General features: G+C 65.4%; 65 protein-coding genes (1 of these 65 running past the window's edge). 55 read left to right on the top strand and 10 right to left on the bottom strand.

Annotated elements, in window-relative coordinates:
- The 41 genes from F784_RS0100345 to F784_RS0100140 all read left to right on the top strand — a co-directional run.
- Window positions 1-669, top strand: partial view of a hypothetical protein gene (locus tag F784_RS0100345; RefSeq protein WP_157464919.1) — the 3' portion only. Its footprint begins 102 nt before the window's first position; 669 of the gene's 771 nt are visible here — the last part of the coding sequence; its start codon lies beyond the left edge, outside the window; the stop codon is at window positions 667-669.
- A 10-nt stretch (window positions 670-679) separates the two neighbouring features.
- A complete protein-coding gene (locus tag F784_RS0100340) occupies window positions 680-2,188 on the top strand; it encodes a DEAD/DEAH box helicase family protein (RefSeq protein ID WP_019584686.1) in 1,509 nt (502 codons plus the stop codon).
- Between the two features lie 123 nt (window positions 2,189-2,311).
- The gene (locus tag F784_RS0100335) at window positions 2,312-3,733 is read left to right on the top strand and encodes a hypothetical protein (protein ID WP_019584685.1); all 1,422 of its coding nucleotides are present in this window, start codon (window positions 2,312-2,314) and stop codon (window positions 3,731-3,733) included.
- Window positions 3,730-5,166, top strand: a complete 1,437-nt coding sequence (locus tag F784_RS24330; protein ID WP_019584684.1) for a S49 family peptidase — start codon at window positions 3,730-3,732, stop codon at window positions 5,164-5,166. The genes F784_RS0100335 and F784_RS24330 overlap by 4 nt, the downstream gene beginning before the upstream one ends.
- Before the next feature lie 35 nt (window positions 5,167-5,201).
- Window positions 5,202-5,549: a hypothetical protein gene (locus tag F784_RS22030; RefSeq protein WP_019584683.1), complete on the top strand. Its 348-nt coding sequence runs from the start codon at window positions 5,202-5,204 to the stop codon at window positions 5,547-5,549.
- 63 nt (window positions 5,550-5,612) lie between these two features.
- Window positions 5,613-6,710 carry a phage major capsid protein gene (locus F784_RS0100320; protein WP_019584682.1) on the top strand — a complete coding sequence of 366 codons (1,098 nt, stop codon included), beginning with the start codon at window positions 5,613-5,615 and terminating at the stop codon, window positions 6,708-6,710.
- Between the two features lie 59 nt (window positions 6,711-6,769).
- Entirely contained in the window at window positions 6,770-7,246 is a 477-nt protein-coding gene (locus tag F784_RS0100315) for a hypothetical protein (protein WP_019584681.1), read from the top strand.
- 4 nt (window positions 7,247-7,250) lie between these two features.
- Window positions 7,251-7,679: a hypothetical protein gene (locus F784_RS0100310; protein ID WP_169405625.1), complete on the top strand. Its 429-nt coding sequence runs from the start codon at window positions 7,251-7,253 to the stop codon at window positions 7,677-7,679.
- The gene (locus F784_RS0100305) at window positions 7,676-8,455 is read left to right on the top strand and encodes a hypothetical protein (protein WP_019584679.1); all 780 of its coding nucleotides are present in this window, start codon (window positions 7,676-7,678) and stop codon (window positions 8,453-8,455) included. Before F784_RS0100310 ends, F784_RS0100305 begins: the two co-directional genes overlap by 4 nt.
- Window positions 8,448-8,831 carry a hypothetical protein gene (locus tag F784_RS0100300; RefSeq protein WP_019584678.1) on the top strand — a complete coding sequence of 128 codons (384 nt, stop codon included), beginning with the start codon at window positions 8,448-8,450 and terminating at the stop codon, window positions 8,829-8,831. Before F784_RS0100305 ends, F784_RS0100300 begins: the two co-directional genes overlap by 8 nt.
- 169 nt (window positions 8,832-9,000) lie before the next feature.
- Window positions 9,001-9,222, top strand: coding sequence for a hypothetical protein (locus F784_RS0100295; RefSeq protein ID WP_019584677.1), 222 nt, complete (start codon window positions 9,001-9,003; stop codon window positions 9,220-9,222).
- A gap of 5 nt (window positions 9,223-9,227) precedes the next feature.
- Window positions 9,228-9,431, top strand: a complete 204-nt coding sequence (locus F784_RS0100290) for a hypothetical protein (RefSeq protein ID WP_019584676.1) — start codon at window positions 9,228-9,230, stop codon at window positions 9,429-9,431.
- A gap of 41 nt (window positions 9,432-9,472) precedes the next feature.
- Window positions 9,473-9,952: a hypothetical protein gene (locus F784_RS0100285; protein ID WP_019584675.1), complete on the top strand. Its 480-nt coding sequence runs from the start codon at window positions 9,473-9,475 to the stop codon at window positions 9,950-9,952.
- Window positions 9,953-10,188: 236 nt separating this feature from the next.
- Complete coding sequence (locus F784_RS0100275; RefSeq protein WP_019584673.1) at window positions 10,189-10,506, top strand: hypothetical protein; 318 nt, start codon at window positions 10,189-10,191, stop codon at window positions 10,504-10,506.
- Window positions 10,507-10,526: 20 nt separating this feature from the next.
- Window positions 10,527-11,024: a hypothetical protein gene (locus tag F784_RS0100270; RefSeq protein WP_019584672.1), complete on the top strand. Its 498-nt coding sequence runs from the start codon at window positions 10,527-10,529 to the stop codon at window positions 11,022-11,024.
- A 36-nt stretch (window positions 11,025-11,060) separates the two neighbouring features.
- Entirely contained in the window at window positions 11,061-11,552 is a 492-nt protein-coding gene (locus F784_RS0100265) for a DinB family protein (RefSeq protein WP_019584671.1), read from the top strand.
- 186 nt (window positions 11,553-11,738) lie between these two features.
- Window positions 11,739-11,933, top strand: coding sequence for a hypothetical protein (locus F784_RS0100260; RefSeq protein WP_157464917.1), 195 nt, complete (start codon window positions 11,739-11,741; stop codon window positions 11,931-11,933).
- On the top strand, window positions 11,930-12,511 hold the full coding sequence (locus F784_RS0100255) for a hypothetical protein (protein ID WP_019584669.1): 582 nt from the start codon (window positions 11,930-11,932) through the stop codon (window positions 12,509-12,511). The genes F784_RS0100260 and F784_RS0100255 overlap by 4 nt, the downstream gene beginning before the upstream one ends.
- A gap of 115 nt (window positions 12,512-12,626) precedes the next feature.
- The gene (locus F784_RS0100250) at window positions 12,627-20,003 is read left to right on the top strand and encodes a phage tail tape measure protein (RefSeq protein ID WP_019584668.1); all 7,377 of its coding nucleotides are present in this window, start codon (window positions 12,627-12,629) and stop codon (window positions 20,001-20,003) included.
- 13 nt (window positions 20,004-20,016) lie between these two features.
- Entirely contained in the window at window positions 20,017-21,591 is a 1,575-nt protein-coding gene (locus F784_RS0100245; protein WP_019584667.1) for a hypothetical protein, read from the top strand.
- Between the two features lie 7 nt (window positions 21,592-21,598).
- Window positions 21,599-22,228, top strand: coding sequence for a hypothetical protein (locus tag F784_RS0100240; protein WP_019584666.1), 630 nt, complete (start codon window positions 21,599-21,601; stop codon window positions 22,226-22,228).
- Window positions 22,221-24,398 (top strand): hypothetical protein, encoded by a 2,178-nt coding sequence (locus F784_RS0100235; RefSeq protein WP_019584665.1) that lies wholly within the window; start codon window positions 22,221-22,223, stop codon window positions 24,396-24,398. The genes F784_RS0100240 and F784_RS0100235 overlap by 8 nt, the downstream gene beginning before the upstream one ends.
- 54 nt (window positions 24,399-24,452) lie before the next feature.
- Window positions 24,453-24,827 (top strand): hypothetical protein, encoded by a 375-nt coding sequence (locus tag F784_RS0100230; RefSeq protein WP_019584664.1) that lies wholly within the window; start codon window positions 24,453-24,455, stop codon window positions 24,825-24,827.
- The gene (locus F784_RS22025) at window positions 24,824-26,257 is read left to right on the top strand and encodes a hypothetical protein (RefSeq protein ID WP_019584663.1); all 1,434 of its coding nucleotides are present in this window, start codon (window positions 24,824-24,826) and stop codon (window positions 26,255-26,257) included. Before F784_RS0100230 ends, F784_RS22025 begins: the two co-directional genes overlap by 4 nt.
- The gene (locus tag F784_RS0100220) at window positions 26,250-27,902 is read left to right on the top strand and encodes a hypothetical protein (protein ID WP_019584662.1); all 1,653 of its coding nucleotides are present in this window, start codon (window positions 26,250-26,252) and stop codon (window positions 27,900-27,902) included. Before F784_RS22025 ends, F784_RS0100220 begins: the two co-directional genes overlap by 8 nt.
- A gap of 73 nt (window positions 27,903-27,975) precedes the next feature.
- Window positions 27,976-28,380, top strand: coding sequence for a hypothetical protein (locus F784_RS0100215; protein WP_019584661.1), 405 nt, complete (start codon window positions 27,976-27,978; stop codon window positions 28,378-28,380).
- The gene (locus F784_RS0100210) at window positions 28,377-28,682 is read left to right on the top strand and encodes a hypothetical protein (protein WP_019584660.1); all 306 of its coding nucleotides are present in this window, start codon (window positions 28,377-28,379) and stop codon (window positions 28,680-28,682) included. Before F784_RS0100215 ends, F784_RS0100210 begins: the two co-directional genes overlap by 4 nt.
- Before the next feature lie 9 nt (window positions 28,683-28,691).
- A complete protein-coding gene (locus F784_RS0100205; RefSeq protein WP_019584659.1) occupies window positions 28,692-29,183 on the top strand; it encodes a hypothetical protein in 492 nt (163 codons plus the stop codon).
- A gap of 2 nt (window positions 29,184-29,185) precedes the next feature.
- Complete coding sequence (locus F784_RS0100200; protein WP_040382219.1) at window positions 29,186-30,136, top strand: hypothetical protein; 951 nt, start codon at window positions 29,186-29,188, stop codon at window positions 30,134-30,136.
- Window positions 30,100-30,615, top strand: a complete 516-nt coding sequence (locus F784_RS0100195; protein ID WP_157464916.1) for a hypothetical protein — start codon at window positions 30,100-30,102, stop codon at window positions 30,613-30,615. The genes F784_RS0100200 and F784_RS0100195 overlap by 37 nt, the downstream gene beginning before the upstream one ends.
- A gap of 120 nt (window positions 30,616-30,735) precedes the next feature.
- Window positions 30,736-32,352: a hypothetical protein gene (locus F784_RS24325; RefSeq protein WP_019584656.1), complete on the top strand. Its 1,617-nt coding sequence runs from the start codon at window positions 30,736-30,738 to the stop codon at window positions 32,350-32,352.
- Between the two features lie 19 nt (window positions 32,353-32,371).
- Window positions 32,372-32,746 (top strand): hypothetical protein, encoded by a 375-nt coding sequence (locus F784_RS0100185; RefSeq protein WP_019584655.1) that lies wholly within the window; start codon window positions 32,372-32,374, stop codon window positions 32,744-32,746.
- The gene (locus F784_RS0100180; protein WP_019584654.1) at window positions 32,743-33,192 is read left to right on the top strand and encodes a hypothetical protein; all 450 of its coding nucleotides are present in this window, start codon (window positions 32,743-32,745) and stop codon (window positions 33,190-33,192) included. Before F784_RS0100185 ends, F784_RS0100180 begins: the two co-directional genes overlap by 4 nt.
- Window positions 33,179-33,613, top strand: coding sequence for a coiled-coil domain-containing protein (locus F784_RS0100175; RefSeq protein WP_019584653.1), 435 nt, complete (start codon window positions 33,179-33,181; stop codon window positions 33,611-33,613). The genes F784_RS0100180 and F784_RS0100175 overlap by 14 nt, the downstream gene beginning before the upstream one ends.
- Window positions 33,610-34,245, top strand: coding sequence for an N-acetylmuramoyl-L-alanine amidase (locus F784_RS22015; protein WP_019584652.1), 636 nt, complete (start codon window positions 33,610-33,612; stop codon window positions 34,243-34,245). Before F784_RS0100175 ends, F784_RS22015 begins: the two co-directional genes overlap by 4 nt.
- A 10-nt stretch (window positions 34,246-34,255) precedes the next feature.
- Entirely contained in the window at window positions 34,256-34,426 is a 171-nt protein-coding gene (locus F784_RS25790; RefSeq protein WP_019584651.1) for a hypothetical protein, read from the top strand.
- A 61-nt stretch (window positions 34,427-34,487) separates the two neighbouring features.
- Window positions 34,488-34,988 (top strand): hypothetical protein, encoded by a 501-nt coding sequence (locus F784_RS0100160; protein ID WP_019584650.1) that lies wholly within the window; start codon window positions 34,488-34,490, stop codon window positions 34,986-34,988.
- A gap of 57 nt (window positions 34,989-35,045) precedes the next feature.
- A complete protein-coding gene (locus tag F784_RS0100155) occupies window positions 35,046-35,243 on the top strand; it encodes a hypothetical protein (protein WP_019584649.1) in 198 nt (65 codons plus the stop codon).
- A 1-nt stretch (window position 35,244) separates the two neighbouring features.
- Entirely contained in the window at window positions 35,245-35,613 is a 369-nt protein-coding gene (locus tag F784_RS0100150; protein ID WP_019584648.1) for a hypothetical protein, read from the top strand.
- Window positions 35,610-36,395: a hypothetical protein gene (locus F784_RS22010; protein ID WP_019584647.1), complete on the top strand. Its 786-nt coding sequence runs from the start codon at window positions 35,610-35,612 to the stop codon at window positions 36,393-36,395. Before F784_RS0100150 ends, F784_RS22010 begins: the two co-directional genes overlap by 4 nt.
- A 110-nt stretch (window positions 36,396-36,505) precedes the next feature.
- Window positions 36,506-36,892 (top strand): VOC family protein, encoded by a 387-nt coding sequence (locus F784_RS0100140; protein ID WP_157464915.1) that lies wholly within the window; start codon window positions 36,506-36,508, stop codon window positions 36,890-36,892.
- 80 nt (window positions 36,893-36,972) lie between these two features.
- Here F784_RS0100140 and F784_RS0100135 read toward each other — a convergent pair whose 3' ends face one another.
- The 4 genes from F784_RS0100135 to F784_RS0100125 form a co-directional block, all read right to left on the bottom strand.
- Window positions 36,973-37,233, bottom strand: coding sequence for a hypothetical protein (locus F784_RS0100135; protein ID WP_019584645.1), 261 nt, complete (start codon window positions 37,231-37,233; stop codon window positions 36,973-36,975).
- 422 nt (window positions 37,234-37,655) lie between these two features.
- Window positions 37,656-38,498 carry a hypothetical protein gene (locus F784_RS25785; RefSeq protein WP_157464914.1) on the bottom strand — a complete coding sequence of 281 codons (843 nt, stop codon included), beginning with the start codon at window positions 38,496-38,498 and terminating at the stop codon, window positions 37,656-37,658.
- A gap of 227 nt (window positions 38,499-38,725) precedes the next feature.
- Window positions 38,726-39,037, bottom strand: a complete 312-nt coding sequence (locus tag F784_RS25780; RefSeq protein WP_157464913.1) for a hypothetical protein — start codon at window positions 39,035-39,037, stop codon at window positions 38,726-38,728.
- Between the two features lie 987 nt (window positions 39,038-40,024).
- Window positions 40,025-40,261, bottom strand: a complete 237-nt coding sequence (locus tag F784_RS0100125) for a helix-turn-helix domain-containing protein (RefSeq protein ID WP_026332149.1) — start codon at window positions 40,259-40,261, stop codon at window positions 40,025-40,027.
- Between the two features lie 137 nt (window positions 40,262-40,398).
- On the opposite strand from F784_RS0100125, the gene F784_RS0100120 reads away from it, so the two are divergent.
- From F784_RS0100120 to F784_RS0100080, 7 genes are all read left to right on the top strand, one after another.
- Window positions 40,399-40,656, top strand: coding sequence for a hypothetical protein (locus F784_RS0100120; RefSeq protein ID WP_019584642.1), 258 nt, complete (start codon window positions 40,399-40,401; stop codon window positions 40,654-40,656).
- Window positions 40,653-41,030 (top strand): hypothetical protein, encoded by a 378-nt coding sequence (locus F784_RS0100115; RefSeq protein WP_019584641.1) that lies wholly within the window; start codon window positions 40,653-40,655, stop codon window positions 41,028-41,030. Before F784_RS0100120 ends, F784_RS0100115 begins: the two co-directional genes overlap by 4 nt.
- 61 nt (window positions 41,031-41,091) lie before the next feature.
- Window positions 41,092-41,562 carry an HNH endonuclease signature motif containing protein gene (locus tag F784_RS27730; RefSeq protein WP_083939107.1) on the top strand — a complete coding sequence of 157 codons (471 nt, stop codon included), beginning with the start codon at window positions 41,092-41,094 and terminating at the stop codon, window positions 41,560-41,562.
- Between the two features lie 682 nt (window positions 41,563-42,244).
- Window positions 42,245-42,706 (top strand): prepilin-type N-terminal cleavage/methylation domain-containing protein, encoded by a 462-nt coding sequence (locus F784_RS24320; protein ID WP_019584639.1) that lies wholly within the window; start codon window positions 42,245-42,247, stop codon window positions 42,704-42,706.
- On the top strand, window positions 42,703-43,167 hold the full coding sequence (locus F784_RS0100090; RefSeq protein WP_019584638.1) for a prepilin-type N-terminal cleavage/methylation domain-containing protein: 465 nt from the start codon (window positions 42,703-42,705) through the stop codon (window positions 43,165-43,167). Before F784_RS24320 ends, F784_RS0100090 begins: the two co-directional genes overlap by 4 nt.
- Window positions 43,136-44,047: a PilW family protein gene (locus tag F784_RS0100085; protein ID WP_169405624.1), complete on the top strand. Its 912-nt coding sequence runs from the start codon at window positions 43,136-43,138 to the stop codon at window positions 44,045-44,047. The genes F784_RS0100090 and F784_RS0100085 overlap by 32 nt, the downstream gene beginning before the upstream one ends.
- Before the next feature lie 16 nt (window positions 44,048-44,063).
- The gene (locus F784_RS0100080; RefSeq protein ID WP_019584636.1) at window positions 44,064-45,812 is read left to right on the top strand and encodes a DUF4900 domain-containing protein; all 1,749 of its coding nucleotides are present in this window, start codon (window positions 44,064-44,066) and stop codon (window positions 45,810-45,812) included.
- Window positions 45,813-45,890: 78 nt separating this feature from the next.
- Here F784_RS0100080 and F784_RS0100075 read toward each other — a convergent pair whose 3' ends face one another.
- Window positions 45,891-46,712: a helix-turn-helix domain-containing protein gene (locus F784_RS0100075; protein WP_157464912.1), complete on the bottom strand. Its 822-nt coding sequence runs from the start codon at window positions 46,710-46,712 to the stop codon at window positions 45,891-45,893.
- Window positions 46,713-46,789: 77 nt separating this feature from the next.
- Between F784_RS0100075 and F784_RS0100070 the strand changes: the two genes are divergently transcribed.
- Window positions 46,790-47,056: a hypothetical protein gene (locus tag F784_RS0100070; protein WP_019584634.1), complete on the top strand. Its 267-nt coding sequence runs from the start codon at window positions 46,790-46,792 to the stop codon at window positions 47,054-47,056.
- Window positions 47,057-47,206: 150 nt separating this feature from the next.
- Here F784_RS0100070 and F784_RS0100065 read toward each other — a convergent pair whose 3' ends face one another.
- Window positions 47,207-48,079 (bottom strand): trypsin-like serine protease, encoded by an 873-nt coding sequence (locus tag F784_RS0100065; protein ID WP_157464911.1) that lies wholly within the window; start codon window positions 48,077-48,079, stop codon window positions 47,207-47,209.
- Window positions 48,080-48,402: 323 nt separating this feature from the next.
- Between F784_RS0100065 and F784_RS0100060 the strand changes: the two genes are divergently transcribed.
- Window positions 48,403-48,612, top strand: coding sequence for a hypothetical protein (locus tag F784_RS0100060; protein WP_019584632.1), 210 nt, complete (start codon window positions 48,403-48,405; stop codon window positions 48,610-48,612).
- A gap of 94 nt (window positions 48,613-48,706) precedes the next feature.
- Here the strand turns inward: F784_RS0100060 and F784_RS26940 are convergent, their stop codons facing one another.
- Window positions 48,707-50,398, bottom strand: a complete 1,692-nt coding sequence (locus F784_RS26940; protein WP_245557727.1) for a hypothetical protein — start codon at window positions 50,396-50,398, stop codon at window positions 48,707-48,709.
- Window positions 50,399-50,596: 198 nt separating this feature from the next.
- Here F784_RS26940 and F784_RS0100050 point away from each other — a divergent pair, with 198 nt between their 5' ends.
- Together F784_RS0100050 and F784_RS0100045 are read left to right on the top strand one after the other, a co-directional pair.
- Window positions 50,597-50,866 carry a hypothetical protein gene (locus tag F784_RS0100050; protein WP_019584630.1) on the top strand — a complete coding sequence of 90 codons (270 nt, stop codon included), beginning with the start codon at window positions 50,597-50,599 and terminating at the stop codon, window positions 50,864-50,866.
- A gap of 58 nt (window positions 50,867-50,924) precedes the next feature.
- On the top strand, window positions 50,925-51,599 hold the full coding sequence (locus tag F784_RS0100045) for a response regulator transcription factor (protein ID WP_019584629.1): 675 nt from the start codon (window positions 50,925-50,927) through the stop codon (window positions 51,597-51,599).
- Here F784_RS0100045 and F784_RS0100040 read toward each other — a convergent pair.
- Window positions 51,581-51,973 (bottom strand): response regulator, encoded by a 393-nt coding sequence (locus F784_RS0100040; protein ID WP_019584628.1) that lies wholly within the window; start codon window positions 51,971-51,973, stop codon window positions 51,581-51,583. The two genes, F784_RS0100045 and F784_RS0100040, sit on opposite strands and share 19 nt — an antisense overlap.
- A gap of 216 nt (window positions 51,974-52,189) precedes the next feature.
- Between F784_RS0100040 and F784_RS0100035 the strand changes: the two genes are divergently transcribed.
- On the top strand, window positions 52,190-52,438 hold the full coding sequence (locus F784_RS0100035) for a hypothetical protein (RefSeq protein WP_019584627.1): 249 nt from the start codon (window positions 52,190-52,192) through the stop codon (window positions 52,436-52,438).
- Window positions 52,439-52,897: 459 nt separating this feature from the next.
- On the top strand, window positions 52,898-53,125 hold the full coding sequence (locus tag F784_RS26750) for a hypothetical protein (protein ID WP_019584625.1): 228 nt from the start codon (window positions 52,898-52,900) through the stop codon (window positions 53,123-53,125).
- A 63-nt stretch (window positions 53,126-53,188) separates the two neighbouring features.
- Here the strand turns inward: F784_RS26750 and F784_RS0100020 are convergent, their stop codons facing one another.
- On the bottom strand, window positions 53,189-53,605 hold the full coding sequence (locus F784_RS0100020) for a hypothetical protein (protein WP_019584624.1): 417 nt from the start codon (window positions 53,603-53,605) through the stop codon (window positions 53,189-53,191).
- Window positions 53,606-53,946: 341 nt separating this feature from the next.
- Window positions 53,947-54,177, bottom strand: coding sequence for a hypothetical protein (locus F784_RS0100015; RefSeq protein WP_019584623.1), 231 nt, complete (start codon window positions 54,175-54,177; stop codon window positions 53,947-53,949).
- 122 nt (window positions 54,178-54,299) lie between these two features.
- On the opposite strand from F784_RS0100015, the gene F784_RS0100010 reads away from it, so the two are divergent.
- Window positions 54,300-54,548, top strand: coding sequence for a hypothetical protein (locus F784_RS0100010; protein WP_019584622.1), 249 nt, complete (start codon window positions 54,300-54,302; stop codon window positions 54,546-54,548).
- Window positions 54,549-54,701 lie beyond the last annotated feature (153 nt).

Below are 54,701 nucleotides of genomic sequence, written 5' to 3'. Positions count from 1 at the left end.
ACCTGCAAACGCCCGGCAGGCTGGGGCACCGATCACCCCGGGGAAGGTCGCTGCAAGCTGCACGGCGGCGTCGGCCAGAAGCCGAGCCTGGCGTACCAGGAAGTCAACGCCTCCCCCCGCCTTGTGGAACTGATCGAGGGCTACCGCACCGACGCTGACCTCCTGAACCTCAGTCAGGACCTCGCACGAATGCGGGCCATCGTTCACGACTACATCGAGCGCCACGCTCAACTCACCGACGCCATCATTGCCTGGCACGCCAGCCACACCAGCGGCTACCAGGAGGAGGTCAAGCTCTGGCGCGAGCGATTGGCGACCTACCTGGAAGCGGTGCAGCAGGGCTACAGCGAACCCGAGATGGATCCGCCGCCCCCGCCCATCCCCGAGGCTTTCGAGAACAAGCCGCGCCAGCTCCCCGACCTGGCCATCGCCGTCAGCCTGATCGACAAGATCGGCGGCATGGTGGAACGCATCCAGAAGCGTGAAGGCGAGCGCAGCATTCCTCTGGCCGAAGTGGACCGCGTGCTGACCGAGCTGGGCATCAAGGCCGTGTTCGGCATCAAGGAGGTGATCCCCGACGACGCAGACCTCCAGACGCTCACACCCGCGGAGTTGCGTCGTGAACTTGCAGGCGCACTTGAGCGCCACTGGGCCACCGTCCGCTACTGACCCGCTCCCCGTGTCCCCCTTCATCCGGGGACTCCGTCATGGGCTGGAGCAGACCGCCCCTGCCCCGCCCCCCCGCGAGGACCCGAACCCCTACGCCCAGTACCGGGACGACCCCGTGAGGTTTGCCCGCGAGGTCCTGGGTCTGACGGTCTGGGCCGCGATGGAGCGCATCCTCCTGGCCGTCCGAGATCACCGCAAGGTGGCCGTCCGCTCCGGGCACAAGGTCTCGAAATCCACGACGGCCGCCGTGATCGCCCTGTGGCGCTGCCTGTGCCGGGAGGGCAGCCGCACCGTTCTCAGCGCCCCCACCGGCCGCCAGGTGAAGATCATCATCTGGGCGGAACTCACGAAGCTCCACCGGAACAGCCGCCTGCCCAGCGACATGCCGCTGGACCCCGGCACCGGGTTTCGGTACCGCGACAGCGAGGTGTTCGGGTTCGCCACCAACGAGCCGGAGAAGATGGCAGGGGTGTCAGGAGCGGACCTTGAGTTCATCATCGACGAGGCGTCCGGCGTGGAGGAGAGCCTGTACGCGGCCATCGAGGGGAACATGGCGGGCGGCGCGGGCCTCCTCCTGATCAGTAACCCCACCCAGACCTCCGGCACGTTCTACGACGCCTTCACCACCAAGCGGCACCTGTGGCACACCATCCACATTTCCTCGGAGGACACACCCAATGTGCTCACGGGGGAGACCATCATCCCCGGCCTCGCCACCCGCGCCTGGGTGGAGGAGAAGAAGGCGGACTGGAGGGAGGACAGCCCGCTCTTCCAGGTCCGTGTCCGGGGCAATTTCCCCAGCCAGGCCGAGAACGCGGTGATCGGCCTGGGCCTGGTGGAGGCGGCTCGGGTCAGGTATGACGAGGAGGAAGAGGTCCCCACCGGCCCCTTCGTCCTCGGGGTGGACGTGGCCCGCTACGGCGACGACAGCACCGTCCTGCAACCCCTCTTCGGCCAGCGGCCCATCCCCCCGACCGTCCACCGCAAGCAGGACAACGTGGAGGTCGCCGGGCACGTGATGGACCTCGTCGAGCGGCTGCGGGCCGAACACGGCTACCCGGTGGCGGACGGCCCTGTCCGGGTGAAGGTGGACGACCTCGGCAACGGCGGCGGGGTGACGGACCACCTCCGGCACAGCGAGCGGGCAAAGGCGCTGGACATTGAGGTCCGGCCCGTCACGGTCAGCAACACGGCGACCGCCGAGGGGTACAGCAAGCTGCGGGACCAACTCTGGTTCGCCCTGCGTGACTGGTTGAAGGAGGGCGGGCACCTGCCCCCGGACAGCCACCTGGAGAGGGAACTCGTCGCGCCGCGGTACTCCTTCGACACGCAGGGCCGCGCGAAGGTCGAGACGAAGGACGAGATGAAAAAGCGCATGGGTCGCTCGCCTGACCGGGCGGACGCGCTGGCCCTCGCGGTGTACGAGCCGCCCCGGCAGGCCGCGACCGAAGCGACCGTCACGCCCACCGACGTGAACAACGTCCTGTCCGCCTTCAAGCGCCGCCTGGAAAGGAGGTGAATTCCCATCGGCTTCCGTGACACGCTGGCCCGCGCCTGGCAACTCCTGACGACCCCGATCCCGGACCTGTTCGCGGCGCGCGGCCCTTCCCCGACCAGCCGCGAGGTGGCCCGCCCAGGCGCCTTGACCCTGGGCCTCAGCACCTCCCTGCGCCTGGGCGCCCAGCGGGCGGGGTCCCGGCAGAGCTTCGACGACTCCCCCGCCGCGATGCTGGGCCGCCTGGCCACCGCCTACCTCGGCTACCCGAACGACAGCCGCGCCCGCCTGAGCGGCGTGCTGCGCATGCTCATCCAGAGTGACGAGGACGTCGGCGGCACGGCCAGCGACTACCTCGCCATCGTCAACCCCGGCCACACTGTGGAGTTCACGGGCAGCCGCAAGGCCGTGAAGGCGGCGCGGGCCGAGCTCGACGCCTGGGCCCGCACCATCTACCCGGAAGGCGGAGGCCTCGACGGCCTGGCGAACAACCAGGTCATCGAACTCCTCGCCAGCCCCGCGAGCAGTCTGGAATGGTACCCCGACGAGGAACGGACCCGCGTGCAGGGAGTGGCCGTCGTCCCGGCCGAGCGAGTCAGGATCGGGACCGACCCCGCGACCGGCGAGCGCACCTTCCACCAAGTCGGGCTGACCCCGGCACCCATCCGCCTCGACCCCACCACCTACCTCTACGCGCCCCTGATCACGATGGGCGGCGACCCGCACGGCATCCCGATGTTCCTGAGCGCCCTGCGCGCCCTGGACCGCAAGGGGCGGCTGATCGAGAACACCGACCGGGTGATCGAGCTGATGCGGCAGATCGCCCTCGTCGGCGTGGAGCTGCCCATGCCGACGCCGCAGGACTTCGGCCTGTCCTCGGCCGATGACCCCCGGTACGCCGAGTACAAGCGCCAGTACGCCGAGGACGCCGCCGACATGATCCTGGGCCTGGCGCCCAAGGGGCTGTTCGTGGGTCCCCAGGGCACGAAGTTCACGATCAACAACGTCACCCACTCCCTGGGCGGGATCCCCGACATCACCCAGGAGAACAACCGCCGGGCCTGGACCGGCCTGCACACGACCGCCTTCCTGCGCGGCCACCTCGACTCCACTACCGAGGCGCTTGCCAAGGTCGTCTACCCGATGATCGAGGCCCGGGCGACGAACATTCAGGCGGTCATCGCGCGGCAACTGGAGTTCGGGCTGAACCTGCATCTGCGCCTGCGGGGCATTCCCGCCGTCGCGTACGTGAAGTTCCAGCAGGCCGAGTCCGCGTTCAAGCAGGCCGAGGCGGAAGCGTACTTGACCCGCATGCAGGCCCACAAGCTCGGGAAGGAGATCGCCGGGGCCGCCTACGCCCGGCGCTTTGCCGACGACCTCGAGCTCAGCGACGACGAGGACCAGCATGCCCCGCCGTGGGCGCGGGACTGGGGCGGGGCCGGGGAAGACGCGCAGGCCTCTCCGGGCACAGCACCACAGGCCGACCAGGTCCGCCTCACCCTCGCCTACCACCGCCGCGAGCGCGCGTACCACGCCGTCCCCATCCCCGCTCCTGAGGAGGCCGTATGACCCGGAAAGCCCGTTCCCCCGCCCGCCTCTCCGGCCTCACCGCCCTGATCGCCAACGGCAAGTGGGCCATCCGGGGTGATCAACTCCGCGACATCGTCACGGGCTTCGGCGTCTACCTGCGGGGCGCCAGCGCGGGCGAGACCCTGCTCGCCGAGGTCCGCGAGGCCAGGGCGCGGCACGCCGAGGCCATCACCGCCGCCCAGGAGCAGGCGCCCGGCGTGGCCGTGCTTGGCCTGCACGGCACCATCTTCCCCCGGGGCTCGCTGATGGTGGACCTCTGCGGCGCCATCGACCCTCACACCTTCGCCGCCCAGGTGCGGGAGGCCGCCCAGGATCCGGGCGTCGCCTCCATCGTCCTCGACGTGGACAGCGGCGGGGGAGCGGTGGCAGGCGTGGACGTGGCCGCCCAGGCGGTTCGGGAGGCGGCGGCGACCAAGCGGGTCACCGCCGTCGCCAACACGTTGATGTGCTCGGCCGCGTACTGGATCGCCTGTGGGGCCAGTGAGATCGTCGTCACCCCCGCCGCGGAGGTGGGCAGCATCGGTGTGATCGGTACCCATACCGATGAGACGGCCGCCCTGGAGGGCGAGGGCCTCAAGGTCACCTACGTCCGCTCGGCCGAGCGCAAGGCCCTCGGGCAACCCGCCGAAGCGATGAACGGCGTCGTCCTCGACCAGTGGCAGAGCGAGGTGGACCGGCTGCGCGACGCCTTTGTCGCCGACATCGCCCTGGGCCGGGACGTGTCCGTCGCCACCGCCCGCAAGTGGGCGACCGGCGACGTGTGGTTCGGTCAGGAGGCCATGGACCAGGGCCTCGTGGATTCCGTGGGGAACCTCGCGGGCGTGCTCGCTGATCACCTCGCCGCCGCTTCCCCCCCTCCGTCCTCTCCCGTCCGGCCCGTCAAGGGCGCGGACGCGACTCCCCAGGAGGGCCCCGTGCTCCTCGAACTCAAAGACCGGACCGGCAAGACGCACGCCCTCGACACGGACGCCGAGAACGCCCAGGCGCGCGCTCAGGCCACCTTCACGGCCGTGGAAAGCGCGGCCTACGACGCGGGCGGCCAGGCCCAGCAGGAGGCGGTCGCCAGCGCCCTGGGCGTGGAACCGGGCGCCCTGACCCCGGCCGCCCTCGCCACCCTGCGCGCCCAGGCCGCCGACGGCGCCGCCTACCGCGCGGACCTCGAAGGGCAGGTTTCCCGCCTCGCCGTCACCGTGTACGGGGCGGAGAACACCGCCGCGCTGGCCAGGGTGGGCCGCTTGGCAAAGGCCGCGACCGTGGAGGACCTGCGCGGCCTGGTGGACGACCTCACCGCCCAGCAGGCGTCCCGCTTTCCCGGGGGGCGACTGAGCGCCGGGGACCTGGGCGCCCCGCCCACCGAACAGAAGGACGACCGCCCCTCACCGAAGACGCCCGCTCGCGCGTTCGATTTCTGAACGCCCCCTCACTCCCGCATCCCCCGGAGGACCCCATGAAGTACGGAGAACTCGTTTTTCAGGGCCAGAATGCCTTTCCCACCATGCAACTCGCCGCGGGCACCGTGGTCGGCGACTGCGTCACCCACACCACGACCGCGACCGTCGGGCGCGGCGCGGATGGCGCCCCTCTGACCGGCAAGGTGCTGACCAGCGAGAGTGACGGCCTCGGCGCCGTCGCCCTGGAGGGCGCGGGCTTCACCGACATTCCCACCGTGGGCACGCTGCCCCTGGGCTACCAGACGCTCGTCGTGGACGGCGCCGGGAAGGCCAAGGTGGGCGCGGGCGGCACCCACGTCCTGGTGAACATCGCCAAAGCGGGCCTCGCCAACGTCAAGCTCTGAGGCCCCACACGTGACTCGCGGCCACCCTCCGGGGTGGCGTTCTCTTTGCCCCCTGGAGGAATCATGAGCAAGATCCGCAAGCTGGCCGACATCACCCTGGCGCTCAAGAAGGAAGCGCAGGCCGCCAACCACACCTTCGCGCAGCATCTCCAGCACCTCGCGGACAACGGCGAGATCGACGAGGGCCTGTACGACCCCAACGTCCGCAACAGCGCCGGGCAGAGCGTGGACGCCTGGAAGCAGCTCATCGTGCGCGGCGCCGGACTCCAGCCCAAGGGCCGCAACGCCGCGACCACCGTGAACGACGCGTTCTTCCGGCAGGACGACAACCGCATCCTCTTCCCGCTCTACATCGAGGAGCGCTACCGCGAGGTGGGCCGCGAGAGCCGCAACGGCCTGGTGCTGGCCGATGTGGTGACGGACGTCGTGCCCGTCGAGGCCAGCGTCGTCGCCACCCAGCTCCTGAGCTTTACCGACGACGAGAATGCGGATCTCGCGCGCGTCGCCGAGGGCGCCGAGTACCCCGTGCTGACCATCACGCAGGGCGACGCTGTGGTGCGCCTGCTCAAGTACGGCGGGCGGCTTGAGGCCTCGCTGGAGGCCGTGCTCAACGCCAGCCTCTCCACCCTGGACCGCTGGCTGCTCAAGGTTCGCCGTCAGGCCGACCGCAACAAGATCAGGAAGGCGCTGGACATCCTGCGCAACGGCGACGGCAACAACAACGCCGCGCCGAACGTGGCCGCGGCGGGCGCGTCGCTGACCCCCGGCGATTTCATCGCCCTCCTGATGAAGTCCGAGGGATACGGAGCCGACCCCGCCGTGCTCACCGGGTCGACGGAAGCGCTGGGAACGGCGCTGTCCATGGAGGGCATCACCGGCGCCGCCGCGACGGCGGGAGAGGACTTCCGCCAAACCGGCACCTTCCCGCTGATCTACGGGATGCGCCCCAAACTGCCGCCCCAGCGCAGCGTGCTGACCGGCACCCGGCAGCTCATGGCCATTGACCCGGCGGCGGCCCTGACCCAGCACTACGACCCGCGCTTCGACCTCGTGCGCTACGAGGACATCATCCGCCGTGACCTGACCGCCGTGCAGATCACCGAGATGCTCGGCTTCAGCAAGCCCGACCAGGGCGCCGCGATCACCCTCACGCTCCAGTAGCCGCCCCCGCCTCCGCGCGGACCGGCGCGGGGGCCACACGCCCCACCCCGGAGGTCCCCATGCCCACCAAGAGAGAAAACGCCGCGCTCATTCAGGAGAAGCTTGGCATCGTCATCGACCCTGAGGCGAGTGACCCCAAGGCCGCCGTGTTGCAAACCTGGGCTGACCGGCTGGCAACCGACCCGGAAGGGGTGCGGCTCGAAATCCTCACCGCTCAGCTTGAAGCGGCCCTCGACTTGGACCTCGGCAGCGTCAACCTTCCCGCCTCACAGCTCCAGACGTGGCTCAGCGAGGCGGCCAGCGACCCGGCCGCTACGCGCGTCACCGTGCTCCAGGCATTGGAGATCATTCCCCCCCCGCCCGCGCCTCTCACGCTCAAGGTGCAGGTCAACACGACCATCGCGGCGTACGGGGGAACCTACGCGGACCCTGATCAAGACGAGGGGCAGCGCGTCGTCGGGGCCGAGCCCATGCAGGTGAAGCCGACGGCCCGCATCGCGGCCGGGCTGCGCACGGGCACGCTGGTCGAGGGTTAAGCCCGTGGTGACCATGAGGGACGGGGACGTGCCGGACCTGCTGCCCGGGGCGCCGGAGCCCGAACCGCAGTTCGTGACGCTCGCAATCTTGTGGGCTGCCGGAGAGCTGGGGAAGCGCCACGTGCCCCCCGACCTGCTGGGCGCCGAGGCCTTGACCGGTGTCAAGACGGCCATTGCCGCGAAGGCGCTCGCCCTGATGGCTCAGGTCAAGGGCGTGGTGACGCTGGAGAACGTGGCCGAGAGCGGGGCGGCGCGAGTGATCGAATCCATCAAGATCCCGGACGAAATCGAGGTGAAGTACCGGGCGGCGACGAGCACGGACGGCACGCTGGCCCTGGCCGCCGGGCAGTGGGACAGCCTCGCCGACGGGTTTCTGGCGCTCGCCGTTCCGGGGACGCCATCACGGGGCCTGTTCCCGGGGGCGGCCCGATGAGCCTCCCTGACGAGGTGATAGGGGCGGCCTGCGAGGTGCAGGCGGATCCGGAACTCAACGCGCTGCGCTTCCGGCACTTCGGAACCTGGAGCGACGGGACCTCCTGCCACTTCAGGGTGAAGGACCTGGACTCCAACCCCCAGGCCCGGGCGGGTCGGCGCGTCACCGATCCGGCCCTGGCGAGCCTGCGCGCGCTCCTCGTTCATCCAGAGGACCCACGCCCGGCGACTGGCAGCGCCCTCCCTTGGCAGGGCGGCCTGCTCGTCGTCGGGCCGTGGGGGGAGCCCAGCGACTTCACCGGGCAGCGCGTCGCGACCTGCGTCCAAGTCGTGCCCGGGCTGATTCCCACCCCGGAGCTGCTGCTGGCCGTGGGCGCGACCGGAACACAGGCGGTGCTGGACGTGGTCGGCGAGGACCTCGTCATCGTGCGCTCCGGCCAGCCCACCGGTGGGTTCGACGACGACGGGCGGCGGCCGGTCGGCCCGGAAACGCGCCTCACCCTCCGCGGCCTGCTGATGCCCGCCGAGGAACGGACGGTGCGGCTGGCCTCCGATGCCGGGCTGCCCGTGCCGAGATTTGTCGCCTACTTCCCTTTCAGCGCGCCCGGCCTCACGCCCCTCTCCCCCCGAGTGCCCACCGGGTTGGGCCAGACCGGCTTCGTCATCGAGGCAGGCGGGGACCGCTACTACCCCACCCAGGACGCCCGCGACGAGGGCGGGCAGGGCGTTCTGTGGGTCGTGCCTCTCCTCGCTCCGGGGGAAGTGACGGGTGGCTAAGGTCAGCGCCGCTGGGCTGGGTCAGCTTCGGCAGCAGCTCACTGGGCTGGCCCTGAAGGGGGCGGAGGCTGCTGCGGACACCCTGCGCGAGAAGCTCAGTGGGGGAGGCGGCGGCGCGCAGTATGCGGGGCAGCCGAACCGCTCCAGCCGGGAGGGGGAATACCCCGCCGAGCAGACCGGCCGGTTGCGGGACAGCATGGATGCCCGCCAGGCCGGGGAGATGCGGGCGGAGTTCGGCTCCATCATCGACCCGCCCGAGTACGTGGCCGACCTGCACTTCAAGGCCCCGGAGGAGGGAGGCAGGCCTTTCATGGACGACGCCCTCTACGACCAGGACGTTCACCGGGCGGTGCGGGAGGCGGTGGGGGTGAAATGAACACCCTGCAAGCCCTCCCCGCCCTCCTGCCGAATGTCCAGGTGTTCGACCGCTCCCCCAACCCCAAGGGGCTGCCCCTGGCCCTTACGCCGTCGTCTCCGATCTTCCCGGCAGCCCGGAGCGGCAACTCTTCCAGCAGGCCGATGGGCACGCTCCCCAGGTCCGGTCCATGCAGGTGCTTGTCACCGTGTACGGCGGCCAGGGGGAGGAGCTGGCCGACCTGCGGGAGCGGATGCAGAAGGTGCGGCGCCTGCCCGACCTCGTGACCGCTCACCCCGGCCTGCCCCCCCTCGCGGGGTGTGAGCTGGGCGCGGACGTCCCCGTGCAATTCGACCCTGAGCGCGCCCGCCCCTGGGCGGCTATCCGCCTCAGGCTGACCTACCTGGAGTGACCATCATGGCCGAACAGAAAGAGAAGACCGCCAGCAAGGAAGTCGACACCCTCACCTACGGCGAGCCCGTGACCGTGGAGGGCGGTGTGCGGCTGTACGCCACGGACGCGGAGGGCAACACCCTCACCGTGACTGCTGAGACCGCTGAGAAGGCCATGGCGGCCCTGCCCCAGGCCTTCGAGGCGTTCCACGCCTACAAGGCGAAGTGATAACCGGCACCCCGCCTCTCGTCTAACCCACAGGAGCCCATATGGCTGACCTCACGTACACCCCGAACCAGTCCGGCACGAACCGCGCGAAGGCGAAGCTGGAACTGGCCCTCGACCCCGCCACGACCCCCCTCAGCTACGCCCTGGTGCCCACCGCCAACCAGATGGACGGCTACCGCCCCAACGCGCAGATCGACCGGCAGGAACTCTTCGCCGACGAGACGGGGAAGTCCCAGACGGCGATCAACGTCCGCAACCAGCCTGGAACCCAGGGATTCCAGGTCATCGCCAGCCCGAAGAACACCACCGTTCAGAAGATGATCCTGACCGGCATGGGGAAGGGAAGCGCGGGCAACGATGTGATGGCGCGGTACACTGACGCCAACGCCATGTCGTTCCAGGGGCAGGCCATCCTGGTGTACCTCGGCGAGCAGGGCACTGACTCCACCGGCCTGACGATCTACGGCTTCAGCGTGGAATGGGTGCGCGTCGGCGATCCCACCTTCCCTAGCGCGACCTGATCTCCAGTGGGTGACGCGGGGTACACCCAGGTGAGGCGCACGAAGCGGGGGCCGGTCCTGGTCACGCTTTTTGCGCCTCGCGTCACCCCGGGAGGCTTGCAGGTGCCGTCACTGTGCGCGCACAGGGCGATCCGGGCAGGGACGCAGATCATTGTTGAGAACCGCAAATACAGACTCCCGAAGCTGGCGTACGGCATGAACCGGCCAGCGGAGGGTTTTCTTTTCCCGGAGGTGGTGTGAGTCAGTTATTCGTCGCCCTCGCCGGGCGCAGTGAGCACACGTTCAAGGTGGGGGACGTGGAGTTCGAAGCCGCGCCGCTCACCATCATGGAGGCAGGCGAGTACTTCGCACTTCAGGCCAGGGAGAATGGCGCTTTCGATGCACGCTGCGAACACCTCGCCTTGAAGTTGAGGCAGCGCTGCCGCACGAAGGTTGACCCCGCGAGCATCACGACCGAGTGGCTGATGGAACGCCTGGATATCCCCACGCTGCAGGTGCTGGAGCATGTCCTCCTGTACGGCGAGATGCCAGGTAGCGGCGAAAAAAAAGCCTGACGGCGGAGGAACTGGAGGAAATGGTCTGGGATGTGCTGGGGACCACCGAGTACACCATCGCCCAGCTCACCGCCCTGACCTTCCCCCAGCTTCTGTTCCTCCAGCGGGGTCGGTACCGCATGCTCCGGTCCAAGCTGGATGTCCAGCTCGATGCCCGCCGTCTGGAAGGCCTGACCGACGAGCCGGGGCCCAAGGGCGAGCCGTCCCCGGTGCAGAAGGTGCTCGACGATTACGACCGCCGCAAGGCGGGGGAGATGGTCCCGCTCACCCTCAAGGATCGCCGCTTCCAGCGCGCCTACCGCATCACCCTTCAAAAGTACCTGGGCGACCCGGACGCGCCGCAGCACGACCCAGGCCAGCAGCTCGCCGCGGTGGAGCCGTACCCTGGAATGAGTGCGGAGGAGGCCCGGGCCATCGTGGCGTGGGTGGTGGCCGGGGACTGCCCGGATGAGGTGTATGCCGCCGGGCTGTTGCCCGTGTGGCCCAATATCGCTGCGGCAGCCAGACGGACATCCTGATCCCCGCCCAGGTATTGCCCTCGTTAGACTGGGCAGGTGAACAGCGACTTGCGGTTGGTCTATGGCTGGGTGAAAGGCTCACGTGAACGGGTCTTCGCGTGGCTGGACACGTTGCCGCCGGAGGTGTACACCCTGGAGCGCCAAGACTTCGCCTATGGCAGCCTCCGCAACATTCAGGCCCACATCGCCCAGTGCTACCTGGTGTGGGTCGGAGCCCGTGGGTTGGGGTTGAAGCAGTACCAGCAGAGGCGCGACGCTGCAACCCTCAGGGATGTTCCCGCGATGCGGGCGGCGTTTCAGGAAGTGGACGATGTTCTCGAACAGGCCTTCGGGCAATTCACCGAGCTGGATGCTCCCCTGGAGGTCGAGATGCGGGAGGAGGGCCACTTGCGGGTGACGCAGCGCTGGCTGGTGATGCACCCCGTGACGCACGAGTTCCATCACAAGGGGCAGATGCTCGCGTTGGGGCGCGTGCTGGGTTACCCCTATCCACCCGGACCGGATACGGACCTCGTTCTGCCCTTTTGAGGGCCAGCCGAGAGTTAGGGGGATGGGCAGCACATGGCCCTGAATTCGTCCCGCGCTGCAAAGTTGCCGCCCGCCTCTGCGTGGGCGGTTTCAGCCGCCGAACACAAAATGCATCGCCCTCGCTCCCTTTCCACCTATTGTCAACTTTTGGTTGACATATAGAGCGTGTCAACTTATTGTTGACATATGAAAGCCATGCAAAGGTACTCCGGCTTCGCTGCCCTCGCCCTCCTTCTGCTGGGCGGCCTCCTGGCCTGGCTCGCTGCATACGTCGCCCCTTCGCTCAACAATTTCGTGATGACCGCCTCCGGCGCCTTCTGCGGGATGGGCACCGCCCTGCTCATCGTTGCGGTCTGGCTCAGGTTGACCTACCGCCGATGACCTCGCCGCCCCTCGGTCAGCAGCTTTCCGCCGTTATTTCCGCCAGCATCCCTGATCTGCAGGAGCGCCTGGAATCGGACCCTCAAGTCCACCTCGAACTCGTCCGCCTGACCGCCCAGGCGAACCAGGAGACGAACGCCCTGCTCTCCTCCGCAGTCTCTGCCGCCCGCACTGCCGGGCAAAGCTGGGAAGCGATTGGTCAAGTGCTCCACATGACGCGCCAGGCCGCCCAACAACGCTTTGGCAAAGGCAGTGGTGAGGCGAGCACCCCAATGGGAGAGACGCGGCGCCTGACTCCGCTCACCGCTTTCGACGAGATGGAGGTGCTCAACCGGGCCGGACGGTATGGCTGGCACTCCATCGGATTCGGCATGCTGTATCACACAGTTCAAAAGACGGAGCAGCAGTGGGAACACCGCCGGGTGGTGGCCTTCGATCCCTCCCTCCAAGCACTGGAGGCCGCAGGGTGGCAGCGGGTCGGGACGTCCTGGTTTCCGTGGGCCTACTACGCCCGGCCGACCGGTGAGACTGCGCTCCCCATGCCGACTCAGGAATTCGACCTCCTATCGGGGTTGTGACACGCAGGACTGTAGATACAGGGGTTCTTTAAACGCCCTAGAAAATAAAACTACGCTGATAAGCGCCGCCCTAAGTGGGCGGTTTTTTCATGCCCACGAAAGGAGGTAGCTACACATGCCCAACATCGGCGAGATCACTGCGGAGGTAGCCCTCCTCCTTCCCGATGCCGAGGTCAAACGCGCCCTTGACCGCGCCGAGGCGGGGTTCAAGGGGCGTCTCACTCTCCCCGCGAGCCTGGACACAACGGGCATCTCTGCTGGGCTCAAGAGCGTCCGAGCCGACCTCGACGCGCTGACGGGACAAGGCGTGAAGGCGAGCCGGGAGCAGGCCGCCGCCTCGAAGAGCCTGGAAGCCCAGTACCGAGCGACCGGCGCGGCTCAGGCTGCTGCTGCCCGCACCGCGACTGCTGAGAGCCAGGCGAATGCGGCCAAACTCCGCGAGCAGGCCGCCCAACTCACCCTCACCACCCGCCTCTCCGCCCAGGCCGACCGCGAGGCGGCCCAGGCGGGACGCGCGGCCTTCGCCGCCCGACGCGAGGAAATCGACCGGCTGAAACTGGCTTACTCCCGGCTCCGCGCCGAGTTCGACGCCGGAGAAACGGACCTCGCGGGCTTCAACATGCGCGGCCAGCAGATCATCAACACCCTCAAGCTCATGGGGGAGCGGGCCGACTTCACGACCCGGGAGCTCAAGCAGCTCGCGGACCTTCAGGGCCGGGTCGAGCGCGAGCAGAACACGGCGGCGGGGGTTCTTAACCCCGTTAGCTTCTCCGGCAACGTCGCTGTCGGCCTCCAGAACGTCCTCCCCGGATTGCTGGGCGGGCTGCGGCAGGTCGCCGCCCTCAGCCCCTCGCTCGGGGCGGCGGCGGCCCAGATCAGCGGCATCGGGCAGGCCCTCCAGACTGTGCGCGTCGCCGCGCAGGGCGCCGTGCCGCACACCATCCAGGTCGGGCAGGGGCTCAACACGGCCGGGCAGGCGGCAGGCTTCCTGCGAACCGGCATGACGGGGGCCGGGACGGCCCTCAACGGGGTGGGCGTGGCGGCAGGCTTTGCCGGGGCCGCGCTCGGGGTGGTTGCCGTGGCTGCGGCGGCCACCGGGGCAGCGATCAACAAGGCGGTGAACGAGTACGCCCAGTTCGAGCGGGGACTCGCCCAAGTCGCCACCCTGACCGATAAGACCACCCAGCAGCTCGGGGAGACGGGCCGGGCGGTCCTCAAGCTGAGTGCGGACACCGGGGCGAGTTTCACGGACCTCAACCGGGGCCTGTACGACGTGCTGGGTGCCGGGGTGAAAGGGACGGAAGACCTCACCGCCTCCCTGAACCTGCTGCGTCAGGCCACCCTCCTGGCCCGGGCTGGAGCAACGGATACCGCCACGGCGACGGACGTGCTGACCTCCGTCCTGAACGCTTACAAGCTCACGGCCTCCGACGCGGGCCGGGTGAGCGATCAACTGTTCCAGGCCGTCAAGGACGGCAAGGTCACGTTCGATCAGCTCGCCCGGAGTCTCGGGGCGGTGCTGCCTGTGGCGGCCCAGGCGGGCGTGGGACTGGACGAGGTGCTGGCCGCCGTCGCCGCCCTCACGGCGCAGGGCGTCCAACCGGGCGCGGCGGTCGAGTACTTGCGCTCGGCCATCTCCAACATCATCAAACCCAGCGAGCAGGCGGCGGGGCTGGCCTCGGACCTCAAGCTTCAGTTCAACGCCCAGGCGCTTGCCGCGAAGGGTCTGAAGGGTTTTCTGGAGGACGTGGCCCGCGCCACCGGGAACAGCAGCGACAAGATGGCGATCCTGTTCGGGGATGTCGGGGGGCTGACGGCAGCTACGGCCCTGGCAAACGGGAACTTCGAGCGGTTCAACCAGACCCTGACCGGGCAGGCGCAGAGTGCCGGGGCGACGAGCGAGGCCTACGGCAAGATGGCCGCCACCATCGACGAGACCACCAACCGCGTCACGGCGAAGTGGAAGGCGCTGTGGGTGAGCGTGGGCGAACTGTTCGCCCCCACGAAGCTGGCGGTCCTGCAAGGCATCGAGGAGATGCTGAACCGGGCGGACGCCCTGCTGTCGAAGTTTCTCAAGGTCCGGGAACTGAACGGAATCGGGAATCAGATTCTGAACGCCGAGCGGCAGCTCGACGGAGACCGGCAGGCCCTTGCAATTGGCAAGAAGCAGCTCGCTGACCAAGGGCCGCAGATGTCCCAGGCGACTCGCCTTGAAATCCAGACCCGCCTGAACGGGCTGGAGGCGAGCATCCGGGCGCAGGAGGGGCGCCTGGCCGAATTGCGCCGCACGCAGGCCCAGATTGAGGCGGACAACCGCAGCAGTGCCACTTCCAACCTGCAACCCGGCCAGGCTGGTCCACGGGAGCCCGGCGATAAGACTGCCGATCCCACCGGGTACGACGCGCCCACGAACTCCACCGAGTATCAGAGCGCGGTCGCTATGCAAGCCCTGCGGCAAACAGGGCTCAAGACCGCTGACATGGTGGTGAATTACTGCGCTCAATGGGTGCGGCTCACCCTGGGTAAGGCGGATGAGCGGGCGGCGCCCTTCATCAATAAGCTGTTCCAGACCGACAGCAACCGTGACGGACAGACCGACGCGCGGGATGCTGCCCGGAACGCGAAAGCGGCGGGATTGCTCCGCTCCTACAGCGGAGTGCAGGACCTTAAGCCGGGCGACACCGTGTTTTATACCGAGAACGGCCAGAACCACGTCGGCATCTACATCGGCGGCGGCATGGTGCGAGGCAACAACCGCGTGACCTACCAGGAGAATGGCGGGCGCTTCGGGCCGGGAGGCGTCCGGTCCGGTGAGGCGCTCGACGCAGGCCGGGTGAACCCCGTCGGCAATGTCGCCATCGACCGGCTTGGCCGCGTGACCGGGTACGTGAGCGCGTCCGACCTCGGGCGGGCAGCGGGTGTGACCGAGGGGCGCCCCACTCCCCGACCCACTACCCCCCCACCTCCTGATGACAAGGACGGTCCCATCACTGCCGCCCAGATCATCCGGGCTCAGCAGCTCACCGCCGCCCTGGAAAAAGCGCAGGAGGCGCTGAAGAAAAACCCCAAGAGTATCCCGCTCACCCAGGCTCTCGACGCTGCAACTGTGGCCGTCCAAAATTTCGAGAAGGCGTCCGACGGCAACGCTCGCGCCATCGCCCGGGTCAGGGACGCGCAGGGAGGCCTGAAGAAAAGCACGGGCGAGTACATCGCCACCCAGCAGGACCTCAACCGCTACGGCAACGATGCCCTACGACTTCTCAAGGCCCAGGAACAGGCCTACGCCACCGGGAGTGCTGCCCAGCGCGCCGCTGCCGACCGCAACCTCGCCATCTGGGTAGGCGACAGCAAGGCGAGGGCGGCCGTGGTCCAGGTCGAAAAGGCGGCCTACGAGGACAGGAAGCAGGCGGCAGACCGGGCCAACCGGGATGCCGACACTGCCGCGAAAAATCGCCTCAAGACCCAGCAAGACCTACAGCAAGCTTTGAACACCGGGCGCGAGGGGGACGCCCGCCGTTACCTGGACAGCCTGAAGCAGCAACAGGCCACGGCGCTTGACCTGGCCCGCGATAACGCCGCCCAGCGGGCGAAGATCATCGAACAGACCGGCCCGGCCATCATCGCCGCCGAGAACCGCCTGGCAAACCTTCAGAGGGATCAGCGGGTCAAGGCTGCCCAGCAGGCCGCAGACGAGGCGAAAAAGTTGCCGGGAGCCGACCTCGTCGCTATCGAGAAGACCCGCGTCGCTGCTGTGGCCGAAGCCTACAAGGCCGCGGCGGCCCAGCGGTCGAAGGCCCGCCAGGATCAGGCTGCTGCCGAACGGGCCGCAGATCGCACGCTGGCCGATGACCAAGAACGGCGCGACCGCGAGGCTGCTCAGCGTCGTGCCGCTGTGGCGGAGGCGGCCCGTCAGGGCAACATCACCCTGGCCGAACAGGAACTCGCCAAACTCCAGCAGATGCGCGAGAACGACCTGCGGAAGGCGCGCGACAACGCGCAGCAACGCCTCACCGTGGAGAAACGCTACGCCGAGCAGATTTACCAGGCCGAGAAGGCCGTGGCGGACCGCCGCTTGAGAGATGCCCAGGGGGACGCCGACCGTGGCCCCGCCCAGGAACGCGCGCAGGCCCGCCTGATCGCCCAGCGGGCCTACGACGCGGCCCTGTTAAAAGCCCAAAGCGACCGGGACGGGCGGGTGGAGGCGGCAGAGAAGGCCGCCCATGAGCGCACCCTGGCGAGAGAGAAGGAGCAGGCCCAGCTCCGGGCAAGGGTGGCCGATGAGCGGCGCAAGCAGAGCATCCAGGCGGCCCAGGATGATCTTGCCCGCACCCAGGAGCTCAACAAACAAGAGCTCGACGCCTTCCGGGGAACGGCGGCTCAACGCCTCGCCCTCATCAAGCGGCAGGCGGAGGACGAGTATCAGGCCCGCTTAGCGGTGGCGCGGGCTACCCAGCAGCAGGCCCTCGCGGCGGCAGCGAATGGCCCCGCCCAGTTCCGCCAGGGCGCACAGGACGCCGCGAACCGGACCTACACCCAGGCGGAACTCACCGCCCGGGGACAGCGGGACGCGGCGGTGCGGCAGGCTACCGAAGGGATCGAGCAGGAGGCCGAGGCGGTCAGCAACCTCCAGAAGCGCTACGAGGGGCTCACCGACACCTTCATGCAGAAAAGCCTCTCGGGCACGCTCACTGAGGCGGACGTCACCTCCTTCTGGAGCGATCTCGGGGACGCCCTGGACGACGCGAAAAAAGCCGGGCTGGACCTGAACCCGGTCATCGTCCGGCTGCGGGATCAGGCCCGCGATCTGGCGAGAGAGGCTCCTGGCGTACAGGCGTGGGCTGCCGCCTTCAAGCAGGCCCAGGATGTGGCGACCACCCGCTACGGGGGCGATGCGGCCACGGACTTCTCGTTCCGGCAACGGTATGGGGGCGGGGACGAGGGACTGCTGCGCTCGCTGTCCGCCGCGACGGGCTTTTCCATCGTCAAGATCCGGGACGACGTGGAGGTCGCCCTCACGGAAGCCCGCCGTTTGGCTCCCGAGACGGCCACCATCATCGAGCGCACGTACGCCGACGCGTTGGCCCACCGCCGCGAGGTGGGCGCCGCCGAGCGGGAGGAGGCCGAGGCGACCGCGCGGGCGGATCAGGAGGCCTACGTCAGCACGAAACAGTTCATCCTCGACAACCTCCAGACCCAATCGGAGCAGGGGCTCCTCCGCATCTATGACGAAGCGGTCGCCGACCGCGATCAGGACCTGATCGCGGCAGTCTTCGGTGAGTGGGAACGCCGCCGTCAGGAGGCTGAGCGCCAGCAGCAGGTCATCTTCCAGATACAGGCTGACGCCAATACCGCGCTCGCCGAGGGAGCGAAAAAGACCGCCGACGAGCTGGCCCAGGCTGGAGATTCGGACGGGGCGCTCGCCGTGTTGGAGGGGGCTCTCTCCGATGTGATGGACGCGGCAGCCCGGGGGGAGGATGCTGCTGACGCGATCAACGACCTGACGGGCACCTCCGCCCTGACCGACGAGTTCAACTCGTTCGTGGCGACCCTCAGCGGCACCCTCGACGAACAGATCGGCCAGGTGATGACCCGCTTGGAGGAGATCACTGACCCGGCCATGCGGGCGCGGTTGCGCGGGCTCCTCACCGACCTGCGCGGACAGATGCCCACTTACGACGACTCCTACAAGACTGGGTACGTGCCTGGCCCCAACGGGTTCGTGAACCGGGGTGGGGACGGCAGCACCGCCAGCCTGGACGAGATCGCCACCGCCCGTGACCTGACCACCCGCCTGGCAGGCCCGACCGACCCCGACGCGCCGCTCCAGACGGCCGCCGAGGTGCAGGGCCTCATGGTCGAGGCCAGCACGCTGCTCGCCTCCGAGGTGGGTCAGCGGCTGCCGCCCAGCGTCCGCCAGGCGCTGGAGGAGGGGGTGTCGAGCGCCCAGGCCTACCTCGACGCGCTGGGCACCATCACCGAGGAGGGCATCACCGACGGGTGGGAGCGGGCGACGAAGAACGTTCCCAGCTTGCCCGGGAACGAGTTCACCGACTGGGCTGACAAAATCTTCGCTCTGGGGCGCGCCGGATTGGGCGACCCTATCCAGAAGAACGCCCTGGTCGAGAGTCTGCAACAAGCCCGTGAGCAGAGCCGACTCACCGAGGTCGACTTGCAGAACCTGCTCGCGCTGATCGACGAGTTCAGCCGGGACCCGGAGCCCGAAGCGGTGGGCAACGCCTTCGACCTGACCCAGTGGCAGCAGGGCGTGCAGGAACTCACCGACTGGTTCGACTCCGGCAAGATCGGTGCCCAGGAATACACGGAGGGGCTGCACAACGCGGCCTCGGAGCTGAACGAGATGGCCGCGGCGGCCGAGGCGGCGGGAAACATCCCCCTCGCTCAGCGCCTCCGCGAGCTGGCAGTCAGCCTGCGTGCCCTGAACCCGGAGATCGCCCGGACCCTCCGCACGCTCGGCAAGGTGCAGGAGTACGCCGGGTACGTGCAGGACCTGGCGGGGGCGTTCGGCCAGCTCGCTGAAGTTGTGGGAGGCTCCGACCTCGCAGCCAACCTGAACGGCCTGGGCAACCTCGCTGGGAAGGTGGGGGCGCTGGTGGGGGACGTGGCGCGCATCATCGCCAATCCCCTCGACATCGGGGCCTGGGTGGGCGCGGTCACGAAGGTGATCAGTGGGATCGCTGAGGCCTTGGGGGGCTTCCGCAAGGCCCGGGCCGAGGCCAAGCGGATGCAGGAGGACTTCAACGAGCAGTTCACCTTCATCAACGGCGACGACTTCGCCAAAACATTTGTGCGCTCGCGCGGCTGGCTCGCCGATACGTTCGGGGGCGGCCCGGAGGTCAAGCAGGAGGTGGACAAACTCGGCCTGTTGTTTGCCAAATCGCTGGAGGCCGGGTTCAGTGGGGGAATCAAGGATGGTCTGAAGAACGCCATCCTCAAGAACGACTTCTCCATCTTCAGCAAGACCCTCCGGGAGCAGGTGTTTGACGGCTTGCTGGGCGGCGTCACCGACCTGTTCCTGAACGAAACTCTGCTCAAGAACATCATTGGCCCCGCCATCAAGGCCTGGTCCGACGCGCTGAAAACGCCCGATACGGCGGACGATGCGGCGGCCCTCGCCGGGATTGACGCGGCGATCAGCCAGGTGGATCAGCTCGGGCAGCGGTTCTACACCGATGTCGCGCCCAAATTGCAAGGCATCGGGCAGAGGTGGGGCATCGGGGCGGACGGGCAGTCAGGCTCTCCCTCCGGCAATCTCATCGGCAACGCGCCCGGGATGCAACTCGGCATTCCGCGCTTCGAACTCACGCTCCCGGCAGACGCCCTGACTGGCCTGCGGAACCTGGCCGGGTGGGACGTGGGGCTCCAGAACCGCGCGAACCAGAGCCTGATCGCCCTTGCCGATTACGTCATGAGGGCGCAAAGGCCAGGGCAAGGCGGCCCACCTGCCCTGAGCGGGCTTGGCCCGCTGCAATGAAAGGAGGTGACTCTTGGCACCTGACCTGACCTGGAGGCTTCATGTCTGGACGCCCCTCGGGGCTGGCCCGCGCGTCATCGACCGGGACGAGAGCTTCATCCTCTCGGAAGGACTGCGGATGCGGGTCACTCCCGACGGCGACTGTCAGGAGGCCAGTTTCACGGCCAAAGGGGCGGGCATCCAGATCCCGCCCCTTTCCACGGTGCAGTTCCAGTACCTGAACCCTCAGGGCAACACCTGGGACAACCTTTTCTACGGTGAGGTCAGGCAGGGGGGCAACAAGCGGGACGTGCTGGGCGAGGGCTACATTCTGCGCTCGCTGGCCTTGCGGCTGCGCGAGATCACTCTCCCCGTGAACTTCACCACCCCCAAACAGGCCGCCCACCTGACGGTCCGGGCTGTCATCCAGGCGGCCATCGGTTCCAGCCAGCTCGGCACGCCAAGCCTGATCGGGTATGACCCAGTGCTGTGCCCGGACCTGGGGTTCGACTGCCGCCCGATCACCCGCGCGAATGGGCAGGACCCGTACGACGTCCTGGAACAGATTCGGCAGGACGGCTCAGGCATGGGGGTCCAGATCGCCTTCGGGGTGAACCCGGACGGAATGTTCTTCTGTGCCCCCGCCCGCACCTTTTCTGTGGAGGTGCTCGACGCCGACCTCGTCGACTGGAAATGGCTCCCCCCCACGGCCGAGAAACCCTGCACGGTGGTGGAGTGGTACGCCGGGCAGCGGCAGGACGGGGAATGGTTCACCTACCGCAGTTACTCGGATCAGGTCGGCTATTACGGCTACCGGGTCCAGCGGGAGACCGCCCCGAACGATCCGCGCCTGTGGCTCCCCGCCGCGGGTGCCTACGGGTGGTATACGAGCCCTGCGGCCAACACCTGGACGCCGGTCTCCCCTCAGCCCTCGTTCAACCCTGGCCCCCTTCAGGACAGCCAGGTCAGCCCTACGGACCCCGCCATCACACAGACCCTCCCAGCGGCGTTCGGGGAGCTGCGCTTCACTTCCGACAACCCCATCCACCGGGTGGTGTATGCCGGGTCCATCCTCAGTGTCACCGGGAGTAGCACAGGGCCCGTAGCCCTGCGGCTGGTCGGGATCACGGAGTCGGGCGAGGGAACGACGTTCAGGATCAACGAACACGGGGCGGGGTACGTCGCGGCCACCAGCTACCCACTCGACGAGATCCTGGGCTACGGGCTGCGGACCGTCGCCCTCCGAAACGCTCTCGCCCTGGGGGACGCGACGAGCGTGAATTTCAGTCTCCAGGAGTTCCTGCCCGAGCGCCTCAACACGGAGCTGCTCGACCGGCTGGCCCAGTCCTACTACCGCCTGCCCGCTCAGGAGCCAGCCGACATCGAGATGAACAAATACCGCACGCCGGACGAACTGGGGGGGCGGATCGTGTACGGGGACTACAACCACGCGGTCGAGGCGTGGGAATACCGGCTCACCACCGAGCGAGGCCTCACCCTCGCCGCACTCGTCGGGCAGGCGGACGACCCGCGACTGCTCGCTCAGGCCGAACTCATCAAGGACCGGGATCGCCGGGCGGTCATTCAGGCCATCACGGCGCCCACGTAGGAGGCCCATGGCTGTGCCCGAACTCACCTACGTCAACCTGCGAGATCCCGCCACCTGGCGGGACTTGTCTTTTGAACTCCGGGATCAGGCGGGCAACTCGCTCTTCGCCCTCCCGCCCACCGTCGGGTTGAGGGAGGAGATGGGGGACTCCGACCCGTACACCTGGCAACGCTCGCCGGGGAGTGGCAAATTCTTCCCGCTGGGTGACGGGTTACCTACCACCCGCCCCACGACGCTGCTCACCGGCCAGTACGCCTATCCCACCGTCGATCTGGCCCTCAGCCATACCGCCACGATCCATGAGCGGATGCCCCTGGCCCGGTCGTTGTACTGGCGCGGCCTGTTCATTTCCGCCCTCGACGCGACCTGGCCCGGTTCCGCGCTGATCGCCAGCAGGGACCGCCTGACGGTGACCAGCTTCAACGTCACGCTCAACACCGTGACCCGCTTAACCCGGGCGAACCTCGCCGCGAGTGCGGACTACCCCCTGGGCAAGTTCCGTATCACGGGGCAGGGGCCCGGGTATGCCCTCGTCGAGCCACTGGACGGCGTGACGGTCACGCAGGGAACTCTCGTGCTGGAAGGCCCGGACGGGCAGACCTTCCCCTTCAACACCCTGGAGGCCAACGGTGGCTAAGGTAGTAACCGACGACAACATCAGCTTCCAGAGCTTCAAGGACGCGACCGCCGCTGCCCGTGCCGAGGCGAACCTTGCCAAGGCCGAACGCGAGCTGATCACCACCGCCCGCCTCGCCCTTCCCGGCCAGGTGGACACGATCCTCGCCCCCAAACTCTCCAACGCCGACGCCGTCACGAACCTCGCCAACCAGCGCCTCAACCTCACCGGCACCGTCGCTGGCGACGGGGATCTCACGGGGAAGCCAGCCGGGACGTACCGCTCCGGGGCGCGGCTGGTCGTCTGGAACGGCACGGCGATCACGAGCGCGAGCGATCCTCTGCCCAGCGCGTCCAGCGTCGCTGACATAGCGCTCGCCGCCTCCCAGGCCATGATCGTCGCGGGGATGGCACGGGCTTATGAGTCGCGCACGACGGACAACCCCCGCAACCCGACAGCAGGGGAACTCGCCCTCGTGCCCAACCCGGTCGGCAGCAAGCGGACGGCGGATGGGGGACTCCAGCCCTTGAAATGGAGCAACACCTCGAATGCCTGGGTGGCGGACGGGGCGGCCCTGGGCGCGGGGGGGGGAGGGACGGTGGACGCCACCGTGCGCTCGGCCATCGGGAACACCGCCCTCACCGCCCTCGCCACCAAGGGGCAGGCCGACGGCCCGCAGTTCGTGGACGGCTCCCGCTGGCTGTGGCGGGCGGGCGGGATAGCCAACGGGGGCACCGTCGTGGCTGCGTCGGGGAGCGGCTACTGGGTGCGTGAGTTCGTGGGCGCAGTCTCGCCGCTGTGGTGGGGAGCCGAATTCGACGGCGTGGCGGACGACACGGCGGCGATCCAAGCGGCGATCAATTACGCGGCGGACAACGGCGCGGTCTGTCAGCTGCCCGGCGGGACGGCCACGGTCACGCAGCTCCGGTTGCGAGGCATGGTGCGGGGAAGCGGGGCGAGCCGGACCATCCTCAAGCGCAAGGCCAGCGGGGCCGTTCAGCCCTACAAGGTCGTGGTGGGCAGCGTCACTCACACCTTCTCCCCCACCGTCGTGCTGGCTGCGTTCGGGTGGTACGGGGATTTCGAGGTCCAGGGTAACGGCCCCTACCTGTTCAGCAACGTGCTGAACAACCTCTCAGAACTCGGTCCCCAGCAGGACGGGGTGTTGTGCCTGAATCCGGGCGTGTTCGATGGGGTGGGGAACGCAGGGAGTGATCCCGCCGTGTCCCGGCTGCACGTGGAAAAGCTCCGCGTGGCGCAGTTCTACGGCGCGGGGCTGGCCCTGGTGAACGTGTTCGACTCGGAATTCGTGGGATGCCACGTGGAGAACTGCGGGATGCCCACGGCGCTGCCGGGGCAGTACATGACACAGCCGACTGCCAAAACTCAGGTGATGCTCCTGGGGACGATGGGCGACACCACCAACGAAACCTCATTTTTCGGGCTCCAGTCCGAACGTCCCTACGTGATTCGGGGCACCACGCCGGTCCCGCAGCCCTGGAACATCTACCTGCACAACGTGCTGAGCATCCGCATCTATGGCCTGCACGCGGAGTCCTATGCCGATTCGCCCTGGGTCACGGTGCTGGGGATCAGTGCCCAGGGCGTCGAGGGGAGCGGGTGGAGGATCGATAAGGACAGCTACCCGGCGGTGGCGGTCACGGGCGGCGATACCTGGGATGTGTCGGGCGTGCGGACGAACGGTGACCTCGTGGTGGACAGTCTGTACGGCAAGTTCACCTTTGGCGGCTCGACGTTCGCCAACGTCCGCGCCTCTGGGCGCTGGGGGGCGGGAAGTACGCTGGATTTCAACGGCTGCCAGATTCGCAGTATGCGCGTGGACAGCACGGGCGGCACGGTCAACTACAACGGCGGCCAAGTGCGCGGCGGGTCGGACTGGGGTGGGGGCAAGACGGCGGGGGTATACGTGATCGGGGACAACACCCTCAACCTCAACACGGTGATTAACACCTCCGCCGCCGGATACACCGGGGTCCTGTGGGATGCCGGGGCTGGGCGCTTCATCTCCGGGAGCTGTCAGGTACTGAGTGGTGCGGCACCCGCCGTGAACTACAACGGCACCGCAGGCCTGACCGGGCGACTGGTGACGGGACCGGCCAGCGGCCTGACGGCGAGCAGCACGGCGGCGGAGGTGGTGGCAGCGCTGCAAGCGGTGGGGCTGGCGACCTGACCCCGACCCAACTCAGGCCTCGCCCAGAGCGAGGCCTTTTCCCTTGGAGGTCTCATGGGAGTTCTTGACGACTTGCGGATCAAGCTTCTGGATCACCAGTACCGGCTGATCCAGAGGATGATCCATTACCGAATAGACCCCGTCACCGGGGACGCTGTGCCCTCGGCAGGTGGGGCCTGCACGGCGACCTACCCCCCGCAGGTCCTCACGGTCTCGACAACTGAGGTCGGCCTGACGGTTCCCAACGGGGCCAACCGCGCGCTCGTGTCCGTGAACGTGGGCTCTGCTCGCATGGGGTACAGCAACGCGGCGACGGCGAGCGTCCAGTCCTCGGTGAACCTCAAGGACGCCCAGCTCACTGCCCTGCGGCTGATCCGCGACGGGGCGAGCGACGCGACGGTGCGCGTGGACTACTGGAGGGAAGAATGATTCCTGGTTCCAGGCCGGGCACGGGCGGGTCGGGTCAGAGTGACTTCGACATCTGGAAGGCCCAGCCCGGCAACGAGACGAAGACGGAAGCGGATTACCTGGAGTTCCTGCGCGGCAAACCCGGACCCCGGGGCACGCAGATGTTCTACGGGACCACCACCCCGGCGAACCTCGCCGCCGTGTCGGGGGCCATCGCGGGGGACACCTACCTGAACACCGTCACGGGTGACCTGTACGAGCTGGGTGCGAGTCAGGTCAGCCTGCGGGTCAACCTGCGCGGCCCAGCCGGGGCGGCAACAGGCGCTGAGCCGCGGGGCACGGGTGGCACCATCGGGCGCATCACCACCCGAGCTCCCGGCACGCTGACCCGAACCGACCTGCTGCCAAGCGACACCGCAGACAAGTTCGATCCCGAGTACGTGGCGTTCATCGATGTGGACAACAAAGCCATCCGCCCGGGAGAGGTGGGGCGCGTCACGGGGCTGACCATGTTCCAGGCGGGGAAGCGGTACTACGTGGCGGTCCCCGCCTCCACCGGGGCACCCAACCTCGCCCAGGTGCCCGACACGCTGCCGGACGGCTGGCCCACGGCGAACGTGCTGAACGTCAACACCCGCTACTACCTGGCCTTGCGCTGTTTCTCGGATGGCACCGAGACGTATGTGAAGTTCATGCGGGACGCGACGGTGGCCGAGGCCCCCAACGTGGCTGCCCCCATCACCGTCCGCCAGCTGGACGTGGCGGGCCTGCCCTACAACACCGACCTCGTGACCGGGGGGCAGATGGTGCGCCTGCTCCAGATCGGCAGCAGTGGCGGATCGAACGCTCGCCTCCTCGCGGACAGCGACCTGGCAAATGCGAGCGCGGCCCCTTCGCCCATTCAAAAGGACGTAGGCGGCGGCGTGATGAAGGGCGTCTTTGTCCGGGTTCAGCCCTTCGGATTTTACGAACTCTGGATGCCCGCAGGCTGGCCGGATCAGGTGGGCGGCGAGGCGCTCATGGAGTTCCAGACGGACGGGACTGCCGACAATGCCAAGCCGTCCATTTTCTTCTCGTTCTCGGGAAGCGCGGTGGCGGGCACGCCGGGAATGCACCTGGCCGTCCAGGGGTACAACGGCAACTTCATCACCCACAAGATCGTGACCTCGGGCAATACCCAAAGCAGCGATACCGCAGTGGGCTCAGCTTCAGGCGTCGCGTGGACGGCCAACGAGTTGTGGAACATGCGGGTGAAGGTGACCTCCGCTGACAAGAAGGTGTACGCCCGCGCCTGGAAGACAGGCAGCGCCGAGCCAGCCACCTGGGGCATCAACGGCGTGGTGGCTGCCGACCTCGTCCTGGGGAAGTGGGGTTACCGCTTCAGGAACGGTGTAAGCCGCGTCACTCGTTTCGCGCTGGCCCCGGAAGGCGAGACGGCCACCTATGCCTGAGCAAGTCCTTTACATCGTGCTGGACCCGGCCACCGGACTGCGTGTGCTGCGTACAGCGGGGGACATTACGGCGGGCAACCTCAAGTACCTACGCTGGAAAGACAGCAGCGAGTACGGCAAGGAATACGTCACAGGCGACCCCAGCGCGGACTTAGGCAGGGCCATCCGGGTAGAAGCGTCCACCGGGCGCAGGCTGCCCAAGGGCAAACCCGGGAGTGACGGGGGGAGCAGTGGCACCCCACCCGGGGGTGGACCCGGCCCCATCGTCACCCCTCCCGGCTCCCAGATTCGCTCCCGCAACCCCGACGAACTCCAATGGGAGAGCATCACCCAGTCGTTGCGGTTCACGAATGCCAGCGTGGAAGCAGGCATCACTGACGGCACCTACCAACTCCAGACGGACGGCAGCGTGAAGATTCCAAAGCGCAACCTGTGGAGTCGCGTCATCGCCGTGCCGTGCATCTACGTTGACCCCTCCGTGACGAGGCTGCTGGATTTCGACGGGTGGTCACTGAGGGGTAGCGGGGCCACCGGGGGGACGGGCAAGGCTCCGCTGATCTATGGGGTAGGGAGCCGAATCCGGGTGAGAAATACCCTCGGTTTCGGGGGTCAGCCTATCCCCGGCGTCAAGGCGTACCCGAATCGCTTCATCGTGATCGAGGGGGCCAAGCGGGTTGAGATCATCTCCAATGAGATGTATAAGACCTCGGGCAACTATCTTCCCGGCTACAGCGGGGGGAATGGCCCGGATGACGGCCTCATCTTCCGGCAGAACTACGCCGAGGATTTGGACGGGCGTTACACCAACCCGGACGGCACGTGGACGGGGCTCGCCAACAACTCGGGGCACGAGCGTATCCAGATGCTTCAACTTACGGACTGGCGTGATTTCTACGCAGACATTGCGTTCAACCGGGTCAAGCAGAATCCCCTCTACGGCGCGGGCCACGAGGACATTTGGAACCTCTTCAACTCCTCCGGGACGGCTATCCGCAACCTCATCATCCGGGAGTTCTTGCTGGAAAACCTGGCGACCAGCGACCCGAACTTCGTGGCGAACCCGGCGACCTGGGAGCGGTACGGTTGGTACGCCGACAAGTCCGAGCGGGCCAGCAACAACGGTGGGGGGCTGACAGACGGTCCGGCGACCAACCCGGCGAACGTGCCGCACCATGTCGCCTTTGAAGATTTCGCCATCATCTCGTGCATGGGCAGCTACATGATCGCCATTGCTTCCGGGTGGAACAACGCCATCCGGCGCGGGACGATCGTTCACACCGGGGCGATCTACAACCCGCTCAACCCGAGGGGATACACGCTGCTGGGCAAGGTCAACCCCTCCTACGTGCTGGACTACTACAACGGCGAGAGCCCGGATCGGTGGTTCGGACATGTCTACGAGGACATGGTTGTGGGCGTACACCACGTTCGCAGCCAAAGCCTGACGTGGTATGACGGTGGCTTTTTGTCCTACCGCAGTTCGCCCCTTGTCGTCACCCAGCGCAATATCACCCGCCTGCCGCCCCCCGCCTCCGTTCCTGACGACGCCGGGATCATGGCGGGTCTCAAACGGCAGGACGACTACCGGGACGCCAAGCTGGCCGACTGGAAGGCCAGGAACATCCAGATCGGCGCGGCGGGCTGACCCTGCCCCACCTGAACCCCACCCCCCTGACGCCCCAGCCCCGCACCGGCTGGGGCGAACTCTTGGAGGTCCTATGCCGCCCTTCACTCTTGACCTGACCGGCGTGCGTGGCGACGGGTTCCTGCGGGATATCCCCCTCACGAAACGCGACCCCACCGACCCGACAGGCCAGCGCACCGTCCCCCTCGCGGTGGGCGAGGCGCAGGCCCTCAAGGACACCTACACGGTGATTCGGATGCAGGTCCGCAACCCGCAGGACAGCACCACCATCCTCCTCGACGCCAGCAGTGAGAACGGGGAGCTGTTCATCAAGCCGGACGCCGCGCCCGGCCCGGTGCTGAGCATCCGTATTCCCAGCACGAAAACGGCCACCGTTCTCAGTGCCCCGTATGACATGCAGTTCGATCACGAGGGCAGCCTGGGGCCGCTGACCTGGCTGCGGGGCAAGTTCAAGCTGACGGGAGACGTGACGCGGTGACGCTGGGCGACGTGCTGCCCGGAGTGCCGCGCGACCCGCGCCCCCTCGCTTCAGTGCTGGCTGGCGCTGCGCCTGCCGTGCTGGCCGCCGTTCCCCAGGCCGTCCCCGTGCTGGGCGGCATCATCCTCCCCGTCCCCGGCCCCCCAGGCCCTCCCGGCACGAACGAGGCCCTGCCCGCGCATGGCGACTACCCCGCTGGAACGGTACGGGAGCGGGTGGAGGCGTTGCAGGACCGCAAGGCGGAACGCACGGAAATAGACCTGTTCGACTTCGCCCTGTGGCTGGAAAACCAGCTCCTCTAGGAGACGCTTATGAGCCTGGAAACGAACCTGCGGAACTTCATCACGCGCGTCGGCACCGAGTTCAAGGCCATTCGCGCGATCACGGGCGACCCGGCCAACCTCACCACCACCCAAAAAAGCAATCTCGTCGCGGCCCTGAACGAGCTGAAAGCCGCACTTGCCAACGCCTCGGGGATCAACGACACCACGCCCGGCACGACCACGACCTACTCCAGCACCAAGATCGACGCGCAGATCAGCGCGGCCATCGCCGCCCTCGTGAACGGCGCCCCGACCGCGCTGGACACCCTGAAGGAACTGACTGACAAGCTCAGCAGCGAGGACAGCGTCATCGCGGCGATCACCACTGCCCTCGACAACCGCGTGCGCTTCGACGCCGCGCAGACGCTCACCGGCCCTCAGCAGGCGCAGGCCAGGACCAACATCGGCGCGGTGGCAGCCACGGACATCGGCAACTTCGACCGTGATCTTGTGGCGGACTTCAACGCCGCTCTGGTGTAAGCGTGAGCCAGGAATCCCGCCTGCAAGCCTTGGCGCAACGCATTGCGGCCGTCATCAAGCAGCGCGGCGTGCCTGCGGGCGGCGCGGTCGGCCAGCTCCTCCGCAAGGCGGGCGCGAGCGATTACGCGACCGGCTGGACGGACGCGCCGAACGTCCTGGGCTGGGCTGACCTGAAGAACCCGACCGCGCAGCCTGGCGGGCGCGCGTTCAATCGCTCGGTGACTATCGGCAGCATCATCCCCACCCCTGCCGGGCGCAGCGGAATGCGGGAAATTGGGAACATCTGCTACGACCCGACCGACCTCGTGACGCCCTACCGCCTGTACTACTCGGCCTATGTCGGCACGTACTCCGAGACGGCGCAAATCGAGGTGTTCATGGCGACCTCAGCGAACGGAGTGACGTGGACGCCTGGCACGACTCCCATCATCACCGCCCGGTACATCGAGGACCCCTACGTGGTCCTGACGCCGCAGGGCTGGGAGCTGTACGGCGAGGACAAGACGCAGCAACCCCAGAAGAACATCCGTATGTTCCGCTCGGCCAACGGCAAGGACGGCTGGACCGACCTGGGGTTTGCGGGCGTGCCGGTCAGCAACGTGGGCTCGGCCTGGAACGGCCAGGACGTGAGCAGCCCTGTCGTGTGGATGGAGGGCAGCCGCCGTTACTGTCTGTTCGAGGCTCGCACCGTGGGACAGGACGGCTGTATCGGACTGGCGTACTACGACGGCACCGACCCGACGCAACCGTGGACGCTTGCCAACAGCGGGCAGCCCGTCGCTATCGGCAACAACGCCACTTTTTTCGGGGCCAGGGCACCGACGGTGAAGTGGTCCAAATTGCTCGTGCCTGACGATCTCGTGCGGGTCGGCGGCGTGTATTACCTGCTCGCACACGGGCAGAGCATGGCGAACCGTTGGGTGCCCGTCCTGCTCGCCAGCACGACCTCCTGAACTGGAAAGACGTGCTGGGGCACGAGCTGACCAACAACACCGTTGCGGACGCGCCGAGCGAGACGTGGATGGTGGGCGACCCCGGCCTGGGCACCGTGTACTTCACTGACGGGGCCAACATCATCCTCGCCAGCACGCGCTACCAGGTGCCCGAGGTGGTCCGGCTGACGTACACCCCCAGTGTGACGACCCACCGCCTCCTGCTCAAGCCGGGCGTGCATACCTTCACCGAAGCGAGGTTTGATCGCACCTGGGATGTGAACGCCTCCGGCAGCCGGTTCGGCCAAGCCCGCTGGAAAGACTACGGGGGCGGGGACGGCGGGTTTGTCGGGCTGACGGGCGCGGACTGGAGCGCCTGGACGTTCCCATGGGTGCTGCAAGTCCCAAGCAACGCGGGCGGGGGAGAGGGGTACGTCCTTGATCTGCCCTGCACCCCGCCTACGGGTGGAGTGGCGACCGCGTTCCTCCTGAAGCTCTGACCTTCCCGCCCGTGCGCCGCTCCTCGGGGGGCGGCGTTCGCCTGTGAGGTTCTTGTGTCACCCCCCACACGACAGTGCGAGCAGTTCAGTTCCGGGCCCCTCGCCCGGGAGGAGAAGGGTATGAAGCGATTCCTGGTAGGACTGGTAGCGATCCTTGCAGCGTGCGGCACGGTGCCGCAGGAGACCCACGCGGGGCACCTGGAGATGCAGAGGCGCAAGCCGCGACCCCCGATCCCCACCCCGGCCCCTACCGTACAGCCCACGCTGGTCGCGGCCTACTGGCGGATGCAGGGCGAACTCCAGAAGTACGACAGCCTGCGGTACGCCCCCCGGCAGTTCAACGCCGGGCTGACCCTCGACCCGGGTGTGACCCATTTCGGGACGCAGACGATCAGCAACGCGGGGCAGTACGCGGGCTGGGATCACCTCGGCTTGCCGAATTCCTACACGGTCGCCATCGACACCTTCCAGCAGTTCGGCTTGAAGCTGAACCGGGCTGCACAGGTCGGGCTGATCTGGCGCGCGGGGAACTACCGCCCGAGCTGGTTGGGGAGTTGGACTGAGCGCGGCAGTGTCACCCTCACAAGCGGACGTACCTATCCCGTGTTCGTCAAGACGTTCCAGGCTGGGTCGGTTGACCTCCTGCCCATGAGTTACCCCAGCGAAACGGGCACGCAGTTCTCCAGCGTGATCGTCGGGGAGGCGAACGGCACCGGCAGCGCCGCGCCGAGCGTGCCCGCAGGGCAAACCCCTCCAGTGCCGAATCAGACCTGCCCAGCCTGGGTTCACGATCAGTACAAAGCCCTCGGGCCAGACGGGCAGATGTACCCCACCTGGCACCCACAGGTGGACCCGGTGTACTGGTGCTACTTCAGGCACGAGCACGGCTCTGACCCCAAGCTGGCCGGAGTGGGCGCCGATGGGAAACCGCTCTACCAGCCCCTCTACGGGTACACCGCTGCCCGGCATGGCATGACTGAGCCGCATGTGGGGTTCAAGAGCCACGTCTTCAAGGACCGGGTGACCGGGGTGTGGTGGAACGTGACCTACCACATGGGTGGGGCAGGTGCGGGCCGGATCTGCCAGCGGTATCACACCGCTGACCTCGGCGTGGTGGCAGGCGGGGTGCTGAAGGCCGACCTGCACCTGATGGGGGACTTCGGGCGGGCGCGGGTGTTCACGGCGCCTGGGGAGTTCGAGCTGATCTCCGGCTGCCCGGAGGACCAGGGCCAGATCCGCGACATGGGCAGCCGGACGCTGGGCGGGCCGAACACCGATGGGTATGAGCCGTGGGTGATCGATAACGAGTACAACGTGACCGGCTGGCACCCGGCCTTCTTCAGCGTCAAGACGAGCTTCCCACAGACCCGCTGCGCGGATGCGCCCGGCTGCACCACCCTCCAGAACTTGTATGCCCTCGATCCGATCCATACGGGCAGCGAGCGCCTGCTGGAGTTCGGCCCGAACACCCGCGTCACGGCGGGGGACCACGGGCAGAACAGCGGGGTGTTCTACACCGACCCGCATGGCGAGGGGTTTCTGCCCGCGACGGACGCGCACGCCACCCGGCAGTTCATCGCGCCCGGCTTCTCCAGTGCGACTACCCCGCCCGCCGACACGGACACTGGGTACTGCACGGCGCGGGACGCCTGGACCGTCGAGATCCGTTGTGACCTGCCGCTGTTCCTGACGGGGGACAAGAGCATCGAAGGCAGCCTGGGGGCTGACCCGAACTAGGACCCACAGGAGGTTCCCCATGCGAAGCCCACTCTGGGCCGCCCTGCTGATCGGGGCGGCCCTTTCCCTGCCCACTGCCTCCGCCCAGACCACGTACTGCCCGGTGCAAGTCATCCCGGACTACGTGCTCGGCTTCGCCTACCGTGCCCTCCTGCGGCTCGACCCCGCCTGCCCGCCGGGCGGAGTGGGGCGCGTTCGCAAGGTCAGCACCCTGAATTCGTACGGCCCCTTCGTGCCCCAGAAGCCCGGCGGCCTCCCGCAGTACGGCGGGGTCTGGGGGTGGAACCTCACGGCCATCTCTTCGTCCGTTCCTTCCCGTGAGCTGTGGACCACCTTGCACTGGGAATGGAATTACTGGGACGGGACGGACTGGCTCCCAGCGGAGGGACCATGACCTGGCACGAGACCTGGCGGCGCGGGGTCTCGGCTTCCCGCACCGGACTCGGGGGCCTTCACCTCGGGGTTGCCATCGTCTCCTTCCTTCGGCCCAACCTGGCGCTGATCGTCCCCAGTTATGCGGGGTTTCACGCCATCATGCCCACCATCTTCTGGGGGGTCACCGCCCTGACCATCGCCTTGGGCCTGTTGCTGATCCCGCGCGGCAAACCGCTGCTGATCCTGTGGCAGTTCGCCTCGGCCGTCTTCTTCATTCTGTTCAGCATTCTGGTCACGCAGGGGCCTTACGGGCTGACCTGGGGGAGCGTGGTGTACGGGGGGCTGGGGTTGTGGAGCTGCGTCCTGGCCTACTACACAGCGGACGACTGGTTCTGGCACAACCGCTGGCCGCAGCGGTTCCGGGTGTGGTTGACGAAGTGCTGGGGACACCGTGGGCGCTCCTGACCCCCACGCCTCCAGCAACGTTCTCGACGCGCTTAAGTACGCTGTCGGGTTGTTTGGGGGCAGCATCCTGACCGCCTTCGCCAAGAACTTCTTCACCACCGGGGGCCAGGATGCCCGTGAGTTTCGGCAGGAGTACCGCGAGGAGATCAAGCGGCTGCGCGAGGAACGGGCCAAGGATCAGGAGGAGATCGAGGAGCTGCGCGAGGACATTCGGGCGCTCCGCAGTGCGATGGAGGATCAGCGCCTCGCCCAGGAGCGCCAGATGCGCGAGTTGCATGTGCAGATCGAGCGCCTGACCACCCGCAGCCTGTACTACCTCACCGGCCGCAGCGAGGCGCGGGCTCTATTGCTCGCATTGGAAACCGAGTACGGGCGCCCGCCGAGGGTCTGGCCCGAAGACCCGAAAGAGGGAGGAACATGAAGATCGAACAAGTGCCCGCCCACAGCGGGAATTACACTCCGGGACGCCAGGGGACGCGGGTGGACCGTGTCGTGATCCACGTGGCCGACGGGACCCTGCGAGGCACGGCTGCCTGGTTCGCTGACCCTCAGTGCAACGTGTCGGCCCACTTCACCGTGGGTACGGACGGCACGGTGATCCAGAGCGTGCGGGAGAGCGACACCGCCTGGCACTCCGGAGAATGGGCCATGAACCTGCGCTCTGTCGGCATTGAGCACGAGGGACAGCCGAGCAAGGGGCCTTGGACCCCAAGCCCGGCCCAGCTCGCCGCCTCGGCGGAACTCGTGGCGGGGCTGTGCCAGCGGTACGGCATTCCCGCCGACCGGGTCCACCTCATCGCCCACAGCGAAGTGAACCCCAACCGGGCGGCCCGCAAGAACTGCCCCGGCCCCACCTGGCCGTGGGACGCCTATATAAAGGCCGTCCAGGCAGTGATGGCGCCCGCACCTGCCCACCAGCCTGACGCGCAGGACGCCCGGCCAGTGAGGCTCTTCAACCCGGAAACGAACACCCAGATCGGCGTGGGCACGCTTATCTCCGGTACCGACAAGGTTTACGTTACCCCCGACCCCCTCGCCGCCCTGCGGAAATAGGAGGCTCACCATGGACGGAAAGGAATTCCTCGACGCCATCGAGGAGGGTCTGGAAGCCCGCGCCGCGTACCGCGACAAGCGGCACACGGAAGGCGAGAAGCGCCGGGTGGAACAGGCAGAAGCGAGGCTCACCGCGCTGCTCGCCGCCCTGCGGCAACCCGCCGACGAACCTGCCCCCTAATCCTGCCCTCTCCCCGCCCCTGGCCCGCACCGGCCGGGGGCGCGTTCATTGGAGGTGCGTCATGAAGCGTTACTTCTCGTTTCTCGCTCTCTTCGTGCTGTTCGGCTCGGCCCTCGCCCAGGGAGACCCGGGGTCCGGCCTCACCTTCGACCCCGTCGGGTGGGGCAAGAGCCCGTACGCCTTCGGAGCGTTCCTGCTGCTGCTGATCGCGGCCATCAAGCGCGCGGCCGAGCAACCCCAGTATGCGAAGTACGGCCAGGTCATCGGGAACCCGTGGCTGTGGCGCTTCCTCGCGGTGCTGTTCGGGGAGGTTGGGAGTACGGGGCTGTACCTGGGCAAGTTCGGTGCGCAACTGCCCCTGTTCGGGCTGGACGTGCCATGGAGCGTTGCCTTCTTCGGCCTTGCCAGCGCCATCGTCGCTATGGGCTTCCGTGACTTGCTGAAGACGGTCATCGGTTGGATCACGGTGTACTGGGGGAACCGGAAAGGTACGCCCACTTCAGCCCCAGCACCCGAACCTTCAGGTCCCCCACCCCTCAGCGGTCTGGGGGACCTGAAGTAAGCCTGCTTTTCTCTGGGCCGCCCTGCTGGCTCTATCGCAGACTGAAGGGAGAACACCATGAACGAACTGCTGCAACTGCTGACCGGAATGCTGGGCGGCAAGGCGGGCTTCTCCGCCCAGGCCGTCCTGAAGCTCGCGCCGATCCTAGCGCCCATCGTGGCCGACCTGCGCGACGGTGACGCCCATCTCTCTCAGGAAAACCGCCTGAAGGTTCAGGAAGCGCTCGACGACCTGGAGCGCGGGGAGTTGATCTGACATGAAGAAGCTCGTGATCGCCGCTCTGCTGTTGTCCTCCTGTGCTCCCAGCCTGCAACTCGCCCAGCGGGAAAGCGCTTCGTTGGCGCGTGACGCTCAGGCCGTCGTGTTCAAGAACCCGGGCGAGACCACCGCTCAGGTGCCTACTGTGTTCCTGAGGGGCGCGGGCCTGAAGGTCAGCGCGGTCAATGAGGGGGTCGAGGTTTGCCGCGAGCGCGACCGCCCCGGACTGTGGGGGTGCAACCTGCCGGACGTGCCGGGCGGGAAACTGTTCCGCATCAGCGTCACAGCCGGGGCAGTGGAGAGCGGCAACGTGACCTTCTACCGCGAGGCCAGCGGGGCGCGGCCGATCTTCCTGCCCCTCGAATGACGCCCCGACTCGGCACGGCCTACTTCTCCAGCGAGGTAGGCCGTCACTTCGTTCAGGACCTCGACGACCTCGCCTGCTCTGGCTTCCAGACCGTGGTGTTCCCGCTTACCGAGGAGCAGCTCACCTACTCGCCGCGCCTGTTCAAGGATTACGTCTGGGCGGCGAGGGACCTGGGGCTGAGCCCGGTGCTGAGTCCCTGGGGGCTGGCCTCGTGTTTCGGTGGGGAAGGCCTCTCTGCCGTCTCCGGTCGGCAGGACCGTCTGACCGCTGTAGACCGCTGGCTCGAACTGGCCCTGAATGCCAGGCCGGACGCGATCATGCTCGACGAGCCGCGCGACCGCTTGACGGCGCGTGACCTCACGCCCACCCTCCGGGGCTGGGCCCAGCGGATCAGGGAACGCCAGACCCCCGTGTGGCTGTGCTACGAGCGGGGGCGCGTCCCGCATGCCTCACTGCTGCCGCTGCTGAGTTCCCTCGGCACCTCGGACTACGACTGGCGCACCACCCCGGAGGAGCAGGCCTCCGCGACACGTTCCGCCGCTGCGGAGGTGGGGGAGAGCACCCTCGCCTCGTCCCACCTGTGGGTGCGGGCGTTCGGGGTGGACCGGGCGCACCACAGTCACGCACTGGCGGCGCTGCGGGCGGCGCTGGCCTCCGGGGTGGACGACGTGCTGCTGTGGTCCTACCGGGGCGGCGAGGGGCGCGGGTGCCTGGCGAGCGAGGAGGCCTCCCGGCTGTGGGAGGAGCTACTGGAGCAGACTCGACCTATCGCCCGTCAGTGACGGTCCTTCGGCTGACCGCATACAGTACCGGCCAGGCAGAGGCGGGGTCTCCCAGCCCTTGGAGTACAGCAGCAAAAAGCAGCATGAGGCGTCGGCCTTTACAGTGGGTCGTGCCTGCCTCCCCTCTCCTGAATGTTCTAGATGGCGTGTTCCTGCACGTCCGTGATCTTCGCCATGCCGCTGCGTGGTACAGCGCCGTCTTCGACTTGCCGCTCAAGGAACACGAGCTCGCCCGGAACTACTACACCCTGAACGCGCCGGGGGAGCGCCCCTGGATCACGCTGGACGATCATGCCGCGGATCCCTCCTTCGTGTTCCAGCCCGCGCCCCACCCGGTCTGTACCTTCCTCGCGACGGACCTCGCCGCCGCCCAGGCCCGCCTGGTTGCTCTGGACGCGGGATGGGTCGGTGAGGTCACTCCCGTGCATCCCGGGCTGTCGTCCCTCCTGTTCCGGGATCCGGACGGGAACATGCTGATGGCCATCGAACGCAGGTAGCTAGCCCCGATACGTTCTGCTGTCGGCCAAGCAACGCCCCCCGCCCTGGCTTCGGCTGGTGGTAGGGGGCTTTTTGCGTGTCAGTCCTGCACCCTCGCCACCCACCACCCGCTGACCTCCTGCGGTGGGTCCGTCTCGTCAAACCTATGGACCTCCAACGTCAAGGCGCCACACTCCAGCAGCCAGCAATCCCGGCAGGGCTCCCCCAGCCACCAGCGCCCCCCGGCCCGCCAGGCGTCATGCTCTCGCGTGACCCGGTAAGTCCGGTTGCGCCAGCGCACCACGTGGGGCTTGCCCTGCCCGTCGAGCTCAACGCCGCACCGCTCCTGCACCGCGCGCATACGGGCAGGGTATCAGGCCGGGAGTCTGGGATACGTTCTCCCCCCAGGTCCCTGCCTATCATTACGGTATGAGCGAACCGTCCCCCTGCCTCATGCTCGTGGTCCCACCCGACTGGGAGGCCATACCGGAGGGGCTGACGGAGCTGAAGCGCTGTTTGGCGGAGGAGTACGGCGCCTCGCTGCTGCTGCGGCCCTCATCAGTGCCCATGCGGTCACCGATGCCGCTTGCAGGGGTGGCCCAGCTTTTGTTCACGCTTTTCCTGTCACGCCCGGCCCGACGCTACCCTTATACATTCGTTTCCTCCTTTGCTCCCTCGTACTGCTCCCACTGCCCGGTTGCTTAGGGCCTTGTGTGCAACGCAGTCTGAGGACTCAGGCAACTTCACCCTCAAGAGTCTGGCGAACAAGTATGATTAACAGATCTAATCTAATACCGTCAAATTGTAGTCATTGTTCGCTCTGCTGTAATATTTACCCTTGTAGCCTACTAATTTTAGTATTATTGTTTCCAAATACCACAGACCGAGGCTGACAACTTCCTGCATTGCGACCCCTTCAATTTTTTGTAACTTCTTCAAATTTTTTTCTGATCTATGCACTATGAAATTTCGAGTGTTTACAAAGGCCAGTGGACCGTCAGCAATTCCATCCAATTTGAAGTTGAAGGACTGGTCGTTGCACAACTTTAGTAAGTGCGAAAATATTTTAGGCACTTCAGCTGGTATGTTCATGAAGCTGAGCATCATTCTTAACCAGTCTCCTGTCTTTAGATTGTCATAATTAGAGGCTAATATGGCTTTCTTATGAGCGACGAGATACCACCAAGCGATACCCTCCAAAGCTACTTGAGTTAAAACAATAGATTCACCCCCAAGATTAGAGTTGACTATTTTTAGATACCAGTCTACTGAAAAGCTTATCTCAGCCGTATTAGCTGATGAAGCTATAGTATGAACTAAATCATGCAATATCTCGCTGTCGCCATTTTGGCACCATTCAGATCCATTGCCAGTCCACGAATAGGGGGATTCAGGATTGATGGGCAGCACGCTGTTGCGGTTGATTCTAACAAAGTGCTTCCAAACAGTCTCGCTCCCATTTTTGCCGTGGAAGAGTACTGGCTCTGATGGTCTGGTGGATATAAGCTTGATTGATATACATAATGCGATAAATGCGGGATGGTTTTTTAACAAACTTAATGTGATTCTACCGCCGTCCATATAGAAGGCTTCAACGTATACGGTTAGCTTGTTGGGAGTATACACATTGGTACGAGGATAATTACTGTATATATCTAGAGTAAGACCGTTGATCGTGATTCTGCATAAGTATCTGTTTGATCTAAATCTCTCACTTTTATGTAGTGATATTTGGGAGTTTATGAAATAGAAGCCAATCTTTTCACACGGCACCTGTTGTCCAATTTGTACTTCAGGGACACCTATTGTATACTCATGCTTAGTCTTGTCTCCGGGAGCATAAGGGGCTAATATCATAGATAGTATATTGGCAACGATAGACTTACCTCTGCAATCTTAACTTCCTTCAGATATGCGATGGTAGGATAGAGCTCTGGAGATCTTACTTTTAATATGGGCTGCAAATAATAATCTAAATCAAATACTATGGTGCATTTATCCTCGAGCAGCATTTTTGGATTTTGCGGAACCAACATCGATACATTCATTCCCTCGGGTATATTTTCTGGAAGAGGTACTGCGTTATAACTAAAACGGACTTTACCAGCATGGATCAGTATATCCCGTTCTGTGTTTGCCGACCCATATTCACCAAAATAAGTCATAGACTAGTCTCCTCGGTCACTTAACTATAAGCTACCCGGTCACGCCAATAAGAACTACCGGATTGAGCGAGAGCGTTGGGAGCGGAGCGGCTTACTTCTTCGCGCCTCGCGTGCTCCGCTTAGGCTTAGCCTTCGCTCCCTCGGTTTTCCGAGCGCCTGGCCCTTCTCTAAGCTGGCCTGACCGACAAACGGACATTCATTCCAGCCCCGCTCGGGTGGGGTTTTGCTGTGGGCAAGTCTTCTGCCTGCTAAATCGATTTGTCTAAGCCGTTCGCCCCAGGACGAGCAATAGCCTGTAGAGTCCGCCCAGGCCTACCACCACCGCGCCCGTTCCAGTGAAGGCTGCCCAGACGGGCTGGTTAGCTTGACCTAGGAAGACGGTAGCGACGAGAAGGGCGAGAAAAGCCGTTAAGCCAGTAAGAGCGAGTAAGGCCTTTAAATGAAGGGACGTCATGAGGCGCCCTCTGGGACTGGAGGAGTGGATGTATGGCGTACGGCTAACATGTGGGAATGCGCTCCTTGCGGGCGTCTGTACCCTCTCCAGACGTTCAGCACTCATACTGTCCGGGGTCCATACTTGTCCCCAGAAGGGGACACGATGTAACGTGAGGTTACAGATCAAGCGACGGCGCAAACGCCTGCGCGCTTGCTTTGGAGTGAGCGGCCCTGAATCTTGGCGGATGGGGGCCGCTCGCGGCTTTGGTAACAGTTGCATTCCGCTACCGAGAAACAAAGTAGCAGGCTGGCTCACGACAGTAAATGCAAATTTTGCAGTGTGACGCTGTTGTGACGCCTTTGGTACGCTTTTGGTCCATCTTCGGGATGAGGGATTGCGTCCTAGACGCCAACTAACCTTTTCACAACCGCCTCTTTGATACGCCAATGTGACACTGTTGTGACGCCAGTGGGCGAGTGGTAAGCCCCTCCAACTGAAGGCCCCCTTCAATGCGGGGGCCTTTCCTTTGCAACTGTCCGGGACAGGGGCAGTTAGGAGGTTTTTTTGGAGTCGGAGTCAGGCTCTATAGGTTCCAGGCGGATGCGGAGCCCCAAAAACTCCAGCAGGTCGCGGCCTGTCTCCGTAAACAAGCTGCGCTTGCCGTTGAAATAGGGGTTTACTGACTGTCGTGAGACCCCCTTGTGCGCGGCGAAGTCAGCTTGAGTCTTGCCCGACCGTCGCATCGCAGCCTCAATCTGTGCCATAAGTTCGGCTTCGATGTCCCTCACCTCCTTACGGTATCAAGTGTAAAACGCAGAGATTGACAAGTCAATCGGAGAGTTTTACTATAGAGGTGCCAAAAAGCCCCGCTCAATCTCTTGGCGGGGACGGGCAAGGGCTTTTTGGGAACCCTAAGGAGGTTCGTATGTCACTGTACGGCACAGTTACCCCTCGCGTTCCTGATGGCACCTACACGTTCACGCGCGTGAATGTGTACGGCCCCAGCACCCCCGTGACGGCGGTGGTTCACGACGGCGCTCTCTTCGCCTACACCACCGGCACCATCTCCTGCCCGGCACACCTGCTGGCCGACTACCAGGAAGGTGTCTTTGCCGAGCTGAGGCACGAGGCGCGGTACGGCATGGTCAAGCGTGTGCGCGAGGAAGTCGAGGTGGCGGCATGAATCGCCCCGTTCCTGAACTGGTGGACGCCCGCCTTACGTCCGACAAGAAGACCCTCGTCCTGTTCCTGCGCGAGAACGGCGTCCACTTCACCCGACGCCTAAACCTCCAGAAGGGCGGCGGGCTGTACAGCATTTGGCCCACCGACCGCCTCCTGGTTTTCGCGCGAGGGGCGAGGATTATTGAACGCGAGGATTACGTGCGCGAGCAGTTTGTGAGCCCGATCCTCGTCAAGGCTGGCAAGGACTTGGCCGAGACCCTGGCCTTCGTGTTGTGGGGCCGGGAAGAGAAGTTTGATACCTGGGGACGCACGGGGGACCCGCCCGCTCAGGAGGATGTTCGAGCCCTCCCCGAGCACGAGAACGCCGCCGACTGAGTAAGCCGACTCCCGCCCGCCTTTCTGGGCGGGCGCTGTCACCTGTCTTCGAGAGGCGGATATGAGACTACCTGCACATGAAATCCCCGCCCTGACCGAGTTGGACAAGACCCGGTTTCAAGAAAAGGTCAAGAAAACGCAGACGTGCTGGATATGGACAGGGGCGCACGACTCCCATAAGCCAACGCCTTATGGAGTGTGCAGAATTCGGCAAAAGCTTTATAAAGCTCACCGTATTGCCTTAGTTCTGGCTGGTAGGAACATCCCGACTGATATGGTTGTAGACCATGTTTGCAGGAATACTCTCTGCGTTAACCCCGATCATTTAGATGTGGTTACCGCTGGGGTAAACACTCTGCGAGGTATTGGGACTGGTGCTAGAAATGCCAGAAAAACGCATTGCAAACATGGACATCCGTTCACCGAAAAAAACACCTACTTCAATGGGAAGCAGCGAATCTGTCTAGAATGTCGGCGTGCTCGTGGGAGGGAAAAGGAGATGCGACGTCGGCTCAAGGCAAAGTTGGGCTGAGGCTATCGGCTACTGGAGAGAGTGGGCCAGGACGCAGGCGGGGCGGGATGTCCCGCCCCGCCTAGAGGCCGCCTTTTACACCTTGAACTGGCTTGATGCTGAACTTGAGGACGCGGGTTGAGCGCTACTCTGCCTTCCCATGCGCCCCGTTGACCTCACCACTCCCGAGCGTGTGGACCTGCTCGACGATGCCTAACGAGAGGACCGAGGCGGCGCCTCCTCCGGCCTGGCCCCCGCCGAGTGAGCGCTGGCAGAACAAGCTGCGAGCAGCGGGGGTACAGGTAGGGGCACCCCTACCCCACCCGACAAGTTGAGCCAGCACCCTTGCCGTCTGAAGGCCGCAACGGAGGCCCAGGCTTAGAGTGCGGTATGCCACATCAGCCCTCCCGGCCTGGGCTCTGGATCCTGGCCGTCGTGACCTTCACCGTCGTGGTCGTGTTGCTCGGGTTCACCTGGTCTGCCTTCACGACGTTACTTCGTGCCCTGGTGACATGACGGCGGTGCCCCACGCTGGCTTAGGTCTAGGGCGAGGCGCGAAGGGCCCGGGCCGCTGCACTTCATCTAGGAATCCAGTGGCCCAGAAGCCAACGGCCATTCTCTGGCGCATAAATCGGGAAAACATCACACTTATTCCCCCAATCGGGGACTGATGCGCAGGAAGTGAGCTCCGGATACTGGAGGCGTGTCGCCTCCACGTGCCCAAGCGGGCTTTACCCTCCTCGAATTGCTGGTGGTGCTCGGCGTGCTGGGCATCCTGCTCAGCATCGCTGCACTCATGCTGATGCCCTGGATTCAGAGCCAGCGGATCCGCTCCGATCTCTCCGGGCTGGCCGCCGACTTCAACCTGTACCGCACCAAGACCATGAGCGAAGGCGTGCCCTACCGTCTCACCCTGGCTTCGGACAAGTACACGGTCGAAGCACAAAACGGCACAACCTGGAAGACCATCCGGACGACCAACTTCACCCGCGCCCGGCTGACCCTGACCAACGTCGCCACCGCCTACACCTTCGACACCCGGGGCTTCGCCAATGCCACGCTGAGCGGGGGCAACGCCACCACGAACACCACGTTTCTGGGTGGGGACAGCAAGACGAAGCTCACCGTGCGCGTGACGGCCCTGGGCTTCGCGAGGCTCTCGTGAGGCGCCAGGACGGCCTGACGATCACCGAGGTGCTCGTGGCGATCGTGATTGTGCTGGTGATCGTCGCCTCCGTGATGCCCCTGCTGACGGCCAGCATGCTCAGCAACTCAAAGTCCCGGACACGCAGCCAGGCCCTGACGGCCGCCGAAACCTGGCTCGACCGGTACCGCAGCGGCCGTGAGCCTCTGGATACGGTTGCCGGGGTGTGCACCAAGTCGGCGACCAAGGTCGTGACCTGCACTTACGACTACAAGCGCGACTACACCAAGGACACGGCCATCGCGTCCCATGTGGCGGACGGCGCCACCCTGAACACCCAGTTCGTGCCCTTCAAATCCACCATCGTCGCCACGCCCATCTCCAGCGGCATGAACGCCACCGTGTGGGCCCTGAGTGTCACCGTGGCCTGGCAGCAAAAGGAGGAACAGCGTGTCAACGTCTACACCCGCTTCACCCAGTAGGCAGAGCGGTTTCACGCTCATCGAGCTGCTGGTGGCGGCGGCGCTTGCCCTGATCGTAATCGGCGCGGCCAGCGCGCTGCTCACCACCACCGCCCGGGTGCAGAGCGTGGAGCAGGAGCGAATTCCCCTCCAGGAGAGCGTGCGGTCCAGCCTGGAGGTCATCGCCCAGGACCTGCGTCAGGCTACCGGTTCCCGAGTACTGTACAGCGAGGCCAGCGTGCCCACGGACCTGAAGAGTGTGCTCAGCACCAACCAGGTGCTGAGCATCACCACCGCCAACACGAACGGCTACTTCACCATCCCCAAGCCGGGCGGCTACCCCAGCAGCAATTCCTTCTCGCGGAATGCGGTGACCCCCGTGAACTCGCCCAACAGCGCGGGGCGCTCCTGTTCCGATGTGTTCACCGGCGATGACTGGGCCCTGGTCATGGTGGGGACCCAGACCCGCTGGGTGCAGACGCACGAAACCAATCCCTGCACCGGGAACGACTCGGGTGGCGGGAACGGCAACATCAAGTTGCAGCACCACGGCTACACCCTGGACGACATGTCGTGGTCGCCGGACGCGGCGCTGATCAAGATCAGCGTGATCCGGTACTACGTCGGCACCGCGCAGCTCGGCACGCAGAACGTATCAACGCTGTACCGGCAGATTGACGGGCAGGACCCCCAGGTGGTCGCCTACTACATCAGCGGGCTCAAGCTGGAGTATTCCCCTGACGGCCTGACCTTTTCCAATGCACCCACCAACTCCCCAAGCGTCGTGCGGGTGACCTTGACGGGTCAGGAATCCCGCACCCGCACCTCGGGCGGGACGCCCACCTTCTCCCTCACCAACAGCGTGTTCATGCGCAAGGCGACCCTGAATGCGGCGCCCTGAGTCTTCCGGAGGCCCCATGCATCGTCCCACCCAGGGCTTTGCCCTCGCCAGCGCCCTCGCGGTGATGGTGCTGGTGCTGCTGATCACCTTCATGCTGACGAGTAATTCGGTGAGCGAACTGATGCAAACCAATTCCAGCCAGGGTCTCGTGCGCGCGCGGGCGCTTGCGGAGGCAAGCGTGGCCCAGGTGACCGGCACCCTTGTCAACGAGGGCCTGAAGAGCACGAATGACGTGCTGAAGCCGTATGCAACCGCCTTTTCCACAAGTGGCAAGAGCGCTGACCAGGACCCCATCATCCCCGAGGGCTCATACTCCTCGGTTCTGACCGCGCTCAATGGCATGAGCGGAACCACCGTGAGCATCGTCGCCCCTGACAACGGGGGCAGCTCCACCGGACAGCTCCAGTTCACCAACATGCGGGTGGACGAGGCGAGCTTCTCGAAGGCTGGGCAGGTCTACTACGTGGACTACACCATCCAGGGGGTGGGGACCAGCAGCACCTTCCGCCGCACCGTCACCACCGGCGGCACCATGCGCTTGGTACTGGGACGTCAGTACCTCAACCAGTACGTGCTGCTTGCCGACGATGGGGGCTCCACCTCTGGCGGGTATTTCGGCACAGGCTCAGCTTTCGACGGGCCGGTCCACTTCAACAAGAACCTCGCGCTGGCGGGCACACCCGTCTTTCAGTACGGCCTGACCGTCGCGTCACCCACCACCTTGATGTACAACTGCTCGGCCAGGACCTGGCAGGCCACAGCCAACCAAACGAATGACTGCACCCAGCCGGGCTACGGCGGGTACGGTCAGCAGCATGTGACGGACTCCGTGCCGCTCCCCAACAATGCGTACTCCCAGGCCCGAGCCGCACTGGGGCTGGACGAGAACAACGCCACCGACGCGCTGACCAATGCCGAAATCTGTCAGGCCACCGGGCAGACGTCGAGTTGCGTTCCCACGAGTGGCGTTTACGTGCCCAAGAAAAATGGGAGCGTGTCGGGTGGAATTTTCATTCAGGGGAACGCCCAGGATGTTCGCCTGTCCGTGAACGGCAGTAACCAGGTGTACAACATCACTGACGCGGCGGGCGTCGTCACGCGCATCGAGGTGAGCTACACCGCCAAGACCACCACCGTCACGAGCGGCAGCACCAGCACGACGCTCCAGGGGGTGCCCAATGGGCAGCTCTATGCCAACGGGAGCATTCTGTCCCTGCAAGGCCCGGCCCGCACCGGGACTGTACCCAGCCCCGCGCCCAGCAACTCGGTGCCGACGCAAGTTCCGCCCGCCCTCGCCCCCGACTCGCAGCTCAACATCGCCTCCAGCGGGGACATGAAGATTCAAGGCGACCTGACCTACACCAACGACCCCCGGCAGAGCCCGAACGCCAAGAACGTGCTGGGACTGATCAGTGGTCAGGGCCACGTCCTGATCGGCAGGAACGCGCCGAATGATGTGTATGTCATGGGATCAATGCTCGCTGGGGCCAGCGGGAAGGGCCTCAAGGTGGAGGGAATTGACGAGGGCACCGTGACCTTCGGCAACCGCGGGAAGATCCACCTGTTCGGCAGCCTGGCGGAGAGTTTGGACCAGTTGCGCGGCCTGGCGGACGGGAATTTCAACCTCGCCAAGGGTTACGACGACGATTTTCACTACGACAAGCGCTTTCTGAACGGTGGGGCGGTGCCCCCCTACTTCCCCGCCACCACCAAGTTCACCGCCAACACCTTCTGGCCCTCGCAGCGCACCTGGGAGGAGCAGTAACAGGTTGAGGCCACCTCGTCCGGCCCACGCTCCATAGGGCGTGGGCCGTTGTTGTGCACGCGCGTGCAATCCCTCACCTCACTGTTGCTCCTGCTTCGGCTCGCCTCCGTTTGCCAGATCGAACCAGCCCTTCGTCAGCCTCACCAGGCGCCTTTTCCGGAGCATGCGGCCCGTCCAGCTCCGGGCGACCACCCGGTTGCCCCCAAACAGCACGTCGGCAATCCTCTCGGTGGACGTTGGCCAGCTCAGGGTGGCCGCACGCTCCGCAAACAGCCGGTCGGACCAGTCGCGCAGCCCCTGCACGTTCGGTGGGACGGGTCCGGTCGCCTCATCCAGCTCCACCAGTGGTGAGGCCATCTGCTCGCGCACTTCCCGGGCGTCGCGTTCCCGCTCGGTGGGCAGCCCTTTGAGGTACTTCCCGATGGTCACGTTGGACACGCCCAGGTCGGCGGCAATCTCCTTCCGGGGCTCGCCCGCCGCGTAGCGTTCCGGGATGGAGATGATCTCCGCGTCCGTCAGGGTGCGGAACGCCCTGATCCCGTGCAAGGTTCGCACATGGTTCTGCACGCTGCGTTCATGGGAACCGCTGAGAATCGCCAGTTGCTTCGTGGATTTGCCCTCCGCGAGCCGGGCGCGCACCCAGGGCTCGCTCCAGTAGAGCGGAAGTCCTCGCTCGCGCAGTTCGTGCTCCTCCCAGACGTGGCCCCGGCTCGCCGCCTCCCGGTAAATGCTGTTCAGCTCGTACTTGGTGTAACGCTGTGGCCGGAGGTCCCCCGCAAGGGCCAGCGCGGCGTGGCGGAGAAAGGCGGACAACTCCATCCCCGTCTGCTGCGCGGCGGCGCCCACCAAGGCCAGCTCGCTCTGGCTGAGGAGCACCCGGACTTCCTGTTCACGGCCCATAGGGAGATGCTGCCACGCGGCGTGTCACTGTTTTGCCGCATTCTCGTCTCGGACACCACGCTACCCTCTGCGCCAATATGCGCCCCGCCGACCTGACTCCCGCCGAACTCGTAGACCTCCTCGACGACGCTTACCAGGAGGATCGGGGCGGTCCCCCCGCAGGACTGGCCCTCGCGGAGCGTGAGGCCCTGGCCGACTACCTCGGCTGCCACGAGGAGGCTCGTGCCGAGGCGCTGCATCTCTGGCAGGAACGCCTCGCCTGGCAGGGTGGGGACACTGACGACGCCGCCTACTGGCTGGACGTGGAGTTCGTGGGGCCGGGCGAGGGGAACCGGGCAGAGTGACCGGCCAAAGAAAAGCCCTGCTCAACGACAAACGAGCGGGGCGCCGGGTTGTCGGGAAGGGGCAGAGCTTGACCTGAGACAGGTGCTGTATTGTCCCGCCTTCTGCTCAGGAGGTGAGCGACCAGGCCACTCCACCCCTCGCGGCTGGTCTCAACGCAGGTACGGCTTGACGAAGTCCTGGGCGAGCCGGGTGTCCATCCGGAACATGAAGTCGTTGCCCTTGCAGTTGGGCGTCACGCTGAAGGAATTGACGGCAGCGATCACGCTGGTGTTGTTGAACAGGGTGGGGCCACCAGAGTCGCCGTTGCAGGTGCCGCCCCCACCGTTGCCCGCGCCGGGATTGTTGGTGAGCTTCACGCTCTGGGTGCCCGTGTTGGTGCTGTTCACCTCGATGAAGCGCTGCAGGCCCTTATACCGGGCGTAGTCGTCCGGGATGGGCTTGTTGCTGGTCGGCGGCGCTTTGCCCAACAAGCCGTACCCTACGGGCTCGAACAATTGGGCTTTCAACTGAGCCTGTGGAGTTGTGTCGAAGTACCCCAACGGGGGAAGCTTGCCATAGGTGCCCACGTTGACCGGCTGGCTAAGGATCACCAGCCCCACGTCATACGTATCCGGGAACGCGGAGTAATCGTCATACAGTGGGTGTGGGATGACGGTTTTCGCCTTGATCCATTTGGCGGCCAGCCAGGCAGAGGTGGGCGCGAAGTAATCCGAGATGGCGTCCTCGTCGAAGCGGACCCACGTCTCGTCGTTCGCCTTACCGCCCGTGCCTTCCACGCAGTGTCCGGCGGTGAGCATCACCGTGGGCGTGAGGAGGGTGCCGGTGCAGCTGAAATAACCTTCCCCGTTCTGCACGAACAGGAGGGTGCCGACGTAGGGGTGCTCGCCCCCGTCCCGCTGACCGAAGGTGATCTGCGGCTGGAGGAGTGCTTGTGGGACCTGCTGTTGAACTGATCCGCAGGCGGAGAGTGCCAGAGCTGAGATTGAACCTACCACCCATGCCGGTCGTCTGTTCCTTTGCATCGTGCTCCTCTCCGGGCAGCAGCGTTCCAGCTTTCTGCTCCGTTTCACTGTGCTGTGCCCGTACGCCCACTTTCACATGCTCGAGGGGCGGTCTGCAAGCCCGCAGAGAGAAGACCCGCCCTCAGAGGAGGCGGGCCGGAATAAAGCTGGAAATGGAAGGAAGGGCAATGCGCCGCAGCTCGTCGATCCCTTGCCTTGGCGTGCACTGAGTGTAGGAGCAGGGGTGCGGCAAGTCTGTGAAGTTCTTAAAGCTGGGGTTAAGGGAAGGCGGTTGGAGCGAGAAGGTGTGGACGCGCTGACTTCCCGTAGTACCCTCTGTCCTCGTGACTGACTTCCGGCCCGGCCGCCCCCTACCGACCACTGACAGCGACACGCAGGAGCGCCAGCTCTACCACGCTCAACGCAAGGACGGAGCGTGGGCGACGATGGCCCGGGAGGCGAACGCCTGGCAGTGGCGCCAACTGCACGGTGGGGGAGAGGACGGCTACGGGCGCGGCAGTTGGCGCGAGATGCAAGGCTGGCTGGCGAAGTAGGGAACCAGCTCTTCGAATTGATGGCTCCAAAATGCCCCCCTCCCTCTCAGCTTCGGCTGGGGCGGGAGGGGGCTTTTTTGTTGCAGCCAGGCGGTTAGAGGTACCCAACCAGGAACGACAGGACGTCGACGGCGTGTTGGGGCACGCCCTGCTTCATGGAATCCCGGAGGTACTGGCGGTAGCCGTTCACCAGCGCCTGTTTGCGTTCGGGCGTCCAGGAGTACGTGATGTAGGTCGACAAGATCGACAGGCGAGCGGCGACATGGACGATGGGAACCAGGTCATTGGTCAGGTTGGTGAAGGATTGAGCGTCGGGTTTCTGCACGACGAATCTTAAATGCCACACGGATTCATTGCCAGCGTTATCTGTCGCCTTCACCTCGTAACTCAATCTGTACGGAAGCTGCGAGGTCTGGATGTTGGCTTTGGCGAGCAGTTCACCAGCAGTCCCCTTCAGTTTGCAGGGACCGGAGACCTTGGCGACCCCAGAAACATTATCACTGGCGATGCAGTTGATATCCACCATTTCGTCAATGGCGTAACTTTCGTGTCGGTTGGAGAAGATGACGCTGGGAGCGGCATTATCATATTTGACATGTGCCTCGTCGCTCGCTATGTACCAAGGCCAGTCGAGCGAGCAGAACACGCTGCCTTCCCCATTCTGGCCGAATGACAGGGGGACCGTGGACAAGTAGAAGTCATCGTACGATGGGGTCGAGGGGCGAAGGCCCATAGACTGGTTGTAGCCGGGAGGATTCGTTCCACATCTTGGCTGTGTACTGGCCTTATACACGAACTCGGTTCCGACCTTAACTTGTGCGACAGGACGTTGAGGTCCTTTGAACCACCCACCGTAGCCCGGAGTGCCGTTAATAGTAATGTTTACAGTGGGCAAGGCGCTTATGGGTGCGACTACAGCACAACCGTAAACGTAATCGAGACTTGTTCCGGAATTAAAATTAGCGTAATCCTCGCTATGCTCGGAATCATACCTAATATCATAGAGCCCACCTCTTTCTAATACGGTGACGCTCATGGTTGGATGCTCGTGCGCCAGCAGCGCTTCGCACTTAGCCTGAATTTTCCGCGGAGCGGGTTGGCCTTCAGAATGCGGGAAGCTTACAAAATCGAAATCACGAATGAAACCGGACAATTGGACGTCGCCGACCCCGGCAAAGTGCTGAGTTTTAGATCCTGCCCAGCCAGGTAAGTTTGCACCAGTACGATCACTACTTGATGTCGGTGTCCTGCCCGTATACCAGCACAGATAGATATAGTCTCCCTTGACGTTTTTATTAAGATCGGTGAGGCTATAGTATAATGTCTGGCCGGATCGGTTTACGCCATCACTGCATTTTTTTCTCAAATCCCTATCTAGGCTCGACTGATCAAGTTCGCCGACAACACCTACTGGATTGCTGTATTTAACGAAATCTAGCATAGTCAACCGAGGCGTGTTCATTTCAGTTGTGTAGGAAACGCAGGCGTAGACATGGTTGCTAGAACTGCCACTATTGATGTCTAAGGTGCGTTTTTGTTTTTCTTGATCGGGGCATTTGTAATTCGCATCCGTGGTGGCAACGACAGAAATGTTGCTGACGAAACCCGGGATAAGCCGAAGGTTACTTGGGTCGACCTTCTGGGGCTGTAAGAGAGGATTAGTGGTTGCTGCAGAAGCATTGGCAGAGAAAATCCCCGCCGCGGGATGCGCCTGCTGTTGGCCACAACCAGTGAGGAGGGCGAGGGTGCTGAGGGCAGCAGCCGGGAATACAGGAAGTCTCAACATGAGCCCCTTCCGTGTGGTCGTGCCATGACAATGAGAGGGTGAAGAGCCGGGTGGCTTCACTTCCGTGCCGTCGCCTAGGATGTGAGAAACTTAACATTCAGGTGAAACAAGGTCAAGCTCGGCGGTCTAGGAAGGCCTCGCCAACTCGGGTTCGTAGCGCGCCTGCTCCGCCCGGACCCCTCGCGCTAGCCTCCCGCCATGCGCCCTACTGACCTGACCCCCGCCGAACTCGTGGACCTGCTCGACGATGCCTATCAGGAAGACCGGGGTGGCCCTTCCTCCGGGCTTGCGCCCGCCGAACGCAATGTGCTGGCCGACTACCTCGGGTGCCATGAGGAGGCGCGGTCGGAAGCGCTGCACCTGTGGCAGGAACGGCTGGCCTGGCAGGGTGGGGACGGGGAGGAGGACGCCGCCTACTGGCTGGACGTGGAGTTCCTGGGGGCGAGGTTGGAGGAGCGACAGGCCTGAGCCGCATCCCCCCTGTTCCCTTTGCCCACCTCCCGGTGAGGTCACATACCATGCAAGGGTGCCCTCACCGCGCATCCTCATCATTGAGGACGCCGCCGATATCGCCCGTCTCCTCACGCTTGATCTGGAGGACCACGGCTTCGCTGTCCACCATGCCGATTCCGGGATGGCGGGCCTGATGCAGGCCCGCGAGCAGGAGCCCGACCTGATCCTGCTGGACCTCGGCCTGCCCGACTTCGATGGCAGCGACGTGGTCAGCCGGATGCGGGCCGACAGCCGCGTGCCGATCATCGTCCTCACCGCCCGGGACACGGTGGAGGAGAAGATCCGGCTGCTGACCCTGGGGGCGGACGACTACCTGGTCAAGCCCTTCCACAGCGAGGAGTTGATCGCCCGCATCCACACCCAGTTGCGTCGGCGTGCGGGAGGAGGTCTCGGCGGCCTGACCGTCGGGGAACCGACGCTGTTCCCGGCCCAGCGGCGAGCGTCCTACAAGGGCACCGAACTGCTGTTCAGTCCGACGGAGTTGGGGATTCTGCTGGTGCTGGCCCGGCAACGCGGCCGGGTCTACCGCCGGGAGGAGCTCAATCAGGCGCTCTGGGAGGGGTGGCTGCCGGAGGGGAGCCACGTGATCGACCTGCACATGGCGAACATCCGCGCCAAGTTGCGGGAAGTTGGGGCGTACCAGGTCGTGCGGACGGTCCGGGGCATCGGCTACGCCCTGCGGGGGTAGGGCGTGCTAGTGAGCCAGCCCTGGACCAGGATGAGCATGCTCTCATGCCTCAGTGGCTTTTCCACGTAAGCCACATTCTCCCGCCTCGCGATGGCCTCCAGCTCACGTGGCGAGGCAGAGCTGCTCCAGCACACCACCCGCACCTCATCCCCGACCTGTGCCCGCAGCGCGTTCAGCAGGTCCAACCCCTGCTGACCCGGCAGGTGCAGATCCAGCAATACCAGGTCAGGGGCGTGAGGCGCCTGAAGGAGTTGCAGGGCTTGCTGACCGTCGAGGGCGTGACTGATCTCGACCGCGGGCGCAACCTCCTGAAAGGCCAGCTCGAGCAGCAGGGCGTCCTCGACCGAGTCGTCGATCACCAGGACGCGTCGCACGGGGGACCGGCCTCCTCTGGGCTCCGGTCGGTGCTGTTGTGCTGGGAAACCATCTGCGTACAGTAGTGCTGGGGGTCTGTCAGGAATCTTGAGACTTCGGTCATCTCGGGACAGGCGCGCTGGGTGTGGATGGGGTCGAGGCCCAAGGGGGAAGGCCAACCCCGACCTTAAGCCACTGGTGATCCTCTCCAGAGGCAGGCAGGCCTACCTTGAGGGATGAGTCAACCACCGGACCTGAGCCAGCTACTGGAGCGGGCACAGGCGTTGCAGCGCGAGATGCAGCGCTTGAAGGCCGAATCCCAGCACCTGGTGGAGACTTCTTCCAGGCTCATCAGAAATCGAAACCAATGGACGGGCGCTCACTTCTCGGAGCACGTGGAGCTGGCGAACACGCTGGCGAAGCAGCGGGAGCAGCACAAAGACCTGTTGGAGCTGGTGGAACGCACGAGTCCGAGCGAGAAGTGAGGCCCGCCCTCCGCCTAACAGGGGCTGAGTGCAGGGTGAGGGGGAACCTGGTTCAGTCCTGGACCCGGACGACCCACCACCCCTGGAGCGGGCTGGGGGGAGAGGTCGGGTCGAACTGGTGAACAACTACCCTGAACGCCCCACACTGCAAACGCCAACAGGTGCGGGCGGGTTCACCCAGCCACCACCGCCCCCCAATCCGCCACCGGAGGATCACTCGCGTGACCCGGCAGACCTGATGGCGCCAGCGCAAGCGGTACGGCCTCCCCTGGCCATCCACCTCAACCCAGCACGGCTTGAGCACGGCGCGCATAAGGGCGCGGTCCTCCTGGTCCTGACCAATTGTCCTAGGCTCCTTAACGCGAGTTGAGGCTGTTCAAAGAGAAGAAGGGACGAACGCAGGACTCTCCTTCCGTAGTCTTTCATACAGAAGCAAGAGGGCGCGCCTACCCTGAGGGAATGCCGACGTCCCTGATCCTCCAGCAAATGCTCAGGGGAGTCCGAGCACTCGCCGAGGACCTCAGTGACCAGGACGTCCTCACGCGCCTTCAGGCCATCGAGCAACGGCCCCCCCCAATCCTCCTTGATGAGCAGGTCGAGCAAATCAAGGAACTCGGGGATCTTGTTGACCTGCTCCGTCAACGCGTGGCCCAAGTGGACCCAGCGTCCCCGGACCTGGCGTCCTAGAACGCCCTGAAGGAGCCTCCACCACGTTCCCTGCCCGTCGAAGCCTTGCGCCTTGGTGTGCGGCTAGGACAGGAATTCGTCTTTACCCGTCACGAACGCGTAGCAGGAGACGTCCTGAAAAGCCAACCGTTTCAGGGACACGGCCGCCCCCCGCTCATCCAGCCCGGCGACTGAAACCGTGCCACGGTTGAGCAACAGGCCATGGGGCACCACGCCCTCGTGGGGACCCGTGAGATAGACCGTCCGCCCGTGAGCGGTAAGGAGATACATCAGTACCCGGTGACCAATGCCCTGCGAGAGGTAGTGCCGCCAGGCCTCCACCAACCCTGGAGGCGAGAAGGGGCCAGCGGTGCGCCCGCCGTGCAGGAGAACCGCCCATTCCAGCGCTTCCCACTGCAAGCGGCCAAAGTCACTGCTGTGCCCACTGAACGCATTGAGGCTGTCGTCGCCGCTCTCCAGGCCCCCCGACTCGTTGGTCATACACCCTCTCGCTCTTGTGCCACCAGATGTGGCCAGGTTCACGGGCTGAACAGAAGGCAGGGTGGTCCGTCATGGGCGCAGTTCGATGTGCTGCAAGCCTCCAAGGTTGCGGAGAGCATCAGGGAGGGCCCGCCTTCAGAGGAGGTGGGCCCCAGGAGAGCGCCGTGGGTCACAGGACGTGTTGCCCTGCGCTTTGGCGTGGTCCCATGGTACGGGGGAGGGCGAGGGGAGAATCAGCGTGTTCAGGCAGCGTTAAAGACCGGCTGACCTCTTCCTGCTTTCACGGACAGGACAACCTGCACGGTCCCCCTTGTCTTGCAGGCTCGCCACCCCGGCCGCTCCTACCCCTGCTTGGGGAAGGCCTGTTGCAGCAGGCGCAGGAGTTCCAAGGCTTGTTCGCGCTCGATCATCATCCCGTGGGGCGGGCCGTCGTACCGCTGCACCGTGATGTGCACGCCCTGAGCCGTGGGGCAGACATGCAAGCGTCCAGCGTCCCCGGTGAACGAGGTCAGGGGCGCGCAGAACTCACTGGGCTGGAGGTTGGAGGTCATCTCGAACGTCACGGTAGGCATCGAGCGACCGCGGGATAGTTCGTGCCCCCCTTGCCCCCCTATACCTCGTGCTGGCCAACCCTTCATCCCTGCAGATGTGCCCCTCCTGAGTTGGGCCACAGTTCCATACCCCCGTCGAGATCGTGGACCTGCTCGACGACGCCTACCAGGAGTCGCGGGGAGGGCCGCCTTCCGGTCTCGCGCCTGCGGAGGAGGCCGCACTGGCCGACTACCTGGGCTGCCACCCGGAGCAGCGGAGCGCCGCGCTGCACCTGTGGCAGGAGCGCCTGGCCTGGCAGGGTGGGGACACCGAGGACGCCGCGTACTGGTTGGATGTGGAGTTCCTGAGGACAGGACAGGACGATGCCTCAGGGGCACCATCCATCCTCTGAAGCCTTTTGCGCTGAACCTTTCTTGCTACGGTGAGGCGTGATCAAAGACGACATGGCGATTCATGCCGGTGTTCCTGAAAAGGCCATCAAAGCGGCACTCCGACAATTTGACGACACGCCTTCGGAAGTGACCTGGGACCTGGCCCGCAGCCG

It is taken from the genome of Deinococcus apachensis DSM 19763, from assembly GCF_000381345.1.
In the GTDB taxonomy this organism is placed as follows: domain Bacteria; phylum Deinococcota; class Deinococci; order Deinococcales; family Deinococcaceae; genus Deinococcus; species Deinococcus apachensis.
Note: the sequence above shows the minus strand (reverse complement) of the source record. Positions and strands in the feature narration are given on the sequence as shown.

Bases quoted from the DNA above. Each gene is read 5' to 3' on its own strand.
- F784_RS25780 (WP_157464913.1), bottom strand. From the start codon at position 39,037: ATGACTTATTTTGGTGAATATGGGTCGGCAAACACAGAACGGGATATA.
- F784_RS0100230 (WP_019584664.1), top strand. From the start codon at position 24,453: ATGGGAGTTCTTGACGACTTGCGGATCAAGCTTCTGGATCACCAGTAC.
- F784_RS0100080 (WP_019584636.1), top strand. From the start codon at position 44,064: ATGCATCGTCCCACCCAGGGCTTTGCCCTCGCCAGCGCCCTCGCGGTG.
- F784_RS26940 (WP_245557727.1), bottom strand. From the start codon at position 50,398: ATGTTGAGACTTCCTGTATTCCCGGCTGCTGCCCTCAGCACCCTCGCC.
- F784_RS0100290 (WP_019584676.1), top strand. From the start codon at position 9,228: ATGGCCGAACAGAAAGAGAAGACCGCCAGCAAGGAAGTCGACACCCTC.
- F784_RS0100215 (WP_019584661.1), top strand. From the start codon at position 27,976: ATGCCGCCCTTCACTCTTGACCTGACCGGCGTGCGTGGCGACGGGTTC.
- F784_RS0100075 (WP_157464912.1), bottom strand. From the start codon at position 46,712: ATGGGCCGTGAACAGGAAGTCCGGGTGCTCCTCAGCCAGAGCGAGCTG.
- F784_RS0100135 (WP_019584645.1), bottom strand. From the start codon at position 37,233: ATGCGCGCGGTGCAGGAGCGGTGCGGCGTTGAGCTCGACGGGCAGGGC.
- F784_RS0100180 (WP_019584654.1), top strand. From the start codon at position 32,743: ATGACCTGGCACGAGACCTGGCGGCGCGGGGTCTCGGCTTCCCGCACC.
- F784_RS22010 (WP_019584647.1), top strand. From the start codon at position 35,610: ATGACGCCCCGACTCGGCACGGCCTACTTCTCCAGCGAGGTAGGCCGT.
- F784_RS0100255 (WP_019584669.1), top strand. From the start codon at position 11,930: ATGACCTCGCCGCCCCTCGGTCAGCAGCTTTCCGCCGTTATTTCCGCC.
- F784_RS22015 (WP_019584652.1), top strand. From the start codon at position 33,610: ATGAAGATCGAACAAGTGCCCGCCCACAGCGGGAATTACACTCCGGGA.
- F784_RS24325 (WP_019584656.1), top strand. From the start codon at position 30,736: ATGAAGCGATTCCTGGTAGGACTGGTAGCGATCCTTGCAGCGTGCGGC.
- F784_RS0100050 (WP_019584630.1), top strand. From the start codon at position 50,597: ATGCGCCCTACTGACCTGACCCCCGCCGAACTCGTGGACCTGCTCGAC.
- F784_RS0100240 (WP_019584666.1), top strand. From the start codon at position 21,599: ATGGCTGTGCCCGAACTCACCTACGTCAACCTGCGAGATCCCGCCACC.
- F784_RS27730 (WP_083939107.1), top strand. From the start codon at position 41,092: ATGAGACTACCTGCACATGAAATCCCCGCCCTGACCGAGTTGGACAAG.
- F784_RS25790 (WP_019584651.1), top strand. From the start codon at position 34,256: ATGGACGGAAAGGAATTCCTCGACGCCATCGAGGAGGGTCTGGAAGCC.
- F784_RS0100070 (WP_019584634.1), top strand. From the start codon at position 46,790: ATGCGCCCCGCCGACCTGACTCCCGCCGAACTCGTAGACCTCCTCGAC.
- F784_RS0100260 (WP_157464917.1), top strand. From the start codon at position 11,739: ATGAAAGCCATGCAAAGGTACTCCGGCTTCGCTGCCCTCGCCCTCCTT.
- F784_RS0100320 (WP_019584682.1), top strand. From the start codon at position 5,613: ATGAGCAAGATCCGCAAGCTGGCCGACATCACCCTGGCGCTCAAGAAG.
- F784_RS22025 (WP_019584663.1), top strand. From the start codon at position 24,824: ATGATTCCTGGTTCCAGGCCGGGCACGGGCGGGTCGGGTCAGAGTGAC.
- F784_RS0100150 (WP_019584648.1), top strand. From the start codon at position 35,245: ATGAAGAAGCTCGTGATCGCCGCTCTGCTGTTGTCCTCCTGTGCTCCC.
- F784_RS0100220 (WP_019584662.1), top strand. From the start codon at position 26,250: ATGCCTGAGCAAGTCCTTTACATCGTGCTGGACCCGGCCACCGGACTG.
- F784_RS24330 (WP_019584684.1), top strand. From the start codon at position 3,730: ATGACCCGGAAAGCCCGTTCCCCCGCCCGCCTCTCCGGCCTCACCGCC.
- F784_RS0100020 (WP_019584624.1), bottom strand. From the start codon at position 53,605: ATGACCAACGAGTCGGGGGGCCTGGAGAGCGGCGACGACAGCCTCAAT.
- F784_RS0100250 (WP_019584668.1), top strand. From the start codon at position 12,627: ATGCCCAACATCGGCGAGATCACTGCGGAGGTAGCCCTCCTCCTTCCC.
- F784_RS0100270 (WP_019584672.1), top strand. From the start codon at position 10,527: ATGGTCTGGGATGTGCTGGGGACCACCGAGTACACCATCGCCCAGCTC.
- F784_RS26750 (WP_019584625.1), top strand. From the start codon at position 52,898: ATGCCGACGTCCCTGATCCTCCAGCAAATGCTCAGGGGAGTCCGAGCA.
- F784_RS0100155 (WP_019584649.1), top strand. From the start codon at position 35,046: ATGAACGAACTGCTGCAACTGCTGACCGGAATGCTGGGCGGCAAGGCG.
- F784_RS0100065 (WP_157464911.1), bottom strand. From the start codon at position 48,079: ATGCAAAGGAACAGACGACCGGCATGGGTGGTAGGTTCAATCTCAGCT.
- F784_RS0100120 (WP_019584642.1), top strand. From the start codon at position 40,399: ATGTCACTGTACGGCACAGTTACCCCTCGCGTTCCTGATGGCACCTAC.
- F784_RS0100285 (WP_019584675.1), top strand. From the start codon at position 9,473: ATGGCTGACCTCACGTACACCCCGAACCAGTCCGGCACGAACCGCGCG.
- F784_RS0100185 (WP_019584655.1), top strand. From the start codon at position 32,372: ATGCGAAGCCCACTCTGGGCCGCCCTGCTGATCGGGGCGGCCCTTTCC.
- F784_RS0100035 (WP_019584627.1), top strand. From the start codon at position 52,190: ATGAGTCAACCACCGGACCTGAGCCAGCTACTGGAGCGGGCACAGGCG.
- F784_RS0100115 (WP_019584641.1), top strand. From the start codon at position 40,653: ATGAATCGCCCCGTTCCTGAACTGGTGGACGCCCGCCTTACGTCCGAC.
- F784_RS0100305 (WP_019584679.1), top strand. From the start codon at position 7,676: ATGAGCCTCCCTGACGAGGTGATAGGGGCGGCCTGCGAGGTGCAGGCG.
- F784_RS22030 (WP_019584683.1), top strand. From the start codon at position 5,202: ATGAAGTACGGAGAACTCGTTTTTCAGGGCCAGAATGCCTTTCCCACC.
- F784_RS0100205 (WP_019584659.1), top strand. From the start codon at position 28,692: ATGAGCCTGGAAACGAACCTGCGGAACTTCATCACGCGCGTCGGCACC.
- F784_RS0100160 (WP_019584650.1), top strand. From the start codon at position 34,488: ATGAAGCGTTACTTCTCGTTTCTCGCTCTCTTCGTGCTGTTCGGCTCG.
- F784_RS0100015 (WP_019584623.1), bottom strand. From the start codon at position 54,177: ATGCCTACCGTGACGTTCGAGATGACCTCCAACCTCCAGCCCAGTGAG.
- F784_RS0100295 (WP_019584677.1), top strand. From the start codon at position 9,001: ATGCAGGTGCTTGTCACCGTGTACGGCGGCCAGGGGGAGGAGCTGGCC.
- F784_RS0100315 (WP_019584681.1), top strand. From the start codon at position 6,770: ATGCCCACCAAGAGAGAAAACGCCGCGCTCATTCAGGAGAAGCTTGGC.